Source organism: Streptomyces sp. NPDC014656 (assembly GCF_043084305.1).
Classification (GTDB): domain Bacteria; phylum Actinomycetota; class Actinomycetes; order Streptomycetales; family Streptomycetaceae; genus Streptomyces.
Window position 1 is genome coordinate 720,877 of record NZ_JBIBZN010000002.1, and the last position, 56,178, is coordinate 777,054.

Here is a 56,178-nt window from a genome sequence, read left to right on the forward strand (position 1 = left end):
TGGACGTGGGCGGCGACCTCGGCCCGCTCCTGCGCGCGGATGCGCAGGGTCCGCTCGGCGGTGAGGTCCTGCGACATGCGTATCAGCCAGGGGCCGGCGAGCAGCGCTATGCCGGTGAGGACGGCGACGGCGGCGGTCAGCGCGGTGCCGATCTGGGCGATGGAGCCGCGCACGACCACGAAGACGGCGAGGCCGGTGCCGACCAGGGCCACGCCGACGAGCCCCCGCACGAGGTGGAAACCGCGACCGTGCTTGACCGTCCGGCCCTTCCAGGTCTCGGCGCGGGCGTTGTCGGCCTGCCGCCACACCAGGACGACACCGACGCCGATGAGCAGGGACGGCCACACGTACCGGCCCGTCTCGCCGTCGATCCGCAGGTTCGCGATGAAGATCGCGGCGCCGATCGCGAGGGCGATGAGGGCGAGGATCTGGCCGCGGTCGGGCTTGCGGAGCCGGCGGCGGCCGTCCTCGGTGGTCTCGAAGACGGGGCGGGGCTCGGCCCGGCCGCCGACGCCGAGCGGGACGACGATCCAGAAGACCGCGTAGAGCAGCAGCCCGAGGCCCTCGGTGAGGACGAGCACCGCGAAGACGGCGCGCACCCAGGCGACGGGCAGCCCGAGGTGTCCGGCGAGACCGCGCGCGACACCGCCGAGCCACCGGCCGTCGGCGCTCCGGTAGAGCCTGCGCACGGGCGGTTCGTCGATGTCGGTGACACGAGCGGTTGCGGACATGCACCGATCGTCACACGCCCGGCCTTCCCGGGGCATCAGGGTGGGCCCTGAGATCGACCCCGGGATCGCCTCGGGGTCGTGACGCCCCCGAATATCAGGGTCGTGCCAGGGTCGTTCCCGGTGCCGTCCGGGGGGCACGGGCGGTCACCATGGACCCATGACGAGTTCGACGCCTTCGCAGCCCACGCAGCACGAGGTCCCGCCGGCGGCCGAGGCCGCCTCCGCGGCTCCCCTGCGCCGCTCGCGCACGAGCCGAGTGGTCGGCGGGGTCTGCGGCGGTCTCGGCCGGTACTTCGACATGGATCCGGTGATCTTCCGGATCGTGCTGGCGGTGCTGGCGGTGACCGGCGGCATCGGGCTGGTGTTCTACGGCTTCGCGTGGCTGGCGATCCCGCTCGCGGGCGAGGAGGAGAGCGAGGGTCGGCGGCTGCTGACCGGCCGGGTGTCCGGCGCCTCGCTCGCGGCGATACTCATGGCGCTGGTGGGCTGCGGCATCTTCCTGTCGATGCTGCGCACGGGCTCGCTGCTGGGCTTCGCGGTGCTGCTGTCGCTGGCGACGGCGGGGGCCGCCCACTGGTCGCAGCGGCGGCCCCTGGCCGAGGGGGAGGCCGAGGCCGATCCGGAGGCGAAGCCGAAGGCCCCGCACGGGCGGGTCCCGGTGCCGCCGGAGGCGAAGGCCCCGCCGCTGACCTTCGTCGAGAGAGAGATGAGTTCGTGGTGGCGGGACCCGATCGTGAAGGACGGGTCGACGGGCAAGGTGGCCATCGGCTACCTGTGGGGGCCGCACGGCATCGTGGACGCGGAGGGCAGGGTCGGCGGCGAGGTGCCGAGGCCCGGCAGCCAGTGGGCTCCGCCGGCGGGCGCGGAGCGCCCGGAGCCGTCGGTGCGGCGCAGCCCGTACTCGATCGCCGGTCTGGTCCATCTCCTCGCGTTCGCCGCCGCGGTCACGGGCACGGCCCTGACGTGGGAGTCGCAGCCGCTGGGCACCAGTCTGGCGACGGGTCTGGCGGCGGCGCTGGGGGTCTTCGGCCTGGGACTGGTCGTCAGCAGTTTCCTGGGGCGCACCGGCTTCGGCACGATCTTCCAGGCGGTGGTGACGGCGGCGCTGCTGGTCGGTGCGGTCGCCCTGCCGGACAAGATCACCACGGACTGGACGCGGCAGACGTGGACGCCGCCCACGGTGGCCGCCGTGCAGCCGCAGTACGACCTCGGCGCGGGGGTGGGGACGCTGGATCTGTCCCGGCTGTCGGTGCCGGAGGGGACGACGGTGTCGACGGCGGTCGACGTGGGCGCGGGGAAGCTGGAGGTGGTCGTGCCCGAGGACGTGGTGGTGCGGCTCCACGCCCAGGTGGGGCTCGGTGACCTCCAGCTGCCCGGGCAGGCGCCCGACGACATCGACGTCGCTCCCGACCGCGACGAGACGCGGACGCTGAACCCGACCGCCGGGACGGACCCGGCGGGGACGCTGGACCTCTCGCTGGAGGTCGGCCTTGGACAGGTGGAGGTCACCCGTGCTGCTTCATGAGTTCCGTCCGGGCCGGCTGGTGGTCGGCCTGGCCTCGCTCACCCTGGCCGGAGCCTACGGCGGGGAGCTGGCCGGCGCCTGGTCGGTCCCGTGGTGGCTGGCGATCCCGGTGATGTGCGGGGGGCTGGGGGTGGCCGGCCTGGTGACCTGGGTGGCCTACGGCGTACGGCGGCGGTCGGCGAGGAACCGGTCGACGGAGAGCAGCGGGGCCCCGGCGAGCAGCAGCGGCAGCCAGGCGATGAGATAGGCGAGGTCGTTGCCGAGGTAGTACGGCTCGACCTGCCAGCTCACGGTGAGCCAGAGGCTCAGCGAGATCAGGGCACCGCCGAGGGCGGCCAGCCGGGCGAAGAGGCCCAGGAGGGTGCCGATGCCGACGGCGAGCTCGCCGAGGGCGATGGCGTAGCCGAAGCCGGTGGGGCTGTGGAGGGCGAGGTCGACGAGCCCGGGGACGGCAGCGGCGTCGCGGACTCCGCGCATGGTGTCGCCGATGGAGCCGGCTCCGGTGTCGGCGAGGAAGGCCGGGTCGGTGAGCTTGTCGAGACCGGCGTAGACGAAGGTGACGCCGAGGAAGATCCGGAGCGGGAGGAGGGAGTAGCGGGAGGCGGTGGCCTTCCACTCGTCCAGGCGGGCGCGCCATGCGTCCAGGCGGGCGCGCCGTCGGGGGGTGCCGGTCTCACCGGGGCGGTCCGTGTTCTCGGTCATGCTCGGTCACCTCTCCACACCCCGTACGACTGTTCGCGGACCGATTGTCTCCGCTTGGCCTGTGAAGGGACACAGGAGGAGGGGCTTTCGGGGCGGGACTCTCAGTCGGCGACGTCGATCGTGACCCGGTTGGTCTCGAAGCCGGCGGCGGTGACGACGGAGACCTCGACCCGGCCGGGTTCGACGTCGGCGGGGAGGGGGACGGTCAGGACGGTGTCGGTCGGGTTGGCGAAGCCGCCGGGGACCGGGACCAGGGGGACGTGGGCGTGGACCGGGCCGATGCGGACGACGAGCCGGGTCAGCGGGTCGGGGGCGGCGGCGCCGGCCGGGACGAAGCCGTGGCCGCGGATCTCGATGTCGTCGCCGGTGCGGATGGGGGCGTCGAGGTCGCCGGCCTCGCGGGCGCGGACCACGGCGTGGACGGCGGGCGGGCCGCCCTCGGTGCACTTGGCGGCCAGGTGCCAGGCGGCGGAGACGGCGACGAGGAGGGCGAGGGACCAGGGCAGCTCGGGGAGGCGGGCCGGGTCGGCGGCCAGCCTGACGGCGGCGAAGGCGAGGACGGCGCCGGAGACGAGGACGTACTGCACGTCGGCGAGGTCGGCGCGGCCGTTGTCGTCGCAGAGGAGGTCGGCGGCGCGGGGCCGGTCGGCGCGGACCTTCTGGAGGCGTCGGCCGGCGATCCGGGTGGAGACGACGAGCCGGGCGGTGACGGCGACGGCGGAGACCAGGGCGAGGACGGTGACGAGGCCGGCGGCGCCGGAGAGGCCGAAGGCGGTGGTGGTGAGGGAGCGGGAGGTGAGGAAGAGGAGGGTGTAGCAGAGGAAGAGGAGCCAGGCGGCGGCGACGGCGCGGGTGGTGGAGAGCCGGTTGTCCTCGCCGGTGAGCGGGGCGAGGAGGCCGCCGCGGGCGCGATGGGCGTGGGCGGCGGCGGTGAGCGGGGCGGCGAGCAGGAGGGCGGTGCAGAGGCCCGCGGTGCGGGCGGCGGTCCAGCCGGTGCCGAGGGCGGTGAGGGCCTGGCCGAGGAGGAGGGCGAGGACGGCGGCCCAGACGGCGGCGAGGCTGCCGGTGCGGACGCGGGCGAGCCAGGCGAGTGAGGCCTCCCGGCCGTGGGCGGTGACGGCTCGGGCGGACTGGGCGAGTTCGTCGGAGACCCACTGGCGGGCGGCGACCGGGGAGTGGGCGACGGCGACGGGGACGCCGTGGCCGGCGGCGAGTTCCTCACGGCGGGCGAGGAAGGCGGCGACGGCCCGGCGGTGGCCGGTCTCGCCGCAGTGGGCGCAGCCGGCGCACGCCGTCGGATGCTCGCCGGTGCCGTGGCGCCCGCCGTACTGTCTCGCCTCTTGAACCGCCACGGTGCCGCCACTTCCCGAGTCCGAGGTTTCGAGCCCAACCTGCCGCTGATTCCTCGGAATTGTGCCGCACCGAGGGTGCTCGCGAGGGCCGCGTGCGCCCCGCCGGAGAGTGATTGCCGCGCCATCCCATTGACGTACAGAAGGGTGAAGCGATGGTGTTACGACAGGAGTTCGGGCTCCGCTCGGCTGATCCTGCGCCAGAGGGGCTGGTAGTTGATCCAGGCGACGAGGTCGCTGCCGAGCTGTTCGCGGGTGGCGACGGCGTCCTTGTGGTCGATGAGGACGGGTTTGCCGGCCGCGCGGGCGGCGAGCTGGATGCGGGCGCAGCGGTCCATGGCGATGAACCACCAGGCGGCGGCGTCGACGGAGGAGCCGACGGTGAGGAGGCCGTGGTTGCGCAGGACGATGCCCTTGAAGGGGCCGAGGGCGAGGGCGACGCGGCGGGCCTCCTCGGCGTCGACGGTGACGCCGGTGTAGGCGTCGTAGAGGGCGTGGTCCTGGTAGAAGGCGCAGGCCTCCTGGGTGAGGGGGTCGAGGAGTTCGCCGAGGGCGGCCAGGGCGCGGCCGTGGGTGGAGTGGGTGTGGGCGACGGCGACGGCGTCCGGGCGGGCGCGGTGGACCTGGGCGTGGACGGTGAAGGCGGCCTGGTTGACGTGCTGGCCGCCGAGGACGACCTGGCCGTCGCCGTTGGCGAGAACGAGGTCGCTCGCGGTGAGGTCGCCGAAGGGTGCGCCGAAGGGGTTCACCCAGTAGCAGTCGTCGTATTCGGGGTCGCGGACGGTGATGTGGCCGGAGACGCCCTCCTCGTACCCGAGCCGCCCGAAGAGGCGGAGCGCGCCGGCGAGCCGCTGCTTGCGGTGGGCGCGTTCCTCCTCGGCCGTCGCGTGGACGGGCGGCATGGCGAAGTGGAGCCGGTCGACGGGGACGGGGGCCGGTATCTCGGTCATGCGCCGGAAGGTAACGCCCGGCCGGTCAAGTCACCAGGGTCCGGACGTGAACACGACGAAGCCGCCGCCCTTCGCGGGGGCGGCGGCTTCGGTCGGCTCACGGAGCGGGAGGGGTCACTCCCACTCGATGGTGCCCGGGGGCTTGCTGGTGACGTCGAGGACGACGCGGTTGACGTCGGCGACCTCGTTGGTGATGCGGGTGGAGATCTTGGCGAGGACCTCGTAGGGCAGGCGCGACCAGTCGGCCGTCATGGCGTCCTCGGAGGAGACCGGGCGCAGCACGATCGGGTGGCCGTAGGTGCGGCCGTCGCCCTGGACGCCGACGGAGCGGACGTCGGCGAGCAGCACGACCGGGCACTGCCAGATCTCGCGGTCGAGACCGGCGGCGGTCAGCTCCTCGCGGGCGATGGCGTCGGCCTCGCGGAGCAGGTCCAGGCGCTCCTTGGTGACCTCGCCGACGATGCGGATGCCGAGGCCGGGGCCGGGGAAGGGCTGGCGCTGGACGATCTCCTCGGGCAGGCCGAGCTCCTGTCCGACCATCCGGACCTCGTCCTTGAAGAGCTGCCGCAGCGGCTCGACGAGCTCGAACTCGATGTCGTCGGGGAGGCCGCCCACGTTGTGGTGGGACTTGATGTTGGCGGTGCCGGTGCCGCCGCCGGACTCGACGATGTCCGGGTAGAGGGTGCCCTGGACCAGGAAGGCGACCTCGGGGCCCTCCTCCTGGAGGATCTCCAGCTGCGCCTGCTCGAAGACGCGGATGAACTCGCGACCGATGATCTTCCGCTTGGTCTCCGGGTCGGAGACGCCTGCGAGGGCGTCGAGGAAGCGCTTCTCCGCGTCGACGACGACCAGGCGGGCGCCGGTCGCGGCGACGAAGTCCTTCTCGACCTGCTGGGTCTCGCCCTTGCGCATCAGGCCGTGGTCGACGTAGACGCAGGTGAGCTGGTCACCGATGGCCTTCTGGACGAGGGCGGCGGCCACGGCGGAGTCGACGCCGCCGGAGAGGCCGCAGATGGCGCGCTTGTCGCCGACCTGGGCGCGGATGGCCGCGACCTGCTCCTCGATGACGTTGCCGGTGGTCCAGCTGGGCTCGATGCCGGCGCCGCGGTAGAGGAAGTGCTCCAGGATCTGCTGGCCGTGCGTGGAGTGCAGCACCTCGGGGTGGTACTGGACGCCGTAGAGCTTCTTCGCGTCGTTCTCGAAGGCGGCGACCGGGACCACGTCGGTGGAGGCGGTGACGGTGAAGCCCTCGGGGGCGGCGGAGCAGGCGTCGCCGTGCGACATCCACACGGACTGCTCGACCGGGGTGCCCTCGAAGAGGGTGGAACCGGCCTTGGAGACGTGCAGGGGGGTGCGGCCGTACTCGCGGGCGCCGTTGTCGTCGACGGTGCCGCCCAGGGTCTGGGCCATCAGCTGGAAGCCGTAGCACATGCCGAAGACGGGGACGCCGGCCTCGAAGAGCGCGCGGTCGAGACGCGGGGCGCCCTCCGCGTACACGGAGGACGGGCCGCCGGAGAGGATGATCGCCTTCGGGTTCTTGGCCAGCATCTCGGCCACCGGCATGGTGGACGGGACGATCTCGCTGTAGACCCGCGCCTCGCGGACGCGACGGGCGATGAGCTGGGCGTACTGGGCGCCGAAGTCGACAACGAGGACTACGTCCGGGTTGGTGACGTCGGGCGCGGCAGCGGGGGACGCTGATGACACTACGGCGGCCTTCCGGCGGTAGGAGGGTTCCCCCGAAGGAGGGGGCTATTTGTCGATTCTACCGGCGTGCGGGTGACTCCTTTCGTCTCACCATCCGAACGCGGGTGGCCTTCGTCTCACCATCCGGGCCCGGCTTGCGCCGGTCCGGAGCGCGGGGGCCATACTGGGCGCCATGCGCGAGCACCCGACCTTCGTCTTTACCTATGGCAACCGGCCCACCGGCTGCCATGGTCGTGCTGCTTGAGCAACTGACAAGCGACTTCCCAGGCGCCCCGGGCCGACAAGGCCCGGGGCGTTCTGCTTTTCCGGGCCGTGCCGGTCCGGGGCCTCCACCCCACCAGGAGCCCCCGATGACCACGAAGACCCCCACCGAGCAGACCGGCGCCCGCACCGAGGAGGCGGCCTCGCTGATCGGCGACGCCCGCGAGCGGATCGACGCGCTCGACGACCGGATCATCGGCCTCATCCAGGAACGGATGGCGGTCTCGGCGGTGATCCAGGAGGCCCGGATCACCTCCGGCGGCCGGCGGGTGAACCTGGCCCGTGAGATGGAGGTGCTGGCCCACTACCGGGACGCGCTGGGCAAGCCGGGGACGGCGCTGGCGATGACCATGCTGGAGCTGTGCCGCGGCCGCGTCTGAGACAAGGGGACGGAGCGGAGCCCGTGACCCCGCCGGAGCCCGCGGCCCGTAACCCCGCCCGGAGCCCGCGGCCCGTGGCCCCGTCCGAAGCTCGTGGCCCCGTCCGAAGCTCGCGGCCCCGCCCGGGCCCGTAACCCCGCCCCGGCGACGGTCAGGGTGGGTCACCGCACCCGCGTTCGGGCCCGGACTCACCCGTACGGCGCGTGACCGGGGCTCGCCGGGCTTCGTTGAGCGGGGTGTCCGTGCCAGCCAGGGGCGGGCCCGTTGGAAACCACGCGTGGCTTCGCTGGGGCGTGTGGCGTGCTTCTGGCACGCCGTGGGACCTCGCTCCAGCGCACGTGACCGGACGGCAGGGGACAGCAGTCCGGTCACCCAGAAAGGGCGGTCGGTCCCGGGGACGCCCGGGGCCGACCGCAACCGGCTCACCCTCCGCACCCTCACGGCCCGTCCCCCACGACCCGTCCCCCTCAGACCTTCCTCCCCGACGCGGCGCGACCCCCCGGCGCCGCTCCGCTCGGCACCGCCGCCGCCCCGGCACCGGTGCCGACGCAGGGCCCGTGCCGCGAACGGAATCGCGGTACGGGCCCTTTCGCATACCCCTCCACCCTATGTGACGCGCGTCACACGAAGATCCTGTGCAACGCCTACAACCAAAGGCGGGGTCCGGTGGTCATCTATGCAGCAACACCGAAAAGCCGGAAGGGCGCTGCACTCGGAGGGGGGTGCAGCGCCCTTTCCGTGTTCGCGCGGATCCGCGTCCGTACGGGGTCAGGACTTCTTCGGCGGGACCGCCGGGATGCCGAGGAAGGGCAGCCTCAGGGCGCCGAACGCCTCGGCCGGGACCGCCGGGGACTTCGGCTCGACCGCCGCCACCCGCCTGTACGCCTCCCCCTGCCGCGGGCGCGGGTCCTCCTCGCCCTTGTTCGGCCAGAAGGACATCGCCCGCTCCGCCTGGGCGGTGATCGTCAGGGACGGGTTCACCCCCAGGTTGGCGGAGACCGCCGAACCGTCCACCACCGAGATGCCCGGATGGCCGTAGAGCCGGTGGTACGGGTCGATGACGCCGGACTCCGCGTCGGCGCCGATCGGGCAGCCGCCGAGGAAGTGCGCGGTCAGCGGGGTCCCCATCAGCTCGCCGATGTTCGAGCCGGCGAAGCCGTTGATCTCCTCGGAGATCAGGGTGGCGGCCCGGGTCGCCGCCTCGATCTGGGTCGGGTTCGGCGCCCCGTGCCCCTGGCGGGCCGTGAGCAGGCCCTTTCCGATGCCGCCGGGCTTGCGGTAGGTCGTCAGCGAGTTGTCGAGGGACTGCATGACGAGGCCGATGATGGTCTTCTCGGACCAGCGCCGGTTGGAGAGCGAGCGGAGCGCGAGGAGCGGGTGCCGGGCCATGTTGAGGGCCCAGTTGCGGACCCGGTGGGCGCCGTAGGGGACCTGGAGGACGGTGAGGCCGCCCATCGAGTTGGAGCCCTTGCCGTAGCGGACCGGCTCGATGTGGGTGTTCTCGTCGGGGTGGACGGACGAGGTGATGGCGACGCCGCGGGTGAAGTCGGCCTTCTCCTTGCCGTGCTTGCGCCGGTAGCGGCGGTCCGTGGTCTGGGCGCCGACCAGGCCCTCGGAGTTGGTGCGGGTCAGCTCGCCGAGCCGGGCGGAGATCCGGGGCAGCAGGCCGCTGTCCTTCATCCGGTGGAGCAGGGTCTGGGTGCCGTACGTGCCGGCGGCGACGACGACCCGGCGGGCGGTGAAGGTGCGGCCCCTGCCCTTCTTCCGGTCGTCGGTGGGGAGGGTCCTGACCGCGAACCCGCCGCGGGAGTCCTCGGTGAGGGCGACGACCGAGGTCATCGGGTGGACCACCGCGCCCGCCTTCTCGGCGAGGTGGAGGTAGTTCTCGTTGAGGGTGTTCTTGGCGCCGTGGCGGCAGCCGGTCATGCACTCGCCGCACTCGGTGCACGCCCTGCGCGAAGGGCCCGCGCCGCCGAAGAACGGGTCGGCGACCTCGCCGCCCGGCTTCGCCTTCGCCGTGCCGTCGGCGTCGGCGCCGTCACCGAAGAAGACGCCGACCGGTGCCATGTGGAAGGTGTCGCCGATGCCCATGGCCTGCGCGGCGGCCTTGAGGTGCACGTCGGAGGGGGTCATCGTCGGGTTGAGCCGGACGCCCAGCATCCGCTTCGCCTGGTCGTAGTACGGGGCCAGCTCGGCGCGCCAGTCGGTGATGTCCTTCCACTGCGGGTCGTCGAAGAACGGCGCCAGCGGCTCGTACAGCGTGTTCGCGTAGTTGAGGGAGCCGCCGCCGACGCCCGCGCCGGCGAGGACCATCACGTTGCCGAGCAGGTGGATGCGCTGGATGCCGTAGAGGCCCAGGGCCGGCGCCCACAGGAAGTTCTTCAGGTCCCAGGAGTTCTTCGGCAGGGTCTCCCGGGTGAAGCGGCGGCCGGCCTCCAGCACGCCGACCCGGTAGCCCTTCTCGGTGAGCCGGAGGGCGGTGACCGAACCGCCGAAGCCGGAGCCGACCACGAGGACGTCGTAGTCGTACGCGTCGTCCTCGTCCTGATTTCGGGCAGGGGGTACCGCGGTCATGGCTCTCCTCGCAGAACCTCGTAAGGAAAAGGGCTGGACGGGCAGGGGCGCGGAGGTGCCGCGTCAGCTCAGACGCAGCGCCTTCAGCGCCTTCAGGGACAGGCTCATCACCGCCGCGTACTTCGCGTCGTCCATCCCGAAGGAGGGCGCCAGCGGCATCAGGCGCTGCTGGGCGACGGTCTGGGCCTCGGTGTACTTGAGGATGCCCTCGGAGCCGTGGCGGCGGCCGAGGCCGGAGTCCTTCATGCCGCCCATCGGGGCGCGGACGCTGCCGTACGCGGGCGCGTACCCCTCGTTGATGTTGACGGTGCCGGTGCGCAGCCGGGCGGCGACGGCGTGGCCGCGGCGCGAGTCGGTGGTCCAGACGGAGGAGTTGAGGCCGTACGGGGTGGCGTTGGCGCGCGCGATCACCTCGTCCTCGTCGGTGAAGCGGTAGACCGAGACGACCGGGCCGAAGGTCTCCTCGGCGCAGACGGCCATCGGGGCCTCGACGCCGTCGAGGATGGTCGGCTCGTAGAAGAGCGGGCCGATGTCGGGGCGGGCGACGCCGCCGGCGACCAGCCTGGCGCCCTTGGCGACGGCCTCGTCGACGTGCCGCGTGACGGCCTCCAGCTGGCGCTCGCCGACGAGGGAGCCCATGTCGGCGCCGTACGCGAGGGAGTTGCCGAGGCGCATGGCCTTGGTGCGGGCGGCGAAGCGCTCGACGAAGGCGTCGGCGATCGACTCGTGCACGTACAGGCGCTCGATGGAGATGCAGAGCTGGCCGGCGGAGGAGAAGCAGGCGCGGACGGCGCCGGCGGCGGCCTTCTCGATGTCGGCGTCCTTGAGCACCAGCATGGCGTTCTTGCCGCCGAGTTCGAGGGAGACGCCGACGAGGCGGGCGGCGGCGCCCTGGGCGACCTCGCGGCCGGTGCGGGTGGAGCCGGTGAAGGAGACGTAGTCGGCGTGGCGGACGACCTCGGGTCCGACGACCGGGCCCTCGCCGAGCACGACCTGGAAGACCTCGGAGGGCAGACCGGCCTCGATGAGCAGGTCGCGGGCCCAGAGCGCGGTGAGCGCGGTCTCGGTGTCGGGCTTCATGACGAGCGCGTTGCCCGCCACGAAGGCGGGCAGGGCGTCGCCGACGGAGAGTTCGAGGGGGTAGTTCCAGGGGGCGATCTGGCCGACGACCCCGCGCGGCTGGCGCAGCTCGGTGACCTTGGTGAGGGTCGGGACGACGCCGGTGTGGCGCTTGGGGCGGAGGTACGAGGACGCCTTGCGGCCGTAGTGGCGGGCGGCGACGGCGACCGCGAGGACCTCCTCGTGGGCGTGCAGCCGGGCCTTGCCGGTCTCCAGCTGGATGAGGTCGAGGACCTCGGACTGGCGGGCGAGGACCAGGTCGTGGAAGCGGAGCAGGACGGCGGCGCGGGCCCGGACGGGGGTGGCGGCCCAGGCGGCCTGGGCGGCGCGGGCGCGGTCGAATGCCTCGGTGACGTCCTCGGGGGTGGCCTCGGGCAGGTCCGCCAGCTTCTTCCCGGTGAAGGGGGTGTGGTTGGCGGTGCGGCCGGATCCGATGACCCCCCGGGTGAGCCGGGCGACCAGCTCGGGCGTCACGACGTCGGCGGCGGTCCGGGCGCCGGCCGGCGCGGGGGCGACCGGGTTGGTCGCGCCGTCCGGGGCGGTGTCGGCGGGAACCGTGGGGGCGGCGGGGGCCAGCGAGTCCGTCATGACGCCGAGCGTAGGCGCCGTTCCGGTCTTTGGGTACCCGCCGGTAACGCGTTTTCACCCCTCGCTCACACCGTGCCAGTGATCACTGGCGCATAAGTCCTGATCAGGGGCTTACGGCCGTCCCGGGGTCAGAGTGAAGATTTTTCCGGTCTCATGACCCGGGCGCCCGCCAGTGCTGGAGGACGGTGTCGAACTGCTCCCGGGTGGTCTCCCAGCTCGACTCCGGGGAGGACATGTAGATCGCGTACTCGACGCCGTCGTCGGAGTAGTACAGCTGGTCGATCGCGTGCCGCGGCCCGGGGAAGTTCTGCTTCTCGGTCCAGGTGAACTCCCAGGACGCCGACTTCACCTGGTCCCGGTAGGTGTTCTGGTTCAGGTTGATCCGCTGGTAGTCCATCCGCTTCTGGAGCGTCTTCTCCAGGTCCAGGGCGTGCATGTACGGGTTCTCGAAGTCGGGGCTCTCGTCGATGCTGATCCGGATGCGGTGGCGGCCCGCGTCCGGGGTGTAGTCGATGTTGTCGCCGTCCTTCCGGCGCTTCCAGCCGTCCGGCACGACCAGGCTGAAGCCCGCCGGGTCCTCGACCCGCTGCCAGCCGTCCGGGACCCCGTCCGCCGCGATCCCCTCGCGGTCGTCCGTGACGGTGGGGCCGGGGGTGGCACCGCTGCTCGTCACGGGGTCCGGCGTACCGCCCCCTCCCCCGCCGCCGTACTGCATCACGGCGAAGACGGCGCCGCCCGCGACGGCCGCGGCGAGCACCGCGGTGAGGACGGCGGAGCGCCAGCGGCCCTTCCCGGCGGAGGCGGGGACGGCGGGGCGCGGGGCGGGAGCGGGGGCGGCCGGGGAGCCGGGTCCCGCGGCGGGCCACTGGGTGGCGGAGGTCTGCGCCGGGGTGGGCCACTCGGCCGTGCGCGGCGCCGGAGAGGACGGCCGCGTCACCGGCGTCGGTACGTCCTCCGGGGCGGCCGCCCGCCCGGCGTCCACCGCCTCCGGGGCCATCCGCTGCGTCGGTACGTACGCCTGGGCCGTCTCCGGGCTGCGGCCCTCCATCGCGTCGAGCAGCATCCGCTCGGCCTCGTCCGCGCGCGGCCGCTGGTCCGGGTCCTTGCGCAGCAGGGCGACGATGACCGCCGCGAGGGGGCCCGCGTTCGCCGGGTACGGCGGCTCCTCGCCGACGACGGCCTGCATGGTGCTGATCGGGGAGGTGCGGCGGAAGGGCGAGGTGCCCTCCACGGCCGTGTACAGGGTGGCGCCGAGCGACCAGAGGTCGGAGGCGGGACCGGGGTCGCCGCCCCGGACCCGTTCGGGCGCCAGGTAGTCGATCGAGCCGACGAGTTCGCCGGTCCGGGTGATGGTCGAGTCGCCCTCGATCGCCGCGATGCCGAAGTCGGTGATGAGGACCCGTCCGTCGCGCGCGAGCAGGACGTTGCCGGGCTTCACGTCCCGGTGGAGCACGCCCGCCGCGTGCGCGGCGCGCAGCGCGCCGACGACGTGCAGCCCGACCCGGGCGGCCTCGCGGGGCTCGATCGTCCCGGCCTCCTTGACGGCGTCGGCGAGCGAGGGGCCGTCGACGAACTGCATGACGATCCAGGGCCGGTCGTCGTGTTCGAGGACGTCGTGGACGGTCACCACGCCGGGGTGGGTGATCCGGGCGGCGGCCCGCGCCTCCTTCTGGGTGCGGGCGTGCAGCACCAGCCGGTCGGCCTCGGCGACGAACCGGCCCGCCGTCAGCTCCTTGACCGCCACCACGCGGTGCAGCACCTCGTCGTGCGCGCGCCAGACCTTGCCCATGCCGCCGCGTCCGATGGACTCGCCGAGCCGGTACCGCCCGGCGAGCAGTAGCCCCGACCCTGTGCCCTGAGAGTGTTCCACGTGCCCCCGCCCCGTTGCTTCGGATGCCAGGTTACGGAGGAGGGGACGGCTGACGGAACCGAGGGGCCCGCAAAGGAACCGCACTGTGACCGCCGCCGGGTGACGGACGGGGCTCGGGGCCGGCCCCGGACGGCCTCCGGACCGGCTCCGGGAGGGCCACGGACGGACTCCGGGAGGGCCCCGATCCCGGCTCCGGGAGGACCCCGGACAGGGCCCGGGAGGGCTCAACGGCCCGGGCGGAAGCCCTTCACGGCCTCGTCGTAGACCTCCGAGACCTTGTCCCGGTCGCTCTCCGGTCCGATCACCTGGACGACGTAGTAGCGGCCGCCCTCGATGAGCGCGAGGTTGCGGACGAAGACCTCGCGGCCGGTGCTGTCCAGCCAGGTGTAGTGCCCCTCGGCGGTGGGCGTGCGGCCGATGTCCACCCGCCGGGCCTTCACCAACTCCGACCAGGAGGACTGCCGGTAGGGCTCCAGCTCGCGCTCCTTGGTGCTCTGGTACTCCAGCGGATCGGAGCCGTTGTCCCTGACGCTGTCCCGGCCGGGGACGACGATCAGCGTGAAGTCGCCGCCGGTGTAACGGACTTGGCCCGCGTCGTTGACGGGGCTGCGGCGCCAGTCGTGCGGGACGCCGATCCGGAAGCCCTCCGGGTCCTCCCGCAACGCGTAGCCGGCGGCCAGGGCGGGGCCGGAGGCGGACGGGGGCGAAGTCGTCGTGGGCGGCGGGGTGGTGGCCGTGGTCGCCTTCGGGGGCGGGGTGCCCTCCGGGGGCGCGGTGGACTTCGGCGGCCCGGTCACCGGCGCCGATGCCGACGCCGACGGTCGGGCGTCGGCGGGTTTCTCGCCGCCCCGGGGCAGGGCGACGGCCGCGTACGCGAGGGCGCCCCCGAGCAGCAGGAGGACGACGAGCAGCAGGCGCCGGCCGAGGGACCGCGTGGCCGGACCCTTCGGCGGGCGCGCCGACCGGACCGGGGGCTCGGGCTCGACGTCTTCGTAGCCGTACTCGTACCCCTGCTGGGGCTCGTAGCCCTGCGGGGGGCCGTACCGCTCCTCGGGCTCGTACCGCGCCTCCTCGGGTACGGGGGCGGGCCCGGGGTCGCGTACCGGCGCGGGGGGCCGGTTCCCACGGGGGTCCTTGCCGCGGCGGTGCCGGTGGCGGCCCGAGCCGGCGGCGGCGCGGCGGCGGCGCACCAGCTCGCCCCGGCGGCGCAGGATCGGCAGCCGCTTCGCGTCGAACCGCGGCGGGGGCGCGACCGCGAGGTCCATGTCGGGCTCCGGCGCGGAACGGACCAGCGACCGCAGCCAGCCGCGCAGCTCCTCGAAGTCCGGGCGCTCGGTGGGGTCCTGGCGCAGCAGGGACTCCACCACCGGGCGCAGCGGGCCGCACTCCTCCGCGAAGGCGGGCGGTTCGGCGCAGACCAGCTGGACCAGTTCGGCCGCGCTGTCCTCGGGGTACGGGGCGTGGCCCTGGACGGCCCGGTAGAGCAGGGCGCCGAGCGCCCACAGGTCGGTGGCGGGGCCGATGGGCGGGGCGAGCCGCCAGTTCTCGTGGACGGGCCCGGCCTGTTCGGGCGCCCAGCGCTCGGTGACGGCGCCGACGACCGCGATCCGGGTCTGCCGGGCCCGCTCGGCGGCGAGCCGGGTGGCCGGTCCCCGGTACCGCTCCCCCGCCGGGCCCGGCTGCGCGGGGACGGCGGCCTCCGCGGCCGGCGGGGCCTGCCGGGCGGGCTCCGGCGCGGCGGCGGTGTACCCGGCGGGCAGCGCGGGCCGGCCCGAGCCGGGCAGCACGGGACCGCCGCCGGCCGGTATGCGCGGCGCGTCGTCCCGGGAGGCGTGCGGGCCCTCGCTCCAGCTGCCCTTGAGCATCACGCGCGGCGGGCGCGGGCCGCCGTACGGCCGCTCGTCCTCGTCGTCGTCGCCCTCGTCGTCGTCCTCGCCGTCCGCCGCCCGCGCCCACCACTGCGGCGCGGGTGCGGGGCGGGTGGCCTCCGGGAGGGCGGGCGGCTCCGGGGCGGCGGCGGCCGGCTCGGTCCGGGGCTCCGGCTCGGGGGCGCGCTGGAGCGGGAGCGGGCCCGTCTCACCGAGCCGCGCGGCGGCGGCGCGGGTGGCCGCGCGGTAGGCGGCGATGGCCCCCGCCCGGGCCGCCCTCGCATCGGCGCCGGGCGGCACCGCCGGGGACTCGGGCGGGCTCGCGGGGCGCGGGGCGGGCGTCGCGGTCCCGTAGGGGTCGACCCCGTACGGAACGGCCTCCGGCGCGGCGGGGGGCCCGGCGACACCCCGCGGAGCGGCGTACTCACCGGTCTCGTAGACCTCGTACGTCCCGGGCTCGTACGTTTCGGGCTCGTACGTTTCGGGCTCGTAGGCCTCCGGTTCGTACGTCTCGGGGCGGTGCGCCTCGGGCTCGTACGTCTCCTCGGTGTACGTCTCCGCCTCGTACGCCTCCGCCTCCCGCGTCTCGCCGGCGTATTCCTGCCCGTACTCCTCCGCCTCGTACTCGACCGGTCCGTACTCCTCCGGTCCGTACTCCTCCGGTCCGTACTCCTCCGGCTCGTACTCCGGCTCGGGGGCGCGGAAGGCGGGGTCGTCGGGGTCCGGGACGGGGGCGTAGCCGCAGAGGGCCTCCTCGGCGGCGCCGGCGGCGAGGCCGGTGAGGAGGACGCGGCCGTCGTCGCAGACCAGGACCGTGCGGGCGGTGATGTTGCGGTGGACCCAGCCGTGGGCGTGGAGGGCGCGCAGGGCGGTCAGGACGTCCGCGGCGATCTCGGCGGCGCGGAACGGGTTGAGCGGGCCCTCGGCGAGGAGGGCGGAGAGGGGGCGGGCGGCCACGTGCTCGCTGACTATCCACAGCGAGCCGGCTTCCGCGAAGACGTCGAAGACCTGGTCGAGTAAGGGGTGGTCGGGGATCTGGGCGGCGGCCTGGGCCGCCTCGATCGCCCGCCGGACGACCGGCTCGGCGGGTCTGCGCGTGGCGCCGGCCCCGGCGCCGTACGGGCCGGAGGGCGCGGGCCCCTCGCCGAGGACCTCGGCGTCGACGATCTCGGGCAGCGGGACCTGACGGACCCGCACCTCCTGCCCGCTGTAGGTGTCAAAGGCGCGGGTCTCCGCGGAGTCGACGGGTCCGCCCGCGCCGGCGGACGGCAGCGGCAGGCGGTAGCGCTCAGCGAGCACCCTTCCCGCGTACTCGTCCACGGCGCCTCCCCCTGCGCATTGGTCGTCCCCCGCACCTCACGATACGGGGCGAGGGTCAGTCCTTGGGGCTGAACGTGGCGAACGCCGTCTCGCGCAGCGTCCGGCACTCCGCGCCGTCCCACTCCTCTGCCTTGCAGGTGACCATGATCGAGTAGCCGTGCTTGGCGTCGACCTTGAAGCCGCGGTTGAGGACGTGGACGCGCATGCCCTTCTGGGTCCGCTCGAACTCCCAGTCGGCGACGGTCGGGTAGCCCTTGTACGAGACGCTGTCGACGCGGATGTGCCGGTAACCGGTGCTGCTGGCCCGGGTGATGCCCACGGCGGCCAGCCAGGCGGCCTTGGCGTCGTCCTTGGGGCTGGCGTTGAAGTCGACCTGGACGCGCGGGAAGCCGCCGCTCTCGCTCCATATGGCGCCCCCGCTGTAGCCGTCTATGGGGCGCATGGTGAAGGAGGAGGGCATGGCCATGGAGAAGTGGAAGCGGTCGTTGGTGACCAGCCGGTAGCCGGCGGGGAGCGCGGCGCCGGTGCCGGTGCCGCCGCTGGGCTTGGCGCTGGGGGTGGCGCTCCCGGTCTGTCCGGTGGAGCCGCCGGTGGTGCCGGTCGTGCCGCCCGTGGCCGCCGCGCCGTTCTCGCCGGGCTGGGCGCCGCCCTGCTGGCCGGGGTCGCTGGGCGAGCCGCCCCCCGTGCCGCCGTCGGTGCCGGAGCCGCCGTCACCGCCGGCGGTGGTCCCGGCCGACGCGGTGGGGACGCCGCCTTTGCCCTCGGTGCCCTTGTCGCCGCCGCTCAGGGAGACGGCGAGGATCGTGCCGAGCACGGCGAGGACGGCGACCGCGGCGATGATCACCAGGGTGCGCCGGGGCACGACGTCGGTGAGCGGGGCGCGGGCCGGGGTCTGCCGGGCGCCGCCCCGCGGGGGCACGGGCCGGGCCGGCTCCTTGGCCCTGTCCTTCGCGCGGTCCTTCGCCTTCGCCTCGGCCTTGGCGGCCGCGGCCGCGTTCCGCACGGAGGCGAGGGCGCCCCGCATCCGATCGGCGGCGGGCTCGGGGGCCTTCTCCTGGGCGACGGCCGGGGGCTCCGGGGCCCGCTCGGGGCGGGTCGGCAGCGGCACGATCCTGGTGACCTCGGGCGAGGGCTCCGGGGTGGGCTCGGGGGCGTCGAGCACGGCGCGCAGCAGCACCCGGGCGCGGGCGTCGTCGAGCCGCTGCGCCGGGTCCTTGGCGAGCAGCCCGTAGATGACCTTCTCCAGCTCCGGGCCCGCGTTCTTCGGCGGGTCGACGGGCTCGGTCATGACGGCGGTGAGGGTCGCGATCGCGGAACCCTTGTCGTACGGCGGGCAGCCCTCGACCGCCGCGTAGATCAGGCCGCCGAGCGACCACATGTCGGCGGCGGGGCCGGGCTTGTGGCCGCGGGCGCGCTCGGGCGAGATGTACGAGGGGGCGCCGACGAGCATGCCGGTGGAGGTGATGGAGGGGTCGCCCTCCACCTGGGCGATGCCGAAGTCGGTGAGGACGACGCGGCCGTCGTCGGAGATGAGGACGTTGGAGGGCTTCACGTCGCGGTGCAGGATGCCCTCGCGGTGCGCGGAGCGCAGCACGTCGAGGATGGCCAGGCCGACCTCGGCGGCGCGGTGCGGGGTGAGGACGCCGTCCTCGCGCACGGCGTCGGCGAGGGACTTGCCCTCGATGAGCTCCATGACGATCCAGGGGCGGTCGTCCTCGTCGACGACGTCGTAGACGGTCACGGCGCCGTTGTTGCGGATCTTGGCGATGGCCTTGGCCTCGCGCAGGGTCCGGGTGATGAGGCGGCGCTTCTCGTCCTCGTCGATGCTGCTGGGGAAGCGGAGTTCCTTGACGGCGACGGTGCGGCCGAGGGTCTCGTCGACGGCGCGCCAGACCGTGCCCATGCCGCCGCGGCCGAGGAGGGCGCCGAGCCGGTAGCGGCCGGCGAGCAGCCGGCCCTCGGTCTCGTCGGTGGTCGAGGCGGCGCCCTTGCGGAGCCGGTCGGCCGCGGGCCGCTGCCCGTCGCCGTCCCCGGCGCCGAAACCGGCCCGGCCGGTGGACGGCTCGGTCCCCGGCACCCGGTCCCGGGGCGCGGCGTCCTGGGGCTTCGCGTCCCGCGGCGCGGCGTCCTGCGGCTTGGCGTCCTGCGGCGCGGCACCCGAAGGCGTGGCGTCCTGGGGCTTCGCGGCCCCGGACCGCGCGCCGCCGTCCGGCCGCGCACCGCCGTCCGGATCCGCGCCGGCCCGGGCGCCGGCACCGTCCCCGGCACCGGTCGCCGCGTCCGCGGCACCCGTGGCCCGGTCCGCCTCGCGCGCGGCCGGAACCGTCCCCCGCCCGCCGTCGGTCGCGGCCCCCGCGGCGGCGTCCCGCCGGGGGTCCTTCGCCGTGTCCCGCGACTGCTCCGACTCCGACATGCGTCCCCTCTGCGTTCCCTGATCTCCGCCGCGCCCGCCGCACTCCGCACGCTGCGGCAACCCGCCCTGGAAGAGAGCCCATTGTCCCTCACCTCACGACGGGTGGCGCCCCCGGGTCCGTACTCCGGTATGACGACGCGCCACATCGGCCCCCGGGTTCCCTCCCGCCCCGGACGTACCGTCAGCCGGAGCCCCTGTCAGATCGGGACGATGTCGGGCGCACCGAGCCTCGCGGCGTCCGCCGTGAGGTCGTCGGGCTGCCGCTGCGACTCGCGCTCCGCCTCGACCCGCTTCTCGTAGTGCGCGATCTCCTTCTCGGTCCGCTCCTCGTCCCAGCCGAGGACCGGTGCCATCAGGCCGGCCGCCTCGCGCGCGCTGCGGGTGCCGCGGTCGAAGGTCTCGATGGAGATCCGGGTGCGGCGGGTGAGGACGTCGTCGAGGTGGCGGGCGCCCTCGTGGGAGGCGGCGTAGACGACCTCGGCGCGGAGGTAGTCGTCGGCCGCGGCGAGCGGCTCGCCCAGGGAGGGGTCCTCGGCGACGAGGGCGAGGACCTCCTCGGCGAGGGAGCCGTACCTGTTGAGCAGGTGCTCCACGCGGACGACGTGGAGACCGGCGCGGGCGGCGATCCTGGCCCGAGCGTTCCACAGCGCCCGGTAGCCCTCGGCGCCGATCAGCGGGGTGTCCTCGGTGACGCAGGGGGCGACGCCTCCCCAGCCGCTCCGCACGGGGGACGCGCCGAGGCCGAGGCCGTGCACGGCCTCGTCGACGGCGTCCTTCGCCATCACCCGGTAGGTCGTGTACTTGCCTCCGGCGACGACGACCAGGCCGGGCACCGGGTGGGCGACGGTGTGCTCGCGGGACAGCTTGCTGGTGGCGTCGGACTCGCCGGCGAGCAGGGGGCGCAGTCCGGCGTAGACGCCCTGGACGTCGTCGCGGGAGAGCGGGGTGGCGAGCACGGTGTTGACGTGTTCGAGGAGGTAGTCGATGTCGGCGCTGGAGGCGGCGGGGTGGGCCTTGTCGAGGTCCCAGTCGGTGTCCGTGGTGCCGATGATCCAGTGCCGTCCCCAGGGGATGACGAAGAGGACGGACTTCTCGGTGCGCAGGATGAGGCCGGTGGAGGAGTGGATCCGGTCCTTGGGGACGACCAGGTGGATGCCCTTGGAGGCGCGGACGTGGAACTGGCCGCGCTCGCCGATGAGGGCCTGGGTGTCGTCGGTCCACACCCCGGTGGCGTTGACGATCTGCTTGGCGCGGATCACGTGCTCGCCGCCGGTCTCGACGTCCTGGACGCGGGCGCCGACGACCCGCTCGCCCTCGCGGAGGAAGCCCACGACCCTGGCCCGGCCGGCGGCCAGCGCGCCGTAGGAGGCGGCGGTGCGGACGAGGGCGAGGACGAAGCGGGCGTCGTCCATCTGGGCGTCGTAGTACTGGAGGGCGCCGGTGAGGGCGTCCTTGCGCAGGCAGGGGGCTGCGCGGAGGGCGCCCTTGCGGCTGAGGTGGCGGTGGGCGGGGAGGCCGCGGCCGTGCCCGGAGGAGACGGACATGGCGTCGTACAGGGCGACGCCGGAGCCCGCGTAGACCCGCTCCCAGCCCCGGTGCTGGAGGGGGTAGAGGAAGGGCACCGGCTTCACCAGGTGGGGGGCGAGCCGCTCCAGGAGGAGTCCGCGCTCCTTGAGGGCCTCGCGGACCAGGGCGAAGTCGAGCATCTCCAGATAGCGCAGTCCGCCGTGGATGAGCTTGCTGGAGCGGCTGGAGGTGCCGGAGGCCCAGTCGCGGGCCTCGACGATGCCGGTGGAGAGCCCGCGCGTGACGGCGTCGAGCGCCGTGCCGGCGCCGACGACGCCGCCGCCGACCACGAGCACGTCCAGCTCGCGCTCGGCCATGGCCGCCAGCGCCTCGGCGCGCTCGGCGGGTCCCAGTGTCGCTGTCCTCACGGCTGCCGCCTCCCGGTCGTCCCGCGTGCTTCCTCGCGTCCCCGTGTGCTCGTGCCCGTCCAGGTGTGGACCGGACCGCGGTGCGGCCCGGCTCACCGTCTCGATTCTGGACCGGTCCGGCTGCTTCGGCCACCGCCCCCGCGCGGACCTGTGGATAACACTCGGCGACCTTCGATCATGCAATGCCGCATAACGGTCATATTTACTCTTAGTCTGACATTGCGTTCGCTATCGGGTTCGCTATCGGGAAGGACGGCCCATCCCCCATGCCCGCAGACCTCGCCGTCATCGGCCTCGGCCACCACGGACTCCCCCTCGCCCAGGCCGCGACCGCCGCGGGCATCGCCACCGTCGGCTTCGACACCGACCCCCGCCCGGTCGCCGAACTCGCCGCGGGCCGCCCCCCGGTCGACGGCTCCCTCACCGCCTCCGAGATCCGCCGCATGCTCTCCGGCGGCTTCCGGGCCACCACCAGCCCGGCCGAGCTCGGCCGGGTCCGCACCGCCGTCCTCTGCGCCCCCACCCCCCTCGGCCCCGACGGCGCCCTCGACCTGACCGCCGTCACCGACGCCGCCCGCGCGCTGGCCGCCCGGCTGCGCCCGCACACCACCGTGCTCCTGGAGTCCCCCGTCCCGCCCGGCACCACCGAGGGCCTCCTCCGGGAGCTCCTGGAGGACGGCTCGGGGCTGCGGGCCGGGCGCGACTTCCACCTCGCGTACTCCCCCGGCCGCCTCGACCCGGACACCCGCCTGCCCGGCCTCGCCGGCACCCCGAAGGTCATCGGCGGCCTCACGTCCGCGTGCACCGAGTCCGCCGCCGCGTTCTACGGCCGCTTCACCGACAAGGTGGTACGCGCGCGTGGCCCCCGCGAGGCCGAGACGGTCAAGCTGCTGGAGACCAACTTCCGGCACGTCAACATCGCCCTGGTCAACGAGATGGCGGTGCTCTGCCACGAACTCGGCGTCGACCTCTGGGACGTCATCCGCTGCGCCGAGACCAAGCCCTTCGGCTTCCAGGCCTTCCGCCCCGGACCCGGCGTCGGCGGCCACGGCGTCCCCGTCGAGCACCTGGGCGCCCACCGCCCGCTCCGCCTCGTCGAACTCGCCGGCCAGGTCAACCAGCGGATGCCGCAGTACGTCGTCCAGCGTGCCGCCACCCTCCTGAACGAGCACGGCAAGTCCGCCCGCGGCGCCCGGATCCTGCTGCTCGGCGTCACGTACAAGCCCGACCTCGCCGACCGCGAGGGCTCCCCCGCCGACGAGATCGCGGGGCGCCTGATGGACCTCGGCGCGGCGGTCAGCTTCCACGACCCGCACGTCCCCGACTGGCGGGTGCGGGACCTGCCCGTCCCCCGCGCGGACTCGCTCTACGAGGCCGCCGCCCACGCCGACCTGACGGTCCTGCTCCAGCACCACCGCGTCTACGACCTCCAGGGCCTCGCGGTCAAGGCCCAGCTGCTCCTCGACACCCGCGGCGCCACCCCGGCGGGCACGGCGCACCGCCTCTGAAGCACGAGTAACGGGTGGGCCTCCGTCGGAGCGGGCTGCTAGTCTCCGGCCCTCTCGATCGCACACTCGTGCGTCGTCCGTCTTGGGGGACCAGCAACCATGAGCCAGCCCGTTCCGCCGCCCGGCAACCCGTACGCCGACGGCGCCGGCCAGCCGCCCGCCGGCCAGAACCCGTACGCGCAGAACCCTGGCGGCCAGGCCCCCGCGGGCGGCAACCCGTTCGCCCAGAACGTGCCGCAGCAGCCCGGCGGCCAGAACCCGTTCGGCGCCTACCCGCCCGCCCCCGCGCCCCGCCGGAACAACGTCGGCCTCGGCATCCTCGCCGCCGTCGTCGCCGCGCTGGTCACCGCCGGCGTCTACGGCGCCATCCTCGGCGGCGTCGAGACCCAGATCGGCTGGGCCGCCGTCGGCGTCGGCTTCGCGGTCGGCTTCGCCGCCGGCAAGGTCGGCGGGAGCAACCCCGTGCTGCCGATCGTCTCCGCGCTCCTCTCCCTCGGCGCCGTCTACCTCGGCCAGCTCGTCGGCATCGCGGTCTTCCTCACCAAGGACTACGGCGTCTCCTTCACCGACGTCTTCTTCAAGGACTTCGGCGCGCTGATGGACCTGTGGAGCGAGGCCAAGGAGCCGCTGACCTTCCTCTTCCTCGCGCTCGGCCCCGTCGCCGCCTTCTCCGGCGCCAAGAAGGCCGCCGCCTGATCCGCGCGGCCACGCGCGAGGGGCCCCGCACCGGTCGGTGCGGGGCCCCTCGCGTACGTACGGGAACCGTCAGCGGCGGTGCTGCGAGTCCGCGACGGTGACCTCGACGCGCTGGAACTCCTTGAGCTCGCTGTAGCCCGTGGTGGCCATCGCGCGGCGCAGGGCGCCGAAGAAGTTCATGGAGCCGTCCGGGGTGTGCGACGGACCGGTGAGGATCTCCTCGGTGGTGCCGACGATGCCCAGGTCGACCAGCTTGCCGCGCGGCACGTCCTCGTGGACGGCCTCCATGCCCCAGTGGTGGCCCTTGCCCGGCGCGTCGGTGCCGCGCGCCAGCGGGGAGCCGATCATCACCGCGTCGGCGCCGCAGGCGATGGCCTTCGGGAGGTCGCCGGACCAGCCCACGCCGCCGTCGGCGATGACGTGGACGTACCGGCCGCCGGACTCGTCCATGTAGTCGCGGCGGGCCGCGGCCACGTCGGCGACGGCGGTCGCCATCGGGACCTGGATGCCCAGCACGTTGCGCGTGGTGTGCGCGGCGCCGCCGCCGAAGCCGACCAGGACGCCCGCGGCGCCGGTCCGCATCAGGTGCAGGGCGGCGGTGTACGTGGCGCAGCCGCCGACGATGACCGGGACGTCCAGCTCGTAGATGAACTGCTTGAGGTTGAGCGGCTCGGCGGCGCCGGAGACGTGCTCGGCGGAGACCGTGGTGCCGCGGATCACGAAGATGTCCACGCCGGCGTCGACGACGGCCTTGGAGAACTGCGCGGTGCGCTGCGGGGAGAGCGCGGCGGCGGTGACGACACCGGCGTCCCGCACCTCCTTGATGCGCTGCCCGATCAGCTCCTCCTTGATCGGGGCCGCGTAGATCTCCTGCAGACGGCGGGTGGCCGCGGCCTCGTCCAGCCCGGCGATCTCGTCGAGCAGCGGCTGCGGGTCCTCGTACCGGGTCCACAGGCCCTCGAGGTTCAGCACGCCGAGGCCGCCGAGCTCGCCGATCCGGATGGCGGTCTGCGGGGAGACGACCGAGTCCATCGGGGCGGCCAGGAAGGGCAGCTCGAAGCGGTAGGCGTCGATCTGCCAGGCGATCGAGACCTCCTTCGGGTCCCGGGTGCGCCGGCTCGGTACGACGGCGATGTCGTCGAACGCGTACGCCCTGCGGCCGCGCTTGCCGCGCCCGATCTCGATCTCAGTCACGATGTGTGGCCTTTCCCTCTATGTCTGCGCCTACCAGTATCCCCGACACACGCGTGGGGGGCGGCTCCGGCCACATGCCGGAACCGCCCCCGCGGATCACGCCGTGTTACTTCCTGCTGTAGTTCGGCGCCTCGACCGTCATCTGGATGTCGTGCGGGTGGCTCTCCTTGAGGCCCGCCGAGGTGATCCGGACGAAGCGGCCCTTGGACTCCATCTCCTCGATGGTGGCGGCGCCCACGTAGCCCATCGTCTGGCGCAGGCCGCCGACGAGCTGGTGGACGACGGAGGAGAGCGGACCGCGGTACGGCACCTGGCCCTCGATGCCCTCGGGCACGAGCTTGTCGTCGGAGGTGACGTCGGCCTGGAAGTAGCGGTCCTTCGAGTAGGACCGGCCCTGGCCGCGGGACTGCATGGCGCCGAGCGAGCCCATGCCGCGGTACGACTTGAACTGCTTGCCGTTGATGAAGAGCAGCTCGCCGGGCGACTCCTCGCAGCCCGCGAGGAGGCTGCCGAGCATCACGGTGTCGGCGCCGGCGGCGAGCGCCTTGCCGATGTCGCCGGAGTACTGCAGGCCGCCGTCGCCGATCAGCGGGACGCCCGCGGCGCGGGCCGCGAGGCCGGCCTCGTAGATCGCGGTGACCTGCGGGACGCCGATGCCGGCGACCACGCGGGTGGTGCAGATGGAGCCGGGGCCGACGCCGACCTTGATGCCGTCGACACCGGCGTCGATCATCGCCTGCGCGCCGTCGCGGGTGGCGACGTTGCCGCCGATCACGTCGACGTTCACGCTCGACTTGATCTTCGACATCCAGCTCAGGGCGTTGCTGTTGTGGCCGTGCGAGGTGTCGACGATGAGGAAGTCGACGCCGACGGCGGCGAGCGCCTGGGCGCGCTCCAGCGCCTCGGGGCTGGCGCCGACCGCGGCACCGACGAGCAGGCGGCCCTCGGCGTCCTTGGCGGCGTTCGGGTACTTCTCCGCCTTGACGAAGTCCTTGACGGTGATGAGGCCCTTGAGCACGCCCTCGTCGTCGACGAGCGGCAGCTTCTCGATCTTGTGGCGGCGCAGCAGCTCCATGGCGTCGACGCCGGAGATGCCGACCTTGCCGGTGACCAGCGGCATCGGCGTCATGACCTCGCGGACCTGACGGCTGCGGTCGGTCTCGAAGGCCATGTCGCGGTTGGTCACGATGCCGAGGAGCTTGCCGTCGGGGGCGGTGACCGGGACGCCGCTGATGCGGAACTTGGCGCAGAGGGCGTCGGCCTCGCCGAGGGTCGCCTCGGGGTGGACCGTGATCGGGTCGGTCACCATGCCGGACTCGGAGCGCTTGACGAGGTCCACCTGGTTGACCTGGTCCTCGACGGACAGGTTCCGGTGGAGGACTCCGACGCCGCCCAGACGGGCCATGGCGATCGCCATGCGGGACTCGGTCACCTTGTCCATCGCGGCGGAGAGCAGCGGGATGTTGACCCGGACGTTACGAGAGATGCGGGACGAGGTGTCGACCGCGTTGGGGAGCACCTCGGAGGCTCCCGGCAGCAGCAGCACGTCGTCGTAGGTCAGCCCGAGTGTCGCGAATTTACCGGGCACTCCGTCGACGTTGGCAGTCATGACACCTTCCCAAATGGCCTTGATCGGTGCGGGATGTCCATGCTAACGGCCCGGAGCGGTGTCTCATTCCACGAGCAAGATCAGCGGGAAGCTTTGTGCTTTCGTACGTGGACGAAAGGGACGACGACCGAGAGTGATCCTTACTGCTCGGCCAGGGCCCGCAGCCGGCTGAGGGCGCGGTGCTGGGCGACCCGGACGGCACCCGGGGACATGCCGAGCATCTGGCCGGTCTCCTCGGCGGTCAGGCCGACGGCCACCCGCAGGACGAGCAGCTCGCGCTGGTTCTCGGGGAGGTTGGCGAGGAGCTTCTTGGCCCATTCGGCGTCGTCGCTGAGGAGGGCCCGCTCCTCGGGGCCGAGGGAGTCGTCGGGCCGCTCGGGCATCTCGTCGGAGGGCACGGCCGTGGAGCCGGGGTGGCGCATGGCGGCCCGCTGGAGGTCGGCGACCTTGTGTCCGGCGATGGCGAAGACGAATGCCTCGAAGGGGCGGCCGGTGTCCTTGTAGCGCGGCAGGGCCATCAGGACGGCGACGCAGACCTCCTGCGCGAGGTCCTCGACGAAGTGGCGGGCGTCGCCGGGCAGCCGGTTGAGCCGGGTGCGGCAGTAGCGCAGGGCGAGGGGGTGGACGCGCGCCAGCAGGTCGTGGGTGGCCTGCGCGTCTCCCTCGACGGCACGGTGGACGAGCGCACCGATCTCTCCCTGCCCGGCAGGCATGGGGGAACCCATGGTCTCGTCGTCGCGCATCGCTCCATGGTGCCTTGGCGCCTGCTCGTCCGTGGCACCGCGTCCGTAGTTGTGCACCGAAGCGTTATGAGCAGGTGCGCCTGGATTCATCTCTGGCGCCCTCCCCTTCCGCTCGATCGACTCGTCCCCGAGGAACTCCACACCTCAAGGATGCGGCATCGGGCGGGGAAGTGACACAGGCCCGCCCCGTCCGCCCCTCGGCGAACGGGGGTACGGACGGGGAGACGGCCGGTGCGCGGCGATTCAGCGGACCAGGCCCCAGCGGAATCCGAGCGCGACGGCGTGCGCCCGGTCGGAGGCTCCGAGCTTCTTGAAGAGGCGCCGGGCGTGGGTCTTGACGGTGTCCTCGGAGAGGAAGAGCTCGCGCCCGATCTCCGCGTTGGACCGGCCGTGGCTCATGCCTTCGAGGACCTGGATCTCGCGCGCGGTGAGGGTGGGCGCGGCGCCCATCTCGGCCGAACGGAGCCGGCGCGGGGCGAGCCGCCAGGTCGGGTCGGCGAGCGCCTGGGTGACGGTGGCCCGCAGCTCGGCGCGCGAGGCGTCCTTGTGCAGATAGCCGCGGGCGCCGGCGGCGACCGCGAGCGCCACGCCGTCGAGGTCCTCGGCGACGGTGAGCATGATGATCCGGGCGCCGGGGTCGGCGGAAAGCAGCCGGCGGACGGTTTCCACACCGCCGAGGCCGGGCATGCGCACGTCCATCAGGATGAGGTCCGAGCGGTCCGCACCCCAGCGGCGGAGGACTTCCTCGCCGTTGGCCGCGGTGGTCACGCGCTCCACGCCGGGCACGGTCGCGACCGCGCGGCGAAGCGCCTCTCGGGCAAGCGGGGAGTCGTCGCAGACGAGAACGGAGGTCATGAGCGACCTCCGCGGCTCTCGCAGCTGATGCGCGTCACCTTGAGCCTCCAGGGCTGTACGTATCGTCACCTGTGCGGTTGAGCTCCCGGACACCTGCCCGATCGCTTGTTCATTCAACCGCCTCGCACTCTCAACGATGGTCACTCGAAAGAGTTACGGGTCGGACGAGACCTTCGGCACTCCTTGTGAGGGGCCGTGCACGGAGAAGAGCGTCGCAGGTCGTGTGTCCATCACCAGAAGCTATGCCCCATTTAGCGGGTTTTCTTCCCTTTTCGCGGTGTCTGTGGCTAGATTCGCAATGAGTCATATTTACATCTACTTCGACAGTAGTCAGGCACATCCGGACCCACCGGGGCCCGAGGAACCCCGGACGGGCAGCGAACGACCGCCCACCCAACCCACCCGTTTCGACACGGTTTCAAGGGGACTAGCGCAATGGCAGATTTCTCCCGCCTTCCCGGACCCAACGCCGATCTGTGGGACTGGCAACTGCTCGCGGCCTGCCGCGGGGTCGACAGCTCCCTGTTCTTCCACCCCGAGGGAGAGCGCGGCGCGGCACGGAGTGCGCGTGAGAACTCGGCGAAAGAGGTCTGCATGCGGTGCCCGGTCCGCGCGCAGTGCGCGGCACACGCACTCGCCGTGCGGGAGCCCTACGGCGTCTGGGGCGGCCTCACCGAGGACGAACGCGAAGAACTCATGGGACGAGCGCGCAACCGGCTGATCACGGCGGCCCCCGCGACGGCGGCCGCCGGACGCGCGGCGGCCACGGCGGCGTCCGCCGGTCGCTCGATCGTGGGGCATATGTGAAGGAACGTTTCCCCGTGAGCCGGGGGCTCGCCTGATCCGATGAGCCGACGGATCCGGCCCGGGCCCCGAGGACACGGCCCGAGCCCGTGAGGACACGACCCGGGCGGGCAGGGCACGGCCCGGGCCGGCGAGGACCGGCACGGACCCGGGGCCCCCGCGCCACGCGCGCGTGGCGCCCGGAGAGCCCTACGCGCGCGTGGCGGCCCGGGTCAGCTCGTCAAGGGTGGCCGCGACCGCCGGGACCTGGGCCAGGTCCGGCAGGGTCAGCGCGACGATCTCCCGCTCCACGGCGGGCTCGACGGCCACGGTCCGCGCCCCCTTGGGCCGTACGGACTCGATGGCCAGCTCCGGCAGGACGGCCACGCCCAGGCCCGCGCCCACCAGGCCCACCACCGCCGGGTAGTCGTCGGTGGCGAAGTCGATGCGCGGGGCGAAGCCGGCCTCCTCGCAGACGTCGACCAGCTGGCGGCGGCAGCGGGGGCAGCCGGCGATCCAGGAGTCCCCGGCCAGTTCGGCGATGCCCACCGAGCCGGCGCCGGCCAGCGGGTGCGCCTCGGGGACCAGGCCGACGAGCCGGTCGGTGAGGAGCGGGCGGACCACCAGGTCGTCCCATTCGCCGGGCGTCTGGCCCGCCCCGTACCGGAAGGCGAGGGCGATGTCGCAGTCGCCCTCGCGGAGCATCTCCACGGAGCGGGGCGGTTCGGCCTCGACGAGGGAGACCCGGGTGCCGGGGTGGGCGGCGCGCAGGGCGGCGAGCGCGGTGGGGACGAGGGTGGAGCTGCCGCTGGGGAAGGAGACCAGGCGGACGCGGCCGGCCCGCAGTCCGGCGATGGCGGCGACCTCCTCCTCGGCGGCGGTGAGTCCGGCGAGGATGCCGGCCGCGTGCCGGACGAGGACCTCGCCGGCCTGGGTGAGGCGCATCTCGCGGCCCGTGCGGATGAGCAGCGGGGTGCCGGCCGAGCTCTCCAGGGCCTTCATCTGCTGGCTGACGGCGGGCTGGGTGCAGCCCAGTTCGCGCGCGGCGGCGGAGAAGGAGCCGGTGGCGGCGACGGCGCGCAGGACGCGCAGGTGGCGTGCCTCGATCATGGTGCGAGCATAAGTGACACTTGGGTGCGGCAGCGAATGTTCGATCAAATCTTTGAGGTGGCCCGGCACGGGCCCGCCTACGCTGCCCCCATGACCTTGCTGAGTGTGAACGCGGGCCGGGCGAAGAGCGTCGGCTACACCGACTCCGCCTCGGGGACGACGGGCATCGACAAGCGGCCCGTCGACGGCCCGGTGCGGGTCGAGTCCCCCGGGGCGAACGGCGTCGGGGCGAGCGGCGTCGCCGGGGACGACGTGTGCGACCTGCGCTTCCACGGGGGCGCGGACCGGGCGGTCTACGCCTTCGCCCGCGAGGACCTGGACCTCTGGGAGCGGGAGCTGGGCCGGAAGCTGGCGAACGGCTCCTTCGGCGAGAACCTGACCACGAGCGGCCTGGACGTGAACGGGGCGCTGATCGGCGAGCGCTGGCGGATCGGCGGGACGGTGGTCCTGGAGGTCACCGGCGGCCGGATCCCCTGCCGCACCTTCCAGGGCCATCTGGAGGAGCGGGGCGCCGACGCGAAGGGCTGGGTGCGGCGGTTCACCCGGGCACAGGCCGGGCCGGGCGCGCTGCTGCGGGTGATCGAGCCGGGCGAGGTGCGGGCCGGCGACCCCGTCACGGTCGTGCACCGCCCGGACCACACGGTCACCGTCGCCCACCTGCACCGCGCGGCGACCACCGAGCGGGAGCTGCTGCCCGGGACGCTGGTGGCCGCGGAGTGGATGGAGTCCGGACTGCTCGCGCTGGCCCGTCGGTACGCGGACGAGTACAGCGGCTGAACCCCGGCCGTACGGGGGCCCGGCGGCGCGCCGCCGGGCACTACGGTTCCGGTATGACCACTGCACTGATCACGGGAGCCACCGCCGGCATCGGGGCCGCCTTCGCGCGCAGGCTGGCGGCCGACGGGCATGACGTCGTCCTGGTGGCGCGGGACCTGAAGCGCCTTCGGGAGCAGGCCACCGAGCTGCACGACCGGCACGGGGTGGAGGCCGAGGTGCTCGCCGCGGACCTCTCCGGAGAGGAGGGGATCGCGGCGGTCGAGGCCCGGCTCTCCGACCCGCGCCGTCCGGTCGACCTGCTGGTGAACAACGCGGGCTTCGGCAACAAGGGCCGCTTCCTCGACGTGTCGATGGCCGACGAGCTGAAGATGCTGACCGTGCACTGCGAGGCGGTGCTCCGGCTGACCTCGGCCGCGGCGGCCGCGATGAAGGAGCGCGGGCGGGGCGGGGTGGTGAACGTCGCCTCGGTGGCGGCCTTCGTCCCGCGCGGCACCTACGGCGCCTCGAAGGCGTGGGTCGTGCAGTTCACCCAGGGCGCGGCCCGGGACCTCGCGGGCAGCGGGGTGCGGCTGATGGCGCTCTGTCCGGGCTTCGTGCGCACGGAGTTCCACGAGCGGGCCGGGATGGGCACGGACAACATCCCGGGCTGGATGTGGCTCGACGCGGACAAGCTGGTGGCGGCGGCCCTGTCGGACCTGGCGCGCGGGAAGACGCTGTCGATCCCGGACCCGCGCTACAAGGCCCTGATGGGCGTGGTGAAGCTGGCGCCGCGCGCGCTGCTCGGCGGGGTGTCGTCGAAGGCGGGGCGCAGGTACGGGCCCCAGTAGGGACTGGTACTCGGGGATGCCCCGGTGGAGGCGGTACTCAGGAAGAGGTGAGTACGCCGTCCCTGTGCGGGCGCGGCCGGATGGCCGAATCTCAGCGCATGGACCGAATTCTTCTGCGCAAGCTCTCCCAGAACCTGGCCGGTGTGGTGACGGGCCTGCTCGCGATCGCGGCCTGGGCCGCCTGGCTGGGCTGGGACCAGAAGCGCGACGTGCACCCGGACGGCTCGGAGACGGGGCCGTACGAGACCTGGCAGGTCGTCGGGCTGGCGCTGACCCTGCTGCTGCCGGTGGCGTGGATGGCGGTGCGGGGTCACGGCGCGGCCGGCGCGCTCGGCACCTCGGCCGGGCTCGCGCTCGCCGCGTTCTACGACTGGTCGGACGACGGCAGCGGCCTCTACGTGATCGGCGTCTTCATGGTCGCGGCCGGCTCCCTCGCCGCCACCATGGTGGTGCAGGCGCTGGTCACCCGGTGGTCGGACCGGCGGGTGCCGCGTCGACGCGCGCGGAGGCACCGTCCCACCACGTGACGTGCAGCGCGGTCCCGCCGGTGACCCTGACCTCCGCGAGGGCCGCGGCCGGTGCGGGACCGGGTTCGCCGGTGAGCGAGGCGAGTGCCGCGAAGAGCGAGACGGGGCCGCGGGTGGTGCCGTGGACGGCGGGGGTGCGGGTCGGGGCCGGGCCCTGGAGGGTGGCCCCGGTGGGCAGGGCGGTGACCTCGGGGCCGTAGCCGTGGACCGGGTGGAGCTGGGAGACCGGCGCGTCCGGTCCTTCGGCGACGGCCCAGCCGGTCTGCCGTACGGGGGTCCCCTCCGGGGCGTCCAGGACGAGGTGGACGCGGAGTTCGGCGCGGCCGTGCACGAGGGTGGTGGAGACGACCCGGACGCCGGGGAGCGGGGTGTGCGCGGAGACGGCCCGGTCGGGGCCGGTGGCGAGCGGTTCGGCGGGGCCGCGCCGGCTGGCCGTGCCGTCGGGCGCGAGCAGCGCGAAGTGGTTGTCGGCCGGGTCGGGGCCGGTGGTGGGGCCCGTGCGGGTGGCGTAGGCGAAGCGGGCGTAGCCGGGGTCGTCGCCGTCGGGGCCGCCGGCGGCGACGTGGTTGCTGCCGTGGTTGTGGAGGCGGACGAGGCCGTCGGCGGCGGTGGTCTGGACGAGGAGGCCGGTGGGGCCGAAGGGGCGGGCGGTGTCGGCGCGTTCGGCCGGGAGGGGTTCCTCGGGGTCGGTCCAGGCGGGGTGGCCCGGGGGGAGCAGCAGGCCGAGGAAGCCCTTGGCGGCCCAGTAGGGGGATCCCGGGCCCGAGTACTCCTGGACGAGCGGCGGATGGGGGCCGTGCCAGCCGAGGGTGAGCAGGCCGCGGTGGTCGGTGGCGCCGCGGTCGAGGAAGTACCGCAGGCTCCCGGAGGCGAGGCGGCGGGTGGCGCCGGGGGTGAGCGGGGTGTGGCCGGTGAGGGTGCCGAGCCAGGGGGCGGCGGCCGCGGCGAAGCGGTAGATCAGGGAGCGCCCGTACGGGACGGGGGCGCCGTTCGCGTCGAAGAGGTGGACGTGGTCGTCGAGGTGGGCGCGGAGCCTCGGGCCGTACCGGTCGAGGAGCGCGCGGTCGCCGGCGAGGTGGGCGTGGAGGACAGGGTAGAGGTGCAGGGCCCAGGAGTTGTAGTGGTCGAAGGCGCGGTTGTCGCCGTCGCTGTACCAGCCGTCGCCGAGGTACCAGTCCTCGACGCGGGCGAGGGAGCGGGCGGCCGTGGCGGCGGCGCGGTCGGTCTCGATCCCGGCGTCCTGGAGGAAGCCGGCGACGGTGAGGCCGAAGAGCCACCAGTTGTTGTCGACGGGGGACGGGCCGAGGGCGGGCAGCAGCCAGTCGGCGAGGCGCCGGCGGACGCGGTCGTCGAGGCGGTCCCAGAGCCAGGGGCGGGTGAGGCGGAGGCCGAGGGCGATCGAGGCGGACTCGACGACGGCCTGGCGGGTGTCGGCCATCAGGGGCCAGGACTCGGCGTCCCGCCGTCCCGGCGTCCGGGTGCCCGCGGCGAGTCCGGCGGCGTACCGGTCGAGGTGGCCGTGCGGGTCGGCGCCGCGGGCGCCGGCGACGCGGAGGGCGGCGAGGAGGAACGTACGGGCGAAGCCCTCCAGGCCGTCGGAGCGGGGGCCCGACCAGCTGGGGCGGGGGCCGGGGAGGCCGATGAGGCCGCCGTGCGGGGAGGCGTGGGGGCGGACGGCGAGGAGGAGCCGGTCGGCGGCGTCCTCCCAGTGGGCGCGGGTCCAGCCGGTGTGCGGGCTGAGCCCACGGTCCTCGGGCGGGGTGGGCATGATGCTCCCTGGGCTCCGGGGCGCTTCGGCACCCCCTCGACAGCTGCGTCGGCGCCGGCACCGGCACCGGCGTCGTCCGGAATCCTCGGCGGGGCCCGATCGAAACGTCAAGAGATTCGGATCGAATGATCGAAACTCCCGCCGTTCGATCAGCTTCATCTAAGGTCGGGGAACCACCACCACCGCGAGGGGGAACCGCACGTGCGCGAGAGTGCCGCCGAACGACACGCCCGACTGCTGGACCTGGTGCGCGAGCGCGGCACCGTCCGCGTCGCCGAACTGGCCGGCCTGCTGGGGGTCTCCCCCGTCACCGCCCGCCGCGACGCCGAGGCGCTGGCCTCCCAGGGCCTGCTCGACCGGGTGCACGGCCAGGTCTCGTGGCCCCGCGGACAGACCGGCCCGGGACCCGGCGCCGGCGAGGGCCTGGTCCTCGGCCTGCTCGCGCCCTCCGCCACCTACTACTTCGCCGAGGTCATCCGGGGCGCGCACGAGGCGGCGGCCCGGGCGGGCGCCCGGCTGGTGCTGCGGATCTCGGACTACCGCCCCGAGGAGGACCGGGCCCGCACCGAGGGGCTGCTGGCGGCCGGCGCCGAGGGAGTGCTGGTGGCGCCGGGCTGGCGCGGCCCCGGGGACCGGCTCGCGTACGGCGACTGGCTGGCGGAACTCCCCGTGCCCGCCGTCCTGCTGGAGCGGCGGGCCGAACCGGGCGGTCCGCTCGACGGCCTCGACCGGGTCTCCTCCGACCACGCCCACGGGGTGCTGCTCGCCCTGCGCCACCTGCTCGGGCTCGGTCACGCGACCCCGCTGCTCGTGGCCCGCGGGGACTCGCCGACCGCGCTCGCGGTGCGCGCCGGATACGCGGAGGCGCTGGCGGTGCTGGGCCTGGAGCAGCCGCTGCCGGTCATCGACTCGGTGCCGGCCGAGGCGGACCCGGAGGGCTTCGAGCGGGTGGTGCGGGCGCTGTACGAGGCGGTCCGCTCGGGCCTGGCGAGCGCGGCGCTCGTCCACAACGACGTGGACGCCATCGAGATCGTGCAGCGGCTCGCCCCGCTCGGGGTGCGGGTCCCGCAGGACCTCGCCCTGATCGCGTACGACGACGAGGTCGCCGCGCTGGCCGACATCCCGCTGACGGCGGTCGCCCCGCCGAAGCGGCAGGTGGGCAGGCACGCCACGGAACTGCTGGTGGAGCGGCTGACCGGGGGCGGGGGCGGGGAGGAGGCGAGCCGACACGTGAGCCTGCTGCCCCGGCTGCGGGTCCGGGCGTCCTGCGGGGCCTCCCGGCCGGCGCCCCTCTCCTGATCGATCTGATCTTTTTTCGCTCATTCAATCTTTCGCTCTTGACTTCGTTCAGGAACGGTCCCAGGATCACGGCCAACCCCGTCCGCGCCGCCGATCAGGAGCCGTGCCGTGAGCCTCAGTTGGAGCAGAACGTCCCGCGTCATAGCCGGCACCGCCACCGCCCTCGCCGTCCTCACGGCCTGCGGCGGGGGCGGTGACGACACCGATTCCGCCGGCGGCAAGCCGGTCACGATCACCTTCTGGGGCTGGGCCAAGGGCTCCAAGGACGTCGTCGACGCCTTCAACGCCTCCCACACCGACATCAAGGTGACCTACGAGGAGATCCCCTCCGGCAACGCCGGCGGCTACGCCAAGATCTCCAACGCGGTGAAGGCGGGCAACGCCCCCGACCTCGTCTCCATCGAGTACCCCTCGCTCCCCGAGTTCGTCTCCTCCGGCGCCCTCCAGGACATCGGCGACGCCTTCACCGAGGCCGACCGGGCGAAGCTCCTCCCCCAGGCCGTCGAACTCACCACCCTCGGCGGAAAGACCTGGGCCGTCCCCTTCGACGCCGCCCCGCAGGCCTTCTACTACCGCAAGGACCTCTTCGAGAAGCACAAGATCGAGGTCCCCACCACCTGGGACGCCTTCAGGAAGGCCGCCGAGCAGGTGAAGGAGGCCGACGGCAAGGCCCGCATCGCCACCTTCTTCCCCGACGACCCCACCACCTTCGAGGCGATGGCCTGGCAGGCCGGCGCCCAGTGGTTCAAGGCCGAGGACGACACCTGGAAGATCGACACCACCGACCCGGCCACCACCAAGGTCACCGCCTACTGGCAGGGCCTCCTCGACGACGGGCTCGTCCACAAGAACGCCTCCTTCAGCCCCGAGTGGACCGGCTCCCTCAAGAACGGCACCACCCTCGGCTACCTCGGCGCCTCCTGGGGCGCCGGCGTCCTCAAGGGCACCCTCCCCGAACAGGCCGGCAAGTGGGCCGTCGCCCCCGTGCCCAGCTGGGACGGCAAGCCCGCCTCCGGCATGCTCGGCGGCTCCACCTTCGCCGTGACCAAGGGCAGCGCGAAGAAGGCGGCCGCCGTCGAGTTCGCGAAGTGGATGGCCACCACCGAGGAGGGCGTCGAGGCCCGCATCGCCTCGGGCACCTCCAGCGCCTTCCCCGCCGCCACCGCCCTGCGCCCCGCCGCCAAGAAGGCCTTCGACGCGGGCTACTACGGCGGCCAGGACATCTACGCCCTCTTCGAGACGGCCGGCGCCTCCATCACCCCCCAGTGGTCCTGGGGCCCCAGCACCGGCACCACCAACACCGCGATCAAGGACCGCTTCGGCGCCGTCGCCCCCGGCGGCCCCACCCTCGCCGACGCCGTGAAGGCCGGACACGACGCCACCGTCGCCGAGCTCACCAAGCGCGGCCTGAAGGTCGAGGGCTGAGCACGTGAAGGCCCGCACCCGTGCCGCGGCACTCCTGCTGACCCCGTTCTTCCTGCTCTTCACCGCGGTGCTGGTGGTGCCGATCGGATACGCGGTCTGGCTCAGCCTCTTCACCGAGAAGCAGTCCGGACTGGGCTTCGGCGGCTCCGAGACCGTCTTCGCCGGCCTCGGCAACTACGCCGCGGCACTGGGTGACCGGGCCTTCCGCGAGGGCTTCGGCGTGCTGCTCGGCTACTGCCTGCTCTACCTCCCGCTGCTGCTCGGCGGCGCCCTCGGCCTCGCCCTGCTCCTCGACAGCGCCCTCGCCCGCGCCCGCCGCTTCTTCCAGCTCGCGCTCTTCCTGCCGCACGCCGTGCCCGGCATCATCGCGGCCCTGATCTGGGTCTACCTCTACACGCCCCAGCTCAGCCCGGTGGTCCGGGCGATGGAGGCCGGCGGGATCGGCTTCGACTTCTTCTCCCCCGAGGGCGCCCTGCCCTCCGTGGTGAACATCGCCCTGTGGGAATGGCTCGGCTACAACCTGATCATCTTCTACGCCGCCCTCCAGGCCATCGACCGCTCGGTCCTCGAAGCCGCCACCGTCGACGGCGCCGGCGCCTGGCGCACCGCCTTCGCCGTCAAGATCCCGCTGCTCCGCGGCTCCCTGGCGATGGTCGGCCTCTTCACCGTCATCGGCTCCCTCCAGCTCTTCACCGAGCCTCTGATCCTCAGCAGGGGCACGGGCTCCGCCGTCACCTCCACCTGGACGCCGAACATGTACGCGTACTCCGCCGCCTTCGACCGCAACGACTACGGACTGGCCGCCGCCGCCTCGATCCTGCTGGCCCTGACGGCCGCGCTGCTCTCCTTCGCGGTGACCCGCCTGGCGGGCGGCCGGAAGGAGCGGACCGCATGAGCACCCCCCGCTCCCGCTGGCTGTCGAAGACCGCCGTCAACGGCGTCCTCCTCCTCGCCACCTGCTACATGCTCTTCCCGCTCGTCTGGCTGGTCACCGCCGCCACCAAGGACGCCGGCGGCCTCCTCGCGGGCGACGCCTTCTCCTTCGAGGGCTTCGACCTCGGCGGCAACCTCGCCCGGCTCGCCGAGTACAACGACGGCGTCTACTTCCGCTGGTACCTCAACAGCCTCCTCTACGCCGGCGTCGGCGCCGCCGCCTGCGCGCTGATCAGCGTCGCCGCCGGATACGCCTTCCACGTCTACGACTTCCGGGGCAAGGAGAAGCTGTTCGGCCTGGTCCTCCTCGGCGTCCTCGTCCCCACCACCGCGCTCGCCCTGCCGATGTACCTGCTGGCCAGCGAGCTCGGCATCGTCAACACCTACGCCGCCGTGCTCCTCCCGGTCCTCGTCAACCCCTTCGGGGTCTACCTGTCCCGGGTGCTGTGCGCCGCCTACGTCCCCGACGAGGCCCTGGAGGCCGCCCGGATCGACGGCGCCGGCGAGCTGCGCGTCTTCTGGTCGATCGGCCTGCGCACGGTCATGCCGGGCTTCGTGACCGTCTTCCTCTTCCAGTTCACCGCCGTCTGGAACAACTTCTTCCTCCCCCTGGTGATGCTCTCGGACCAGAAGCTCTTCCCGCTGAGCCTCGGCCTCTACGCGTGGAACAGCAACGCCCACGCGGAACCGGACTACTACCCCCTCGTCGTCACGGGCTCGCTGCTCGCCGTCGTCCCCCTCGTCGTCGCCTTCGTCTCGCTCCAGCGCCACTGGAAGGCCGGCCTGACCGCCGGCAGCGTCAAGTGAGGAGCACAGGTCCCACCATGCACCCGACCACCGACAGCCGCCCTTCCCTCCTGCTCGCGATGGGCCCCGGCGTCGCCGGCCGCCTCCTCACCGACGTCCACCGCACCCGCCTCGCCGCCCTCACCCGCACCGACCCGCACCTGGTCGCCCACGACCTGGCCGACCCCGATCCGCGCACCGCCGCCGCCCTCGCCGAGGCCGAACTCCTCCTCACCTGCTGGGGCGCCACCCCGCTCACCCCCCAGGTGCTGGCCCGCGCCCCCCGGCTGCGGGCGGTCGTGCACGCGGCCGGCTCGGTCAAGCACCACATCACCGACGCCTGCTGGGAGCGCGGCCTCAGGGTCACCAGCGCCGCCGCCGCCAACGCGCTCCCGGTCGCCGAGTACACCCTCGCCGCGATCCTCTTCGCCGGGAAGCGGGTGCTGCGCTCGGCCCAGCGGTACGCCGAACTCCGCGCCGACCACGCCTGGCTCGCCGAGTCCGCCGCCTGGGGCAACTACCGCCGCACGGTCGGCATCGTCGGCGCCTCCCGCATCGGCCGCCGGGTCGTCGAACTCCTGCGCCCCTTCGACGTCGAGGTGCTGCTGTACGACCCGTACCTGACCGCTCCCCCGCCGGGCGCGGTCCTCGCCGGCCTGGACGAACTCTGCTCCCGCAGCTCGGTCGTCTCCGTGCACGCGCCCCAACTCCCGTCCACGTACCGGATGATCGGGGCCCGTCAGCTCGCCGCCCTGCCCGACGGCGCCACCCTGATCAACACCTCCCGGGGCTCCCTGATCGACGAGGACGCCCTGCTCCCCCACCTCACCTCGGGCCGCCTGCACGCGGTCCTCGACGTGACCGACCCCGAACTCCCGCCGCCGGACTCCCCCCTCTACAGCCTCCCGAACGTCCTCCTCACCCCCCACATCGCCGGCTCCCTCGGCAACGAGCTGCACCGGATGACCGACCAGGCCCTGGACGAGGTCGCCCGCTACACCCGCGGCGAGCCCTTCGCCGAGGAGGTCAGGGCCGCCGACCTGACGCACTCGGCCTAGGGCGGCCTAGACTGGAGGGGTCCATCCGCGGCTTCGCCCGGTCGGAGGCGGCCATGACCTTCGTGCAGATCATCGATTGCAGGACGAGCCGGGTCGAGGAGCTCAACCGGCTCATGGACCGGTGGGTCGAGCAGACCCGGGGGAAACGGACCGCCACCCACAGCGTCGTCGGGACCGACCGGTCCGACGCCTCGCACGTCGTGGAGATCGTCGAGTTCCCCTCGTACGACGTGGCCATGCGCAACTCGCAGCTGCCGGAGACCGACCGGATCTTCCGGGAGCTGGTCGCCCTCTGCGACGAGATGCCGACCTTCACCGACCTGGACGTGGTCCGGGACGAGGCGCTGTACAAGACGAACGCGCGGCAGGTGTTCGAGCGGCTCGCGGACGGCTCGGACCTGGCACTGCTCGACACCCTGCTGGCCGAGGGCTACCACGACCACGATCCGGCGAAGCCGCAGGACGCCATCGGGCTGGACGCGGTCCGGCGCGAGGTGGACGAGTGGCGCAAGGGCTTCGACTTCGCCTTCGCCGTCGACGACCAGATCGCGGACGGCGACCGCGTGTGCACCCGGTGGACCTGGAGGGGGTCCCACGTCGGGGACTTCATGGGCCTCCAGCCGACGGGGATGGAGGTCACCATGACCGGGACCACCATCCACCGCTTCCGCGACGACGGGAAGATCGCCGAGGGCTGGTGGCAGTACGACCTGCTCGGGCTGATGGGACAGCTCGGCGCGGTCGAGGCCCAGGGGGCCTGAGGGGTCCAGGAGCAGGCGGACCCCTGGGAAACGGGCGAGGCCCGGTGCTCCCGCGACGGGAGCACCGGGCCTCGTGACGTCGGTCAGGACGTCGGGACCTCGGAGGTCAGTGGGAGTGACCGTGGCCGTGGCCGTGGCCGTGGTCCGCCGGCTCCTCCTCCTTCTTCTCCACCACGAGGGTCTCGGTGGTGAGGAGCAGGGAGGCGATGGAGGCGGCGTTCTCCAGGGCGGAGCGGGTGACCTTCACCGGGTCGATGACGCCGGCCTTGACCAGGTCGCCGTACTCGCCGGTGGCGGCGTTGAAGCCCTGGCCCTTGTCGAGCTCGGCGACCTTGGAGGTGATGACGTAACCCTCCAGGCCGGCGTTCTCGGCGATCCAGCGCAGCGGCTCGACGGCGGCGCGGCGCACGACGGCGACACCGGTGGCCTCGTCGCCGGTCTTGCCGAGGTTGCCCTCCAGGACCTTGACGGCGTGGACGAGCGCGGAGCCACCACCGGAGACGATGCCCTCCTCGACCGCGGCGCGGGTCGCGGAGATGGCGTCCTCCAGACGGTGCTTCTTCTCCTTCAGCTCCACCTCGGTGGCGGCGCCGACCTTGATCACGCACACGCCGCCGGCCAGCTTCGCGAGGCGCTCCTGGAGCTTCTCGCGGTCCCAGTCGGAGTCCGTGGACTCGATCTCGGCCTTGATCTGGGCGACGCGGCCCGCGACGTCCTCGGAGTTGCCGCCACCGTCGACGATGGTGGTGTCGTCCTTGGAGATGGTCACGCGGCGGGCGGTGCCCAGCACGTCGAGACCGGCCTGGTCGAGCTTGAGGCCGACCTCCTCGGCGATGACGGTGGCACCGGTGAGGGTGGCCATGTCGCCGAGCATCGCCTTGCGGCGGTCGCCGAAGCCGGGGGCCTTGACGGCCACCGCGTTGAAGGTGCCGCGGATCTTGTTGACGACGAGGGTGGAGAGCGCCTCGCCCTCGACGTCCTCGGCGATGATCAGCAGCGGCTTGGAGCCACCGGACTGGATGACCTTCTCCAGGAGGGGCAGCAGGTCCTGGATGGAGGAGATCTTGCCCTGGTGGATCAGGATGTACGGGTCGTCGAGGACGGCCTCCATGCGCTCCTGGTCGGTCACCATGTACGGGGACAGGTAGCCCTTGTCGAAGGCCATGCCCTCGGTGAAGTCGAGCTCCAGGCCGAAGGTGTTGGACTCCTCGACGGTGATGACACCGTCCTTGCCGACCTTGTCCATGGCCTCGGCGATGAGCTCGCCGACCTGCTGGTCCTGGGCGGAGAGGGCGGCGACGGCGGCGATGTCCGACTTGTCGTCGATCGGGCGCGCGGTGGCGAGCAGCTCGTCGGAGACGGCCTTGACCGCGGCGTCGATGCCCTTCTTCAGGGAGGCCGGGGAGGCACCGGCGGCGACGTTGCGCAGACCCTCGCGGACGAGCGCCTGGGCGAGCACGGTGGCGGTGGTGGTGCCGTCACCCGCGATGTCGTTGGTCTTGGTCGCCACCTCCTTGACGAGCTGGGCGCCGAGGTTCTCGTACGGGTCCTCGATCTCGACCTCGCGGGCGATCGTGACACCGTCGTTGGTGATGGTGGGGGCGCCGAACTTCTTGTCGATGACGACGTTGCGGCCCTTGGGGCCGATCGTCACCTTCACCGTGTCGGCAAGCTTGTTGACGCCGCGCTCAAGGGCGCGACGGGCGTCCTCGTCGAACTTCAGGATCTTCGCCATGGGAGCGGTTCAGCCCTCTCGGAAATCGTTTCTGAAAAAAACTGCGCCCCTGGACGCCCATGCAATCAGGGGGTCAGGGGCGCAGCTCGATGCACGTACGGCGTTCTCTTACTTCTCGATGATCGCGAGCACGTCGCGGGCCGAGAGGACGAGGTACTCGTCGCCGTTGTACTTGACCTCGGTGCCGCCGTACTTGCTGTAGAGCACGACGTCGCCGACCTTCACGTCGAGCGGCAGGCGCTCGCCGTTCTCGAAGCGGCCCGGGCCCACGGCGAGGACGGCGCCCTCCTGGGGCTTCTCCTTCGCGGTGTCCGGGATGACCAGGCCGGAGGCCGTGGTCTGCTCGGCGTCGAGCGGCTGGACCACGATGCGGTCCTCAAGCGGCTTGATGGCAACCTTGGAGCTGGCGGTCGTCACGATCCGACCTCCCCCTTCGGAGATCTCGCGGGGTTAACTGTCTGGGGCCGCGACCGGCCGGATCCGTCGTCGCGGGTGCCGGACCTGCCTGTCGCTGCGTTGGCACTCTCCCGTGGGGAGTGCCAGAGCCGAGACTATGACCGCGATTAGCACTCGGTCAAGCGGAGTGCCAATTCCTCACCCCGTGGCGCCCCCCGGAGGGCTCGGCGGCGCCGCGTTCCGGTCTCGATCCGGGGAACGCGCGAGCGGAGTCCGGGGTTCCGTACGAAGGTGCGGGGATGACGTCCTCCCGAGCGCCCCGCTCCTCCCCGCCCCCCGTCGGTCTCGATCTCGGCGTCGCCGTCCTGCTGCTCGTGCTCGACGCCCTGGCGCTGGGGATCCTGCTCCTGTCGGCGCTGGGGATGGGGCTCCCCCTCGGGGCGCGCTCCGGAGGGGTGCCGTCGCCCTGGTGGTTCGTGGCGCTCGCGGCGCCGGTCGCCGCCTCTGGTCCGCCGTTGTGGCGCGGGGGGTGGTTCTGGGCCGGCGGTACGCAGATCGTCGCGGCGGTCCTGCTCGCCGGCCTCGCGCTGACCTCCGCGGCCGGGGACGCGGCGCGCGGGGCCGGCTCCGGGCCTCTTCGGCCCCCCGTCCCCGGGGCCTCAGCCCCGGGGACGGCCCGCGCGCACCTGCTCCCCGTCCCCCGTCCCGTGGTCGCCCACCCGTTCCACCGCCTTGCGGCCGAGGCGTTCGAGCGGGTCGACGGCGGAGGCGCAGCCGGTGAGGCCGAGGAGCAGGGCGGCGACGAGGAGCGGTCGCAGCCGGCTCATACGTAGTCCTCCAGCTTGGCGACCGCGTAGCCCTTGGACGTGATCACGTTCATCACCCGGCGGATCATGTCGGGCATGCTGCCCTTCCAGTCCTCCTCGCCGCGGAAGTGAGTGAGGACGATGTCGCCGGGGTGCAGGTCGCGGTCCCACTCGCGCCACTCCATGTGGTCGGGGAAGGCCTCGGAGGCCCAGAGCGGGACGGCCTTGACGCCGCAGGACTTCGCGGCCCGCAGGGTGTCCTCGTTGTAGTTGCCGTACGGCGGCCGGAAGAGCTCGGGGCGCTTGCCGTACTTCTTCTCGATGACGTCCTGCATCCCGCAGATCTCGCGCTTCTGGCGCGCGTAGGAGAGCCCGGGCAGGTACTTGTGGTTCAGGGTGTGGTTGTGGAGGGCGACCCCGCGCGGCTGGGACTTCTGCATCTTCGCGAAGTAGGGGTAGTCGTCGCTGACCACGTAGTCGCTGAGGAAGGCGCTGTACGGGATCTTCAGCTCGCTCATCATGCGGATGAGCTCGGGGTCCTTCTCGGCGCCGTCGTCGATCGTCAGGAAGACGACCTTCTCCTTGGTGGGGACGGTGGTGAAGACGGGCGGGAGGCCCTCGCCGTCGGTCTCGAAGCCCTTCCGGGTGGTGATCTTCGGCTTGGTCGCCGGCGGGGCGGGGGCTTCGAGGGGGGTGAGCCTGAGCCCCCACTTCTTGGCGACGGCGGCCCGGGCGGCCCGCTGCTTCGCCAGCGCGGCCTTCTTCTCGCGGGCCAGCTGGGCCTTCTCGCGGGCCAGCTGGGCGGCGGTCTTGGCGGGGGCCTGCTGGCCCGCGGCGGGGGCGGGGGCGCCGGAGGAGCCGGGCGCGGAGCCGCCCGCGCAGGCCGCGGTGGAGGTGAGGGCGGCGACGAGGAGCGCGGCCCCCAGCAGACGGCGGGAACGACCCTTTGCCATCATTTCTTCCTTTTGTCGTACGACCGTTATGGCGCCGCATCCTGTCAGCGCGACCCGCCCCCTCCGGCCGCGACACCGCCGTACCGGCCCCACCGTCCCCCACCCGGCCCACAGGGAGAATGGGACGGTGACCGACCTCGCCGCCTTCACCGCCCTGCTCGCCCCCGAGGGCCAGACCCTCCTCGCCGCCCTGCGCGACTACGACCCCGCCCGGGAACTGGCGGTCGCCTCCCGGCTGCGCCGCGACCACCCCGCCGAGCTGGTCTCGGCCGCCCTCGGGCAGGCCCGGCTGCGGCAGCGCGCGGCGGCGAAGTTCGGCGCGGAGGACGCGTACCGCATGTACTTCACGCCGAACGGCGTCGAGCAGTCCACCCGGGCCGCGGTCGGCTCCTACCGCGCCGCCCGGCTCAAGGAGCTCGGCGTGGGCAGCGTCGCCGACCTCTGCTCGGGCATCGGCGGCGACGCCCTGGCGCTCGCCCGCGCCGGCATCTCCGTCCTCGCCGTCGACCGGGACCCGCTCACCGCCGAGGTCGCCCGCGCCAACGCCGCCGCGCTGGGCCTCGCGGACCTGATCGAGGTCCGCTGCGCCGACGTCACCGAGATCGACACCGCCCCGTACGACGCCGTCTTCGTGGATCCCGCGCGGCGCGGCGGCCGGGGCCGGATCTTCGACCCCGAGGCGTACTCGCCGCCGCTCTCCTGGGCGGTCGGGGCCGCCCGCAAGGCCCCGCGGGCCGCCCTGAAGATCGCCCCCGGCATCCCCCACGAGACCGTCCCCGCCGAGGCCGAGGCGGAGTGGATCTCGGACGGCGGCGACGTGAAGGAGGCGGTGCTGTGGTTCGGCACGGAGCCGGGCGCGCGCCGCGCCACCCTGCTGCCCTCCGGCGCGAGCCTCACCGGCCGGGGCCTGCCCGACCCGGCGGTCCGCCCGGTCGGCCGGTACCTGTACGAGCCGGACGGCGCCGTCATCCGCGCCCACCTGGTCGCCGAGCTCGCCGAGGAGCTGTCCGGCGGCCTGGTCGACGAGACGATCGCCTACGTCACCGCGGACGCCCTCGTCCCCACCCCGTACGCCTCCGCCTACGAGATCACCGACGTGCTCCCCTTCAACCTCAAGAAGCTGAAGGCCCTGCTGCGCGAGCGCGAGGTCGGCAACCTGACGGTGAAGAAGCGCGGTTCGGCCGTGGAGCCCGAGGAGGTCCGGCGGAAGGTGCGGCCGAAGGGCCCGAACGCGGCCACGGTCCTGCTCACCCGTGTCGCGGGGGCTCCGACGATGCTGATCGGCCACCCGGTGCGGGCGGAGCGATCCTGATCGCCATCCGGTAGTGCCCGACGGCCTTGAAGAGCCCGATCAGGCCGTTGATCCAGAAGATGAGCGCGACGCCCATGCCGTACGCGACCGGCCCGCGTCCCTCCGCCGGGTCCGCCCCGGCCGGCACCGCGAAGCCCAGCCACAGCCCGAGGCCGCACAGGGCGGCGGAGAGCACCATCCAGCAGACGCTCAGGACGGGCGCGCGCAGCCGCGCGTCCGTCGGCGGGTGCCGGTCCAGGGCCACCCAGCGGAGGAGCCGTTCCCGCGCCTCGCGGTCGCGGCGCACCCCGCGCACGGCCAGCCAGACGCCCGGCACCAGCACCCCGAGGCCGAGGACGGAGACGATCAGCCCGAGGAAGAAGGCGAGCGGGTCGTAGATCGTGCCGCCGAGGTCGACGAGCGTCACCCCGACCATGCCCCAGCCCAGCTGGAGCACCAGCACCGCCCCGGCGAACAGCGCGAACCGGCCGCCCCCGAGCAGCCGGCGCCGCAGGACCTCCAGCGCCAGCGCCCGGTCGGCGAGGAGGGCCTCCCGGTCGGGCCAGCTCCGCAGCTCGGCGGGCGGGGGCGGCGGGGGCAGGGTCGTGTGCGGGGCCATGCCGAGCAGCCTACGGCGCCTTTCCGGACGGGAGTTCGGCCGCCCGGGCGCGCAGCAGCGCCCGCTCGCGCTCGTTGCGCGTCAGCTCCGCCGCCCGGCCGAACTCCGCCCGCGCCTCGGCGACGCGGCCCAGCCGGGCCAGCAGGTCGCCGCGGACGCTCGGGAGCAAGTGGTAGCGGGCCAGGGAGGGTTCGGCGGCGAGGGCGTCGACGAGGGCGAGGGCGGCGGCCGGTCCCTCGGTCATCGAGACGGCCACCGCGCGGTTCAGCTCGACCACCGGGGACGGGGCCCGCTCCATCAGCCGCCCGTACAGTCCGGCGATCACCGCCCAGTCCGTCTCCTCGTACGAGGCGGCCCGCGCGTGGCAGGCGGCGACGGCGGCCTGGAGGGCGTACGGGCCGTGGTCGCGTCCTCCCCCGGACTCCGTCCGGGGGGACCCCCAGGCCCGGGCGAGGGCGTCGTAGCCGCGCCGGACGAGCAGCCGGTTCCAGCGCCGCCGGTCCTGGTCGGCGAGGAGCACCGGGTGCCCGTCGGGGCCGGTGCGGGCGGGGATCCGGGAGGCTTGGAATTCGAGGAGGGCGGCGAGGCCGTGCGTCTCGCTCTCGTCCGGCAGCAGGGCGGCGAGGCCTCGGGCCAGCCGGAGCGCGTCCTCGCAGAGCGCGGGGCGCAGCAGGTCGTCGCCGGCGGTGGCCGCGTACCCCTCGTTGAAGACCAGGTAGACGACCTCCAGGACGGAGCCGAGCCGGGCCGCCCGCTCCGGCCCGTACGGCACCTCGAACTCCGTGCCCGCCTTCGCGAGCGCCCGTTTGGCGCGGGTGATCCGGGCCGCGACGGTCGCCTCGGGGACCAGGAAGGCGCGGGCGACCTCGTCGGTGCGCAGCCCGCAGACGAGCCGCAGGGTGAGCGCCGCCCGGGCCTCGGCGGAGAGCACCGGGTGGCAGGTGGTGAAGACCAGCCGCAGGACGTCGTCGTCGATGTCGCCGGGGCCGGAGGGCTCGGGGTCGTACGCCTCCTCCGGCAGGGACCGGCCGACCTCGGCGAGCTTGCGCGCGTACGTCTCGCGGCGCCGCACCAGGTCGACGGCGCGGTGCTTGGCGGTGGCCGTCAGCCAGGCTCCCGGGCGGTCCGGGACCCCTGACCGCGGCCACTGCTCCAGGGCGGCGACGAGGGCGTCCTGGGCGATCTCCTCGGCGATGCCGACGTCCCGGACGACCCGCGTCACCGTCGCGATGATCCGCGCCGACTCCATCCGGAAGACCGTCTCCAGCGTGCTCTCCACCGTCACGGTCCCCATGACAGCACAGGCGGGCTCAGCCCTCCGGCGCCTCCTCGACCTCGCGGACCTCCAGGCCGACCCTCCAGTGCGGCGGGTGGACGGCGAGGAACCGCTTGCTCCACTCGACGGCCTCGGGCATGTCCTTGCACTGGAGCATCGCGTAGCCACCGACGACCTCCTTGGTCTCGGTGAACGGGCCGTCGGTGAAGGACAGCTTCCCTTCCGACCAGGTGATCCGGGTGGACTCGGCGGTGGGCCGGAGGCCGGCGGTGTCCACCATGACGCCGGCCTTGGTGATCTCCGCGAAGAGGGCGCCCATCCGCTCCTCGAAGCCGGGGTCGGCGCTCTCCATGTCGATGGCGTTCTCCTCGATGCGGACGAGGGCGAGGAAGCGGGGCATGGTGACTCCTGGGGTGCGGTGGCGGGGCCGTTCCCCGCCTTCCACTCCTACGTCGAACGGGCCGGGTCCGCATCGACACCGCGCCGGAAGAATCTTCTAGACGTAGTCCTCCAGGCGGGCCACCGTGAAGCCCTGCTCCTGGATCTTGCGGAGCAGGGTGGCGGTCATCTCGGTCATCGTGCGGCCCTTGAGCTCGCCGGGGCCGCGGAAGTGGGCGAGGACGATGTCGCCGGGGTGGAGCTTCCGGTCGCCGCGCTGGTACTGCATGTTCTTGATCTGCATGGACTCGCGCCAGAGGACGATCGCGTCGACGCCGCAGGTGCCGGCGGCGGCGCGGGTGGCCTCGTTCCAGTTGCCGAAGGGGGGCCGGAAGAGGCGCGGGGCGGTGCCGTAGCGCTCGCGCAGCTTCTCCTGCTGGCCGCAGATCTCGCGGCGCTGGGCGTCCGGGGAGAGGGTGCGCAGGTTCGGGTGGGTGAGGGTGTGGTTGGCGACGCCGTGGCCCTGGGCGACGAGCGGGTCGAAGTAGCCGTAGTTCCCGCTGATCACCGAGTCGGTGAGGAACATCGTGAAGGGGACGCCCAGCTCGGCCGTCATGCGGACGAACTCGGGGTCCTTCTCGGCCCCGTCGTCGATGGTGAGGAAGACGACCTTGTCCTCGGTCGGGATCTCGCTGATCACCGGGACCGGGCCGCCGGGGGTCCGCTTCACCGGCTTGACGGCGGGCGGGGCGGGCGGCGCGGCCAGCGGCTCGATCCCCCACTTGCGGTACGCGGCGGCCCGGGCCGCCTCCGGGGCCCGGGCGGGCTTCGGGGCGGCGGCCCTCTCGGGGGCGGCCCCCTCGGGGCCGGCCTCCTCCGGGGCGGCGGGGGCCGGCCGCGGGGCCGGGGGCGGGGTCTCGGCCGTGCAGCCCGTCATCAGGAGCGCCACCGCGGTCAGCGCCGCCCACATCGCGATCTGCTTCTTCACGGGCTGTGGGATGCCCGATCCGGTCGAAAGGTTGCCCGAAAGCCGAACTGTTCGCCTATTCGACCGATTCGAAGCGCCAGCGGTGCACCGGACGGGTGATCAGCGCGGCGTCCGGCTCGGGCAGCTCGGGCAGCTCGGCGTCGAGGGCGTCCACGTCCCACCAGGTGAGCACGAGGACCCGGTCCTGGGGGGCCCGGAAGACCTCCCGGCGGGCCGGCTCGCGGGCCAGGACCCGCGCCGCGGCCCGGGCCCACTCCAGGAGTTCGGGGCCCCGGCCCTGCACGGCCCGGGCCTCCCACATCAGCGTGACCCTCACGAGTACAGGTTCTCCTTGCTGATCTCGTGCACGTGGTCGTGGTCGTGGGTGTGTCCGGGGACGTGCGGGTCGGTCACCGGCAGCGAGGAGTCCGCCGACAGCTCCAGGTCGGAGGCGGCCCTGCCCCGGGCGACCATCTCGGAGCCGAGCGCGGCGACCATGGCGCCGTTGTCGGTGCACAGGCCCGGCCGGGGCACCCGGAGCCGGATCCCGGCCCGCTCGCAGCGCTCCTGGGCGAGGGCCCGCAGCCGCGAGTTGGCGGCGACGCCGCCGCCGATCATCAGGTGGTCGACGCCCTCGTCCTTGCAGGCCCGGACGGCCTTGCGGGTGAGGACGTCGACGACGGCCTCCTGGAAGGAGGCGGCCACGTCCCGGACCGGCACCTCCTCGCCGGCCGCCCGCTTGGCCTCGATCCAGCGGGCCACGGCGGTCTTGAGGCCGGAGAAGGAGAAGTCGTACGCCGGGTCCTTGGCGCCGCTCAGGCCGCGCGGGAAGGCGATGGCGGCCGGGTCGCCCTCCCTGGCGAGCCGGTCGATGACCGGGCCGCCGGGGAAGCCGAGGTCGAGGACGCGGGCGATCTTGTCGAAGGCCTCGCCGGCCGCGTCGTCGATGGTGGCGCCCAGCGGCCGCACGTCGGCGGTGATGTCGGCGGAGAGCAGCAGCGAGGAGTGCCCGCCGGAGACGAGCAGCGCCATCGTCGGCTCGGGCAGCCGCCCGTGCTCCAGCTGGTCGACGCAGATGTGCGAGGCCAGGTGGTTGACGCCGTAGAGCGGCTTGCCCAGCGCGTAGGCGTACGCCTTGGCGGCGGAGACGCCGACGAGCAGCGCGCCCGCGAGGCCGGGGCCCGCGGTGACCGCGATGCCGTCGAGGTCCTTCGCGGAGACGCCGGCGGTCTTCAGGGCCCGCTCGATCGTCGGGACCATCGCCTCCAGGTGGGCCCGGGAGGCGATCTCGGGCACGACGCCGCCGAAGCGGGCGTGGGTGTCGACGCTGGAGGCCACGGCGTCGGCGAGCAGGGTGGTGCCGTGGACGATGCCGACGCCGGTCTCGTCGCAGGAGGTCTCGATGCCGAGCACGAGGGGTTCGTCAGCAGCCATCAGATATCGGTCCCAGTTCCTTGAACAGTCAGTCGCATCACGAGCGCGTCGACGTTGCCCGGCTGGTAGTAGCCGCGGCGGAAGCCGATGGGCTCGAAGCCGAAGCGCTCGTACAGCTTCTGCGCCCGGGTGTTGTCCACGCGCACTTCGAGCAGGACCTCGTCGCACTCGAAGGCCGTGGCGTGCTGGAGGAGGTCGGTGAGGAGCCGGGCGCCGAGCCCGGTGCCCCACTGCGAGCGGGCGACGGCGATGGTCTGCACGTCGCCGAGCCCGCCGGCCGCCGCGAGGCCCGCGTAGCCCGCCAGCGCGCCGGAGGGGGCTTCGGCGACGACGTACCGCCGGGTGGCCCGGGGTCCGCGCGCGTGCGCAAGCTCGGACCAGAACATCCCTTCCGACCAGGCGTCCTCGGGGAACAGCTCCGCCTCCAGGGCGAGCACCTCCGGCAGGTCCCACCAGCGCATCTCGCGCAGGACGGTGCCGTCGGCCACCGCTTCCCCGCTCACGTGGGGGTGACCACCTTGTAGTTCTTCGGCACCTGCGCGTCGGGCCGCCGCAGGTACATCGGCCGCGGGTCGAGGAAGCCCCCGCCGCCCGCGGCCAGCCGCTCCGCCGCGAGGGCGGCGAGCGCGCCGGCGGACTGGTGCTCGGGGCCGCGGGCGTCGGGGAAGGCGTCCGGGTAGAGCAGGGCGCCCGCGCCGACGACCGGCAGCCCGGCGAGCCGCTCGGCGATCTCGGCGGGCCGGTCGACGGAGGCGTCGCCGGCCCGGGTGCGGGCGTCGTCGTACCGCGCCCAGTAGACCTCCTTGCGGCGGGCGTCCGTCGCCACGGCGAAGGGGCCCTCGATGCCGGAGGCGTACGCGAGGCCGTCGAGGGTGCACAGGCCGTGCACCGGCACCCCGCCGAGGGCGGAGGAGAAGGCGGCGGCCGTGACGAGTCCGACCCTGAGGCCGGTGTAGGGGCCGGGGCCGACCCCGACCACGATCCCGGTCACCGCGTCGAGCGCGGTGCCGGCCTCCTTGAGGACCCGGTCGACGGCGGGGAGCAGCAGCTCCCCGTGGCGGCGGGCGTCGACGCGGGTCGACTCGGCGACGACGGCCGTGCCGTCGTGGAGGGCGACGGTGACGGCGGGGGTGGCGGTATCCATGGCGAGCAACAGCACGCGAACAGCCTACGGCGCCACGAGCGGGCGATGCGGCGCGCGGCCCTCCGGGGGCCCGGCTGCTACCGTCAGGCCCGACAGCGCGTCAGGCTCGGCACGTACGTACGAAGAGGTGGAGACGGTGGCAAGGAGCAGCTCGGGATTCGTGGCCGGGCTCACCGCGGCGGCCGTCGCCGTGGTCGCCTTCCTCGCCTACCAGGCGTCGGCGAGCGTGCCGGCGGACCTCGCGGAGCAGCCCCGGACCCCGGGCACGGTCGCTCCCTCGGCGTCGGCGCCGGCCGGGGCGAAGAAGCCGGTGAAGAACCCGCTGACGGTCCCGGCGGCCTCGGGCAAGGGCGAGCGCGTGGTGTACGCGCTGGGGGACCGCCGGGTGTGGCTGGTCGACGAGAAGAACAAGGCGGTCCGCACCTTCACGGTGGCTCCGAGCTCGGTGAGCCCGGAGCCGGGGGCCTACGCGGTGACCTCCCGGTCCAATTCGGTGCGCGGCTCCGACGGGGTGCAGATCGAGCACGTGGTCCGCTTCGCGACGGTGGACGGCGTGACGATCGGCTTCAGCGCGGCCGTGGACGGCTCGATGCCCGCGGCCGACCCGGCGAGGAAGACCGGCGGCATCCGGATGAAGCGGGCGGACGGTGACGCGACGTGGACCTTCGCGTCGATCGGCGCGAAGGTCGTCGTCGTCCCCTGAGGCCCCTGGGCCCCTGACGTCCCCGGTACGGGTGACGCGGCGCCGGTACGGGCGCCGCCCCGGTGCGGCTAGGCGGCCTCATCCCTGAGGTCCGCCTCCGGCTCCGGCTCCCTGGCGGCGGGCGCGAGGTCGCGTCTCGGCGGGGTCGAGACGGCGCTGGCCGCCGCGCAGGAGGCCAGCAGTTCGCTCATCGAGACCTGCTCCTCGGCGGGGCGGTCGTCGCGCTCCGGCATCTGCGTCGCCATGCATGCCTCCCGTAGGTTAGGTTCACCTAACCAGCTCGTACCTCCATGTCACCACGGAGCGGAGCGACGGCGCAACATTTTCCCGACATGCTGTCGGAACCTACGTACGTTCACAGCAGGACGAGGTCCTCCCCGGCCCAGCGTCCGCCGATCCCGCGCAGCACGACCGTGCGCCGGTCGTCGTCGGTGTCGCCGGTCACCCGGTGGATCAGCACGTGCAGCCGGTCGTCGGTCAGCTCCTCGACCTTGCCGTCGCCCCACTCCACGACCACCACGGACTCGGGCAGCGAGACGTCGAGGTCCAGGTCCTCCATCTCGTCGAGGCCGCCGCCCAGCCGGTAGGCGTCCACGTGCACCAGGGCCGGGCCGCCGGAGAGCGGGGGGTGGACGCGGGCGATGACGAAGGTCGGCGAGGTGACCGCGCCGCGCACGCCCAGGCCCTCGCCGAGGCCGCGGGTCAGCGTGGTCTTCCCGGCGCCCAGCTCGCCGGTGAGCATGACGAGGTCGCCGGGGCGGAGGAGTTTCGCGAGCCGGCGGCCCAGCTCCCCCATCTGCTCGGGGGAGTCGACGGAGAGGGTGGCGCCGGAGACGGACGGGTGCGCTGCTTCCATACCCGCCAACCTATCCGTTGTCCGGGCCCTCCCCGGCCCTGGCCAGCAGGGCGCCGAGCGCGTCCGTGACGGCCTCGGGCCGCTCCAGCATCACCAGGTGGCCCGCGTCGGGGACGACGACCAGTTCGGCGCCGGGCAGGGCCTCGGCGATGGCCTCGGTGTGCGCGGCGGGGGTGACGAGGTCCTGGTCGCCGACGAGGGCCAGCGCCGGCAGGCCGCGGAAGGCGGCGAGGGCCGCCCGCTTGTCGTGCGCGCCGAAGGCCGGGTAGAACTCGGCGACCACGTCGACGGGGACGGACTCGATCATCCGCTCGGCGAACCGGACGACGGCCGGGTCGACGTCCGCCGAGGCGAAGGAGTACTTCTTCACGAGCCCGGCGAAGAGGTCCGCGGTGGCCCGCCGCCCCTTCTCGACGAGCTCCGCCTGCGAGCCGAGCGCCCGCAGCACCCCCGGCAGGACCTTGCGGACCGCGTTGACCCCGGTGAGCGGCAGCCCGTACGAGACCTCCTCCAGGCGCCCCGAGGAAGTGCCGATCAGGGCGATGCCGACGACCCGGTCCCGGACCAGCTCCGGGTACAGCTCGGCGAGCGCCATCACCGTCATCCCGCCCATCGAGTGCCCGACGAGGACGAGCGGCCCCTCGGGCGCGGCGGCGTCGATGACGGCCCTCAGGTCGCGGCCGAGCCGGTCGATGGTGACGGGCACCCCGTCGGGCCCCGCCTGGGAGGCGCCGCGGGCGGAGCGGCCGTGCCCGCGCTGGTCCCAGGAGACGGTCCTGACCCGGCCGCGCAGGGCGGCCCGCTGGTAGTGCCAGGAGTCCTGGCTCAGGCAGAAGCCGTGGGAGAAGACGACGGTGACGGGACCGGCGCCCGCGTCCGTCCCGCCCGCCCCGTCGGTCCCGTCGGCCTCGTCCGTCTCGTAGGCCAGGGCCGTGCCGTCGTCGGCGAGCGCCCGTCCCGGGGTGCCCCGCAGGGTGCCGTAGGGGCCGGTGGAGTCCAGGGCGAGCCGGGCCTTGCGGCGTACCGAGCGGCCGACGGTCAGCCGTTCGACGGCCACTCCGGCCGCCGCTCCGGCGGCCAGCACGCCTATCGCGGCCCCGGCGAAGCCCGCGCGCCGCCAGCCGCCCCCGGTCGTCTCCCCCACGACGGGCTACTCCCCCACGTACACGCGCGGCACGCGCGCGCCGATCCGGGTGACGATCTCGTACGCGATGGTGTCGGCGGCCTCCGCCCAGTCCTGGGCCGTCGGCTCGCCGTGCTCGCCGGAGCCGAAGAGGACGGCCTCGGTGCCGGGCGCGGGCCGGTCGCCGCCGAGGTCGACCACGAACTGGTCCATGGCGACCCGGCCGGCGACCGTGCGGACCTCGCCGTCGACGAGGACCGGGCCCCGGCCTGAGGCGTGCCGGGGGACGCCGTCGGCGTAGCCCACCGGGATCAGGCCGAGGGTGGTCTCGCCGCCGGTGACGTAGTGGTGGCCGTAGGAGACGCCGTGCCCGGGCGGGACCTCCTTCACCAGGGCGACGGCCGCCTTGAGCGACATCACCGGGCGCAGCCCCAGCTCGGCGGAGGTGCCGAGCTCGGGCGCGGGCGAGACGCCGTACATCGCGATGCCCGGGCGGACCAGGTCGAAGTGGGCCTCGGGCAGGGTGAGGGTGGCCGGCGAGTTGGCGATGTGCCGGACCTCGGGCTCGACGCCGGCCTTCTCCGCGTACTCCGTCATCGAGCGGAAGACGTCGAGCTGGGCGGCGATCGAGGGGTGGCCCGGTTCGTCCGCGCAGGCGAAGTGGGACCAGAGGCCGGTGACCTTGACCAGGCCCTCCTTCTCGGCCTTCAGGGCCTCGGCGACGAGCGCGGGCCAGTCGGCGGGCTGGCAGCCGTTGCGGCCGAGGCCGGTGTCGGCCTTGAGCTGGATGCGGGCCGTGCCGCCGGTCGCGCGGGCGGCGGCGGTGACCTCGTCGAGGGCCCAGCGCCCGCTCACCGCCATGTCGAGCCCGGCCTCGATGCCGGCGTCCCACGGGTCGCCCGGGGTCCACAGCCAGCACAGGACGGGCACGTCGGTGATCCCGGCGGCGCGCAGCGCCAGCGCCTCCTGCGGGGTGGCGGTGCCGAGCCAGCTCGCGCCCGCGTCGAGGGCGGCGCGGGCGCAGCGCACGGCGCCGTGGCCGTACGCGTCGGCCTTGACGACGGCCATGACCCGGACGTGGGGGGCGACGCGGGCGCGCAGCGCGCGGACGTTGGCGCGCAGCGCCCCGAGGTCGATCTCGGCGCGGGCTCGGCTGGGCGGCGGCGGTGTCTCAGTCATCGCGCCCAGTCTCTCAGGTGGTCACCGCCCCGGCCGCTTGCCCCAGATGTAGACCCGGTCACCCTCGCGGAGGACGGACCAGAGCCTCTCGGCGTTCTTGTAGGTCAGGTTCACGCAGCCGCGGCTCCCGGTGGGGGTGGCGATGGCTCCGTAGACGCCGTGGAAGGCCTGGCCGCCGTCGAAGAACTGGGAGAACGGCATCGGCGTGTCGTAGAGGGACGACCAGTGGTCCTTGTGGCGCCAGTAGACGGAGTGCCAGCCGGTGCGGGTGCGGTAGCCGGCCCGGCCGCTGCGGACGTTGACCACGGCGTACGTGATCTTCCTGCCCTTCTGCACCCACATCAGCTCGCGGTTCAGGTCGACGCAGGCGACCGGGTGGGAGCGGACCGGGCACTTCCCGGCGGCGTTGGGGTTCTCGCGGGCGGCGAGGAGTTCGGCGCGGCCCCAGGTGACGGGGCCGGCGTAGCCGTTGGCGGGCTTGATCTTCTGCTGGACCTGGAAGGCGCGGATCGCCCGGCAGTCGGCGGCCGACTGCTTCCCGTCCGCCTTCCGCTTCAGCAGCCGCTCGACCTGCCGCTGATAGATCCCGGTCCGCGCGGTGCAGGCGGCCTCGGCGGCGCCGCGCGGGAGGTACTCGACGAGTTCGTCGACCTCCTCCTCCGGCTCGGGGACGGGCACCTCGCCGTCGGGGGCGATCGGCGGGAGGACCTGGTCGGGGGTGTCCATGGGGTACTCGGGGCGGCCGGCGCCGGCGATGCCGGGGACGAGGACGTCGGCCGGAGCCTCGGCGCCGGATCCGGCGGGGACCCCGGCCTCGGCGGGGGGCGGGTCCTCCCCGTGCGCGGGGGCGGCGCCGGTCAGCAGGGCGGTGGCGAGCAACGGCGGCAGGATGCGGCTTCTCCATCTGGTCACCGCTCCATCCGAACCCGCCCCGGTCCGGCCCGGCACGCGCTGACCCCCGGGCGGAGCAGCGGAGTTGGTCCGACCGGGGGCGCGGGGCGGTCAGGGCTCGCGGACGTCCCGCCAGGCGGCGCGCAGGGCGTCGGCGACCTCCGTCGCGGTGATCGGGCCGGCGCCGGCGGCGGCCCGGCGGGCGGCGAGTCCGTGCAGGTAGGCGGCGCAGGAGGCGGCGTCGACGGCGCCGAGTCCGGCGGCGAGGAGGGAGCCGGCCAGACCGGACAGGACGTCGCCGGAGCCGGCGGTGGCGAGCCAGGGGGTGCCGGTGGGGTTGACCCGGACGGGTCCGGTGCCGCCGGGTCCGCAGACCAGGGTGGTCGAGCCCTTGAGGAGGACGGTGGCGCCGTAACGGGCGGCGAGCGCGCGGACGGCGGCGAGCCGGCCGGCCTCCACGGCCGCCCGGTCGGTGCC

At 73.8% G+C, this 56,178-nt stretch carries 51 protein-coding genes (2 of these 51 cut by a window edge); 17 read left to right on the top strand and 34 right to left on the bottom strand.

Annotated features, from left to right (window positions below; genetic code table 11):
• On the bottom strand, positions 1-731 hold the 5' portion of the coding sequence (locus ACF1ED_RS07155) for a PspC domain-containing protein (protein ID WP_391757388.1). Its footprint begins 535 nt before the window's first position; only the first 731 of its 1,266 coding nucleotides appear in the window; its start codon is at positions 729-731; the stop codon falls past the left edge of the window.
• A gap of 157 nt (positions 732-888) precedes the next feature.
• On the opposite strand from ACF1ED_RS07155, the gene ACF1ED_RS07160 reads away from it, so the two are divergent.
• The gene (locus ACF1ED_RS07160) at positions 889-2,256 is read left to right on the top strand and encodes a PspC domain-containing protein (RefSeq protein WP_391757390.1); all 1,368 of its coding nucleotides are present in this window, start codon (positions 889-891) and stop codon (positions 2,254-2,256) included.
• A 156-nt stretch (positions 2,257-2,412) separates the two neighbouring features.
• On the opposite strand, the gene ACF1ED_RS07165 is transcribed toward ACF1ED_RS07160, so the two are convergent.
• The 4 genes from ACF1ED_RS07165 to guaA all read right to left on the bottom strand — a co-directional run bounded on the left by ACF1ED_RS07165 (position 2,413) and on the right by guaA (position 6,964).
• On the bottom strand, positions 2,413-2,958 hold the full coding sequence (locus tag ACF1ED_RS07165) for a DoxX family protein (protein ID WP_391757392.1): 546 nt from the start codon (positions 2,956-2,958) through the stop codon (positions 2,413-2,415).
• 101 nt (positions 2,959-3,059) lie between these two features.
• Complete coding sequence (locus ACF1ED_RS07170) at positions 3,060-4,310, bottom strand: hypothetical protein (protein ID WP_391757394.1); 1,251 nt, start codon at positions 4,308-4,310, stop codon at positions 3,060-3,062.
• A gap of 158 nt (positions 4,311-4,468) precedes the next feature.
• Complete coding sequence (locus tag ACF1ED_RS07175; protein WP_391757396.1) at positions 4,469-5,257, bottom strand: class II aldolase/adducin family protein; 789 nt, start codon at positions 5,255-5,257, stop codon at positions 4,469-4,471.
• 114 nt (positions 5,258-5,371) lie between these two features.
• Positions 5,372-6,964, bottom strand: coding sequence for a glutamine-hydrolyzing GMP synthase (gene guaA / locus ACF1ED_RS07180; RefSeq protein WP_391757398.1), 1,593 nt, complete (start codon positions 6,962-6,964; stop codon positions 5,372-5,374).
• A 350-nt stretch (positions 6,965-7,314) separates the two neighbouring features.
• Here guaA and ACF1ED_RS07185 point away from each other — a divergent pair, with 350 nt between their 5' ends.
• Positions 7,315-7,605 carry a chorismate mutase gene (locus tag ACF1ED_RS07185; protein ID WP_391757400.1) on the top strand — a complete coding sequence of 97 codons (291 nt, stop codon included), beginning with the start codon at positions 7,315-7,317 and terminating at the stop codon, positions 7,603-7,605.
• 768 nt (positions 7,606-8,373) lie between these two features.
• Here ACF1ED_RS07185 and ACF1ED_RS07190 read toward each other — a convergent pair.
• The 6 genes from ACF1ED_RS07190 to ACF1ED_RS07215 all read right to left on the bottom strand — a co-directional run bounded on the left by ACF1ED_RS07190 (position 8,374) and on the right by ACF1ED_RS07215 (position 21,291).
• On the bottom strand, positions 8,374-10,179 hold the full coding sequence (locus ACF1ED_RS07190) for a GMC oxidoreductase (RefSeq protein ID WP_391757402.1): 1,806 nt from the start codon (positions 10,177-10,179) through the stop codon (positions 8,374-8,376).
• Between the two features lie 63 nt (positions 10,180-10,242).
• Positions 10,243-11,886 carry a succinic semialdehyde dehydrogenase gene (locus ACF1ED_RS07195; RefSeq protein WP_391757404.1) on the bottom strand — a complete coding sequence of 548 codons (1,644 nt, stop codon included), beginning with the start codon at positions 11,884-11,886 and terminating at the stop codon, positions 10,243-10,245.
• Positions 11,887-12,037: 151 nt separating this feature from the next.
• Positions 12,038-13,756 (bottom strand): protein kinase, encoded by a 1,719-nt coding sequence (locus ACF1ED_RS07200; RefSeq protein ID WP_391757406.1) that lies wholly within the window; start codon positions 13,754-13,756, stop codon positions 12,038-12,040.
• Positions 13,757-13,980: 224 nt separating this feature from the next.
• Complete coding sequence (locus ACF1ED_RS07205) at positions 13,981-16,944, bottom strand: protein kinase (RefSeq protein ID WP_391757408.1); 2,964 nt, start codon at positions 16,942-16,944, stop codon at positions 13,981-13,983.
• Positions 16,945-16,999: 55 nt separating this feature from the next.
• Positions 17,000-19,357 carry a protein kinase gene (locus ACF1ED_RS07210; RefSeq protein ID WP_391757410.1) on the bottom strand — a complete coding sequence of 786 codons (2,358 nt, stop codon included), beginning with the start codon at positions 19,355-19,357 and terminating at the stop codon, positions 17,000-17,002.
• 197 nt (positions 19,358-19,554) lie between these two features.
• Positions 19,555-21,291, bottom strand: coding sequence for a glycerol-3-phosphate dehydrogenase/oxidase (locus ACF1ED_RS07215; RefSeq protein ID WP_391757412.1), 1,737 nt, complete (start codon positions 21,289-21,291; stop codon positions 19,555-19,557).
• A gap of 266 nt (positions 21,292-21,557) precedes the next feature.
• Between ACF1ED_RS07215 and ACF1ED_RS07220 the strand changes: the two genes are divergently transcribed.
• Together ACF1ED_RS07220 and ACF1ED_RS07225 are read left to right on the top strand one after the other, a co-directional pair.
• Positions 21,558-22,799, top strand: a complete 1,242-nt coding sequence (locus ACF1ED_RS07220) for a nucleotide sugar dehydrogenase (RefSeq protein WP_391757414.1) — start codon at positions 21,558-21,560, stop codon at positions 22,797-22,799.
• 99 nt (positions 22,800-22,898) lie between these two features.
• Complete coding sequence (locus ACF1ED_RS07225) at positions 22,899-23,495, top strand: hypothetical protein (protein ID WP_391757416.1); 597 nt, start codon at positions 22,899-22,901, stop codon at positions 23,493-23,495.
• A gap of 69 nt (positions 23,496-23,564) precedes the next feature.
• On the opposite strand, the gene ACF1ED_RS07230 is transcribed toward ACF1ED_RS07225, so the two are convergent.
• From ACF1ED_RS07230 to ACF1ED_RS07245, 4 genes are all read right to left on the bottom strand, one after another.
• Positions 23,565-24,689 (bottom strand): GuaB3 family IMP dehydrogenase-related protein, encoded by a 1,125-nt coding sequence (locus tag ACF1ED_RS07230; protein ID WP_391757417.1) that lies wholly within the window; start codon positions 24,687-24,689, stop codon positions 23,565-23,567.
• Between the two features lie 106 nt (positions 24,690-24,795).
• Positions 24,796-26,298: an IMP dehydrogenase gene (guaB, locus tag ACF1ED_RS07235; protein WP_391757419.1), complete on the bottom strand. Its 1,503-nt coding sequence runs from the start codon at positions 26,296-26,298 to the stop codon at positions 24,796-24,798.
• A 140-nt stretch (positions 26,299-26,438) separates the two neighbouring features.
• Complete coding sequence (locus tag ACF1ED_RS07240; protein WP_030750140.1) at positions 26,439-27,041, bottom strand: sigma-70 family RNA polymerase sigma factor; 603 nt, start codon at positions 27,039-27,041, stop codon at positions 26,439-26,441.
• Positions 27,042-27,284: 243 nt separating this feature from the next.
• The gene (locus tag ACF1ED_RS07245; RefSeq protein ID WP_003948568.1) at positions 27,285-27,896 is read right to left on the bottom strand and encodes a response regulator transcription factor; all 612 of its coding nucleotides are present in this window, start codon (positions 27,894-27,896) and stop codon (positions 27,285-27,287) included.
• Between the two features lie 435 nt (positions 27,897-28,331).
• Here ACF1ED_RS07245 and ACF1ED_RS07250 point away from each other — a divergent pair, with 435 nt between their 5' ends.
• Positions 28,332-28,703: a WhiB family transcriptional regulator gene (locus ACF1ED_RS07250; RefSeq protein ID WP_391757420.1), complete on the top strand. Its 372-nt coding sequence runs from the start codon at positions 28,332-28,334 to the stop codon at positions 28,701-28,703.
• Between the two features lie 186 nt (positions 28,704-28,889).
• On the opposite strand, the gene ACF1ED_RS07255 is transcribed toward ACF1ED_RS07250, so the two are convergent.
• On the bottom strand, positions 28,890-29,789 hold the full coding sequence (locus ACF1ED_RS07255) for a LysR family transcriptional regulator (RefSeq protein ID WP_391757422.1): 900 nt from the start codon (positions 29,787-29,789) through the stop codon (positions 28,890-28,892).
• 90 nt (positions 29,790-29,879) lie between these two features.
• Here ACF1ED_RS07255 and ACF1ED_RS07260 point away from each other — a divergent pair, with 90 nt between their 5' ends.
• From ACF1ED_RS07260 to ACF1ED_RS07270, 3 genes are all read left to right on the top strand, one after another.
• Positions 29,880-30,566 carry an MOSC domain-containing protein gene (locus ACF1ED_RS07260; RefSeq protein ID WP_391757424.1) on the top strand — a complete coding sequence of 229 codons (687 nt, stop codon included), beginning with the start codon at positions 29,880-29,882 and terminating at the stop codon, positions 30,564-30,566.
• A gap of 53 nt (positions 30,567-30,619) precedes the next feature.
• Positions 30,620-31,393 carry an SDR family NAD(P)-dependent oxidoreductase gene (locus tag ACF1ED_RS07265; RefSeq protein WP_391757426.1) on the top strand — a complete coding sequence of 258 codons (774 nt, stop codon included), beginning with the start codon at positions 30,620-30,622 and terminating at the stop codon, positions 31,391-31,393.
• Between the two features lie 98 nt (positions 31,394-31,491).
• Positions 31,492-31,920, top strand: a complete 429-nt coding sequence (locus ACF1ED_RS07270; protein ID WP_391757428.1) for a hypothetical protein — start codon at positions 31,492-31,494, stop codon at positions 31,918-31,920.
• Here the strand turns inward: ACF1ED_RS07270 and ACF1ED_RS07275 are convergent.
• On the bottom strand, positions 31,856-33,688 hold the full coding sequence (locus tag ACF1ED_RS07275) for a DUF2264 domain-containing protein (RefSeq protein ID WP_391757430.1): 1,833 nt from the start codon (positions 33,686-33,688) through the stop codon (positions 31,856-31,858). The genes ACF1ED_RS07270 and ACF1ED_RS07275 overlap by 65 nt on opposite strands.
• A 201-nt stretch (positions 33,689-33,889) precedes the next feature.
• On the opposite strand from ACF1ED_RS07275, the gene ACF1ED_RS07280 reads away from it, so the two are divergent.
• The 6 genes from ACF1ED_RS07280 (at position 33,890) to ACF1ED_RS07305 (ending at position 39,950) form a co-directional block, all read left to right on the top strand.
• A complete protein-coding gene (locus ACF1ED_RS07280; protein WP_391757432.1) occupies positions 33,890-34,987 on the top strand; it encodes a substrate-binding domain-containing protein in 1,098 nt (365 codons plus the stop codon).
• Between the two features lie 108 nt (positions 34,988-35,095).
• On the top strand, positions 35,096-36,412 hold the full coding sequence (locus tag ACF1ED_RS07285; RefSeq protein ID WP_391757434.1) for an ABC transporter substrate-binding protein: 1,317 nt from the start codon (positions 35,096-35,098) through the stop codon (positions 36,410-36,412).
• Positions 36,413-36,416: 4 nt separating this feature from the next.
• Positions 36,417-37,307, top strand: a complete 891-nt coding sequence (locus tag ACF1ED_RS07290) for a carbohydrate ABC transporter permease (RefSeq protein WP_391757436.1) — start codon at positions 36,417-36,419, stop codon at positions 37,305-37,307.
• Positions 37,304-38,152 carry a carbohydrate ABC transporter permease gene (locus ACF1ED_RS07295; RefSeq protein WP_391757438.1) on the top strand — a complete coding sequence of 283 codons (849 nt, stop codon included), beginning with the start codon at positions 37,304-37,306 and terminating at the stop codon, positions 38,150-38,152. The genes ACF1ED_RS07290 and ACF1ED_RS07295 overlap by 4 nt, the downstream gene beginning before the upstream one ends.
• Before the next feature lie 17 nt (positions 38,153-38,169).
• Positions 38,170-39,189, top strand: coding sequence for a hydroxyacid dehydrogenase (locus ACF1ED_RS07300; RefSeq protein ID WP_391757440.1), 1,020 nt, complete (start codon positions 38,170-38,172; stop codon positions 39,187-39,189).
• A gap of 53 nt (positions 39,190-39,242) precedes the next feature.
• Positions 39,243-39,950, top strand: coding sequence for an ester cyclase (locus ACF1ED_RS07305; RefSeq protein WP_391757442.1), 708 nt, complete (start codon positions 39,243-39,245; stop codon positions 39,948-39,950).
• Positions 39,951-40,056: 106 nt separating this feature from the next.
• On the opposite strand, the gene groL is transcribed toward ACF1ED_RS07305, so the two are convergent.
• On the bottom strand, positions 40,057-41,685 hold the full coding sequence (groL, locus tag ACF1ED_RS07310; protein WP_391757444.1) for a chaperonin GroEL: 1,629 nt from the start codon (positions 41,683-41,685) through the stop codon (positions 40,057-40,059).
• Between the two features lie 108 nt (positions 41,686-41,793).
• Complete coding sequence (groES, locus tag ACF1ED_RS07315; RefSeq protein ID WP_004955293.1) at positions 41,794-42,102, bottom strand: co-chaperone GroES; 309 nt, start codon at positions 42,100-42,102, stop codon at positions 41,794-41,796.
• Between the two features lie 278 nt (positions 42,103-42,380).
• Between groES and ACF1ED_RS07320 the strand changes: the two genes are divergently transcribed.
• A complete protein-coding gene (locus ACF1ED_RS07320) occupies positions 42,381-42,914 on the top strand; it encodes a hypothetical protein (RefSeq protein WP_391757446.1) in 534 nt (177 codons plus the stop codon).
• On the opposite strand, the gene ACF1ED_RS07325 is transcribed toward ACF1ED_RS07320, so the two are convergent.
• The gene (locus ACF1ED_RS07325; protein WP_391757448.1) at positions 42,905-43,840 is read right to left on the bottom strand and encodes a polysaccharide deacetylase family protein; all 936 of its coding nucleotides are present in this window, start codon (positions 43,838-43,840) and stop codon (positions 42,905-42,907) included. The genes ACF1ED_RS07320 and ACF1ED_RS07325 overlap by 10 nt on opposite strands.
• 28 nt (positions 43,841-43,868) lie before the next feature.
• Between ACF1ED_RS07325 and ACF1ED_RS07330 the strand changes: the two genes are divergently transcribed.
• Entirely contained in the window at positions 43,869-45,152 is a 1,284-nt protein-coding gene (locus ACF1ED_RS07330) for a methyltransferase domain-containing protein (RefSeq protein ID WP_391757450.1), read from the top strand.
• Here ACF1ED_RS07330 and ACF1ED_RS07335 read toward each other — a convergent pair.
• From ACF1ED_RS07335 to tsaB, 8 genes are all read right to left on the bottom strand, one after another.
• Positions 45,088-45,750: a hypothetical protein gene (locus ACF1ED_RS07335; protein ID WP_391757452.1), complete on the bottom strand. Its 663-nt coding sequence runs from the start codon at positions 45,748-45,750 to the stop codon at positions 45,088-45,090. The two genes, ACF1ED_RS07330 and ACF1ED_RS07335, sit on opposite strands and share 65 nt — an antisense overlap.
• A gap of 10 nt (positions 45,751-45,760) precedes the next feature.
• Positions 45,761-47,044: an RNA polymerase sigma factor gene (locus ACF1ED_RS07340; protein WP_391757454.1), complete on the bottom strand. Its 1,284-nt coding sequence runs from the start codon at positions 47,042-47,044 to the stop codon at positions 45,761-45,763.
• 16 nt (positions 47,045-47,060) lie between these two features.
• Positions 47,061-47,426, bottom strand: coding sequence for a YciI family protein (locus tag ACF1ED_RS07345; protein WP_391757456.1), 366 nt, complete (start codon positions 47,424-47,426; stop codon positions 47,061-47,063).
• 96 nt (positions 47,427-47,522) lie between these two features.
• A complete protein-coding gene (locus ACF1ED_RS07350; RefSeq protein WP_391757458.1) occupies positions 47,523-48,392 on the bottom strand; it encodes a polysaccharide deacetylase family protein in 870 nt (289 codons plus the stop codon).
• Positions 48,393-48,447: 55 nt separating this feature from the next.
• Positions 48,448-48,708 carry a hypothetical protein gene (locus ACF1ED_RS07355; RefSeq protein WP_391757460.1) on the bottom strand — a complete coding sequence of 87 codons (261 nt, stop codon included), beginning with the start codon at positions 48,706-48,708 and terminating at the stop codon, positions 48,448-48,450.
• The gene (gene tsaD, locus ACF1ED_RS07360; protein WP_391757462.1) at positions 48,705-49,805 is read right to left on the bottom strand and encodes a tRNA (adenosine(37)-N6)-threonylcarbamoyltransferase complex transferase subunit TsaD; all 1,101 of its coding nucleotides are present in this window, start codon (positions 49,803-49,805) and stop codon (positions 48,705-48,707) included. The genes ACF1ED_RS07355 and tsaD overlap by 4 nt, the downstream gene beginning before the upstream one ends.
• A complete protein-coding gene (gene rimI / locus ACF1ED_RS07365) occupies positions 49,805-50,266 on the bottom strand; it encodes a ribosomal protein S18-alanine N-acetyltransferase (protein ID WP_391757529.1) in 462 nt (153 codons plus the stop codon). Before rimI ends, tsaD begins: the two co-directional genes overlap by 1 nt.
• A gap of 38 nt (positions 50,267-50,304) precedes the next feature.
• Positions 50,305-50,964 carry a tRNA (adenosine(37)-N6)-threonylcarbamoyltransferase complex dimerization subunit type 1 TsaB gene (gene tsaB / locus ACF1ED_RS07370; RefSeq protein WP_391757464.1) on the bottom strand — a complete coding sequence of 220 codons (660 nt, stop codon included), beginning with the start codon at positions 50,962-50,964 and terminating at the stop codon, positions 50,305-50,307.
• A 145-nt stretch (positions 50,965-51,109) separates the two neighbouring features.
• Between tsaB and ACF1ED_RS07375 the strand changes: the two genes are divergently transcribed.
• A complete protein-coding gene (locus ACF1ED_RS07375; RefSeq protein ID WP_391757531.1) occupies positions 51,110-51,652 on the top strand; it encodes a hypothetical protein in 543 nt (180 codons plus the stop codon).
• A gap of 68 nt (positions 51,653-51,720) precedes the next feature.
• Here the strand turns inward: ACF1ED_RS07375 and ACF1ED_RS07380 are convergent, their stop codons facing one another.
• The 6 genes from ACF1ED_RS07380 to ACF1ED_RS07405 form a co-directional block, all read right to left on the bottom strand.
• Complete coding sequence (locus ACF1ED_RS07380) at positions 51,721-51,897, bottom strand: hypothetical protein (RefSeq protein WP_391757466.1); 177 nt, start codon at positions 51,895-51,897, stop codon at positions 51,721-51,723.
• A 110-nt stretch (positions 51,898-52,007) separates the two neighbouring features.
• The gene (gene tsaE, locus ACF1ED_RS07385) at positions 52,008-52,508 is read right to left on the bottom strand and encodes a tRNA (adenosine(37)-N6)-threonylcarbamoyltransferase complex ATPase subunit type 1 TsaE (protein WP_391757468.1); all 501 of its coding nucleotides are present in this window, start codon (positions 52,506-52,508) and stop codon (positions 52,008-52,010) included.
• 10 nt (positions 52,509-52,518) lie between these two features.
• Positions 52,519-53,652, bottom strand: coding sequence for an alpha/beta fold hydrolase (locus tag ACF1ED_RS07390; protein ID WP_391757470.1), 1,134 nt, complete (start codon positions 53,650-53,652; stop codon positions 52,519-52,521).
• 6 nt (positions 53,653-53,658) lie between these two features.
• A complete protein-coding gene (gene alr / locus ACF1ED_RS07395) occupies positions 53,659-54,810 on the bottom strand; it encodes an alanine racemase (protein ID WP_391757472.1) in 1,152 nt (383 codons plus the stop codon).
• 21 nt (positions 54,811-54,831) lie between these two features.
• Positions 54,832-55,722 carry a L,D-transpeptidase family protein gene (locus ACF1ED_RS07400; protein ID WP_391757474.1) on the bottom strand — a complete coding sequence of 297 codons (891 nt, stop codon included), beginning with the start codon at positions 55,720-55,722 and terminating at the stop codon, positions 54,832-54,834.
• A gap of 90 nt (positions 55,723-55,812) precedes the next feature.
• Positions 55,813-56,178 carry the 3' portion of an NAD(P)H-hydrate dehydratase gene (locus tag ACF1ED_RS07405; RefSeq protein WP_391757476.1) on the bottom strand. 1,086 nt of this gene lie beyond the right edge of the window, so only the last 366 of its 1,452 coding nucleotides appear in the window; its start codon lies off the right edge, out of view — the gene reads right to left on this strand; its stop codon occupies positions 55,813-55,815.

Bases quoted from the DNA above. Each gene is read 5' to 3' on its own strand.
- ACF1ED_RS07160 (WP_391757390.1), top strand. From the start codon at position 889: ATGACGAGTTCGACGCCTTCGCAGCCCACGCAGCACGAGGTCCCGCCG.
- ACF1ED_RS07165 (WP_391757392.1), bottom strand. From the start codon at position 2,958: ATGACCGAGAACACGGACCGCCCCGGTGAGACCGGCACCCCCCGACGG.
- ACF1ED_RS07175 (WP_391757396.1), bottom strand. From the start codon at position 5,257: ATGACCGAGATACCGGCCCCCGTCCCCGTCGACCGGCTCCACTTCGCC.
- ACF1ED_RS07185 (WP_391757400.1), top strand. From the start codon at position 7,315: ATGACCACGAAGACCCCCACCGAGCAGACCGGCGCCCGCACCGAGGAG.
- ACF1ED_RS07190 (WP_391757402.1), bottom strand. From the start codon at position 10,179: ATGACCGCGGTACCCCCTGCCCGAAATCAGGACGAGGACGACGCGTAC.
- ACF1ED_RS07195 (WP_391757404.1), bottom strand. From the start codon at position 11,886: ATGACGGACTCGCTGGCCCCCGCCGCCCCCACGGTTCCCGCCGACACC.
- ACF1ED_RS07210 (WP_391757410.1), bottom strand. From the start codon at position 19,357: ATGTCGGAGTCGGAGCAGTCGCGGGACACGGCGAAGGACCCCCGGCGG.
- ACF1ED_RS07220 (WP_391757414.1), top strand. From the start codon at position 21,558: ATGCCCGCAGACCTCGCCGTCATCGGCCTCGGCCACCACGGACTCCCC.
- ACF1ED_RS07225 (WP_391757416.1), top strand. From the start codon at position 22,899: ATGAGCCAGCCCGTTCCGCCGCCCGGCAACCCGTACGCCGACGGCGCC.
- guaB (WP_391757419.1), bottom strand. From the start codon at position 26,298: ATGACTGCCAACGTCGACGGAGTGCCCGGTAAATTCGCGACACTCGGG.
- ACF1ED_RS07240 (WP_030750140.1), bottom strand. From the start codon at position 27,041: ATGCGCGACGACGAGACCATGGGTTCCCCCATGCCTGCCGGGCAGGGA.
- ACF1ED_RS07245 (WP_003948568.1), bottom strand. From the start codon at position 27,896: ATGACCTCCGTTCTCGTCTGCGACGACTCCCCGCTTGCCCGAGAGGCG.
- ACF1ED_RS07250 (WP_391757420.1), top strand. From the start codon at position 28,332: ATGGCAGATTTCTCCCGCCTTCCCGGACCCAACGCCGATCTGTGGGAC.
- ACF1ED_RS07255 (WP_391757422.1), bottom strand. From the start codon at position 29,789: ATGATCGAGGCACGCCACCTGCGCGTCCTGCGCGCCGTCGCCGCCACC.
- ACF1ED_RS07260 (WP_391757424.1), top strand. From the start codon at position 29,880: ATGACCTTGCTGAGTGTGAACGCGGGCCGGGCGAAGAGCGTCGGCTAC.
- ACF1ED_RS07265 (WP_391757426.1), top strand. From the start codon at position 30,620: ATGACCACTGCACTGATCACGGGAGCCACCGCCGGCATCGGGGCCGCC.
- ACF1ED_RS07270 (WP_391757428.1), top strand. From the start codon at position 31,492: ATGGACCGAATTCTTCTGCGCAAGCTCTCCCAGAACCTGGCCGGTGTG.
- ACF1ED_RS07275 (WP_391757430.1), bottom strand. From the start codon at position 33,688: ATGCCCACCCCGCCCGAGGACCGTGGGCTCAGCCCGCACACCGGCTGG.
- ACF1ED_RS07295 (WP_391757438.1), top strand. From the start codon at position 37,304: ATGAGCACCCCCCGCTCCCGCTGGCTGTCGAAGACCGCCGTCAACGGC.
- ACF1ED_RS07300 (WP_391757440.1), top strand. From the start codon at position 38,170: ATGCACCCGACCACCGACAGCCGCCCTTCCCTCCTGCTCGCGATGGGC.
- ACF1ED_RS07305 (WP_391757442.1), top strand. From the start codon at position 39,243: ATGACCTTCGTGCAGATCATCGATTGCAGGACGAGCCGGGTCGAGGAG.
- groL (WP_391757444.1), bottom strand. From the start codon at position 41,685: ATGGCGAAGATCCTGAAGTTCGACGAGGACGCCCGTCGCGCCCTTGAG.
- ACF1ED_RS07320 (WP_391757446.1), top strand. From the start codon at position 42,381: ATGACGTCCTCCCGAGCGCCCCGCTCCTCCCCGCCCCCCGTCGGTCTC.
- ACF1ED_RS07325 (WP_391757448.1), bottom strand. From the start codon at position 43,840: ATGGCAAAGGGTCGTTCCCGCCGTCTGCTGGGGGCCGCGCTCCTCGTC.
- ACF1ED_RS07330 (WP_391757450.1), top strand. From the start codon at position 43,869: ATGGCGCCGCATCCTGTCAGCGCGACCCGCCCCCTCCGGCCGCGACAC.
- ACF1ED_RS07335 (WP_391757452.1), bottom strand. From the start codon at position 45,750: ATGGCCCCGCACACGACCCTGCCCCCGCCGCCCCCGCCCGCCGAGCTG.
- ACF1ED_RS07340 (WP_391757454.1), bottom strand. From the start codon at position 47,044: ATGGGGACCGTGACGGTGGAGAGCACGCTGGAGACGGTCTTCCGGATG.
- ACF1ED_RS07345 (WP_391757456.1), bottom strand. From the start codon at position 47,426: ATGCCCCGCTTCCTCGCCCTCGTCCGCATCGAGGAGAACGCCATCGAC.
- tsaD (WP_391757462.1), bottom strand. From the start codon at position 49,805: ATGGCTGCTGACGAACCCCTCGTGCTCGGCATCGAGACCTCCTGCGAC.
- rimI (WP_391757529.1), bottom strand. From the start codon at position 50,266: ATGCGCTGGTGGGACCTGCCGGAGGTGCTCGCCCTGGAGGCGGAGCTG.
- ACF1ED_RS07380 (WP_391757466.1), bottom strand. From the start codon at position 51,897: ATGGCGACGCAGATGCCGGAGCGCGACGACCGCCCCGCCGAGGAGCAG.
- tsaE (WP_391757468.1), bottom strand. From the start codon at position 52,508: ATGGAAGCAGCGCACCCGTCCGTCTCCGGCGCCACCCTCTCCGTCGAC.
- alr (WP_391757472.1), bottom strand. From the start codon at position 54,810: ATGACTGAGACACCGCCGCCGCCCAGCCGAGCCCGCGCCGAGATCGAC.